The sequence below is a fragment of the Rothia sp. CCM 9418 genome (assembly GCF_048512825.1).
Classification (GTDB): Bacteria; Actinomycetota; Actinomycetes; order Actinomycetales; family Micrococcaceae; genus Rothia.
Genome location: NZ_JBLXXX010000005.1, coordinates 115,344 through 173,014, shown reverse-complemented (window position 1 = coordinate 173,014; position 57,671 = coordinate 115,344). Strand labels below are relative to the sequence as shown.

The following is a 57,671-nucleotide window of genomic DNA, read 5'->3' as shown; positions in this document are numbered from 1 at the left end:
TAGTGCATAGCATTTTTTACCGAGGAGGGCGTTTCCGCCGTAGCCAGAGCCAAAGGACCAGATCTCTCGAGTTTCGGGGAACTGGACGATGTACTTTTCTGGGTTGCATGGCCACGGCACGTCTGTTTGGCCGTCCTCTAAGGGTGCGCCGACGCTGTGAAGTGCTTTGACGAAGAACCCTTGTGTTGCAGAGAGTTTATCGAGGACGGCTGTACCGATAGTGGCCATAATGCGCATGGAGCATACGACGTAGGCAGAATCGGTGATTTCAATACCGTATTTTGGTTCGGTTGCATCGAGTGAACCCATGACAAAAGGAATAACGTACATGGTGCGTCCGCGCATGGAGCCGGCGTATAGTTTGCTCATGAGTTCGCGCATTTGTGCGGGGTCGCGCCAGTTGTTGGTGGCTCCTGCTCCTTGTTCGGTTTCTGAGCAGATGAAGGTTCGTTCTTCAACTCGGGCGACGTCGTCAGGGTCAGAAAAAGCGGCGTAGGAGTTAGGGAATTCGTGGTCAGAGAGTCGAATGAAAGTTCCGGCTTCGACAAGTTCTGACGCTAAGCGGTTGTATTCTTCTTCGCTTCCGTCAACCCAGTGGGTATTTTTAGGTTGTGTCATCTGTGCAATATCTCGAACCCAGTCGATGATATCGGTGTAGGTGGTTGGTGCGTTCTCTAGCTGTTCTGGTACGGCTGTGTTGAGAGCGTTTTCCTCGGTGTTTTGATGTTTGTTGCTCATTAGGAGCTTCCCCTTTTAGTGTGTTGATGGTTTCAGTACCTCGATGTGCTGAAACAACGCCCCTTGGTTGTGTTGGTTTTTGTGCGATAAACGCCAAAAGCTCCTAAATCTTTGTGCAGACGGTACTGTACCGCGCAAGGTTTAGGAGCCAAACAACCAAAGGTTGCTCACCTCATCGTGATAGACCAAGAGTATCGTCTGGGTTTTGTGGCGCTTGTGTAATTACACGTTTTTCTCCAATCATGTTGGATTTATCCGTACCAAAATAGTTTTCGCTCGTCAGAAGCTGTGTTTTTTAGAAAAAAGTGACCATTACCCCACGTCGATACCCGACTTGCCTATAATGAGATAAGCGTCACTCGTTTTTAATTTGTCTTTTTACCAGAAGACTCTGTAAAGTATTACCTGTTGCAACGGCAAGGGTTCAGAACCAAGCCGAGAAACATGCGCCTGTAGCTCAACGGATAGAGCATCTGACTACGGATCAGAAGGTTGGGGGTTCGAATCCCTTCGGGCGCACCACGGAAAATAAACCCGGTTCTTAGGAATCGGGTTTTATTTTTATCATCAGCTTCATAACAACATAGAAGAACGCTCTACACACCATATTTATGGAGTATTTTCTCACACCTACTACGCACAACACAGAATAAATAGGAATAATAGTTAATCTAAGAGCGTTCCATCAGCACAAGACCAAAACATACCAACGTCATCCAAGGAGTACACCGCATATGAGCATCAACATCAACGTCACCGACGAAAACGGAGAAACCCGCTCAGCAGAGTGGGAAGAAGACCAAACACTACTTGACGCACTTCTTGCCAATCAATTCCCCGTGCTAGCAACCTGTGGCGGAAACGCCTCATGCGCAACCTGCCACGCCTTCATCGACCCAGAACACTTTGAAGCATCTGGTGAACGCACCGAAGCAGAAGAAGACCTTCTTGACATGGTAGATGACGTCGCAAATGAATACTCTCGACTATGTTGCCAAGCCGAATATGCAGAAGGCATGGACGGCGCAACGATAACACTTAAACCTGGGATGTGATATGAAAATCTTCAGTTCCCCCACCACAAGATTTCTTCCTTACTTAGCAATCGGGCTATTCGCACTCAATGCGTGCTCACAAAGCCCGCAACATCATTCTTCTGCGCCTACCCCTTCAGCAGAGACTTCCGCCCCCGCCTCTACTTCTTCTGCTTCCGCTCCAACGGCTACACCAAAAGCAGCTGGTCCGAACCCCACAGCAGAATCTGCGACAGTAAACCCTTCTTCTGCTCCATCATCGAGTGAATCTGAAGCAAAATCTGAAGAAAACGTACAGAATACTCAATCATCAGCACCTGCACGAGAGCCAGAAAGCCCTCTCACCCCAACTCAACAGCCACCGGTTACAGAGTACAGTGAGCCTCCTGTTCCACGTGGAACGGTTATTACAGTTCCTCCAGAACCTCCTATAGCTGCTCAACCTACCCGCGGTGAATCTAACGCAACGTCCCAGAGTGCACGCCCTGAGCCTGCTGTTCCGGCGCCAGCTTCAACAGCGCCAGTTACAGCAAGTACCCCTACCTGCGATTATGGGCATATCCGTATCGACGCTCAAGCAAACCCCGGTGCTGGTGCTGCCGGTTCTCGTTATATTAGTTTGACGTTCAGCAACACCGGCACAACTCCGTGCTCTCTTAGCGGTTACCCAGGCGTGAACTATGTAGATGCAAATGGGCACCAGATTGGGGCAAGCGCGGTACCAGCTGGAGAATGGACAAGTTCAGGTAAGGTCTTACGTTCTCAGGAGTCTGCAACAGCAATTCTTAGAGAAACCCGAGCCGGTCTTTATAGCGAACAAATGTGCCAACCAACAACAGCTGCCGGTTATCGTGTGCACATCCCTGGAACTTCAAACTCGTTAGTGTTGAAATTTCCAGCAGAAGCATGCTCCAATGATTCTGTCGCGCAGCTTAGCATTGGGCAGATAGGCGCCAGCTCCTCATAAGATTCATCTAGCTGGCACCTATTCCTGCCAGCTAGATGAAAGTTAAAGAATCTCTGCAACTTCCTCAAAACTAAAACGTGGATTTCGTTTGTACGGGGTTGGCGTACTATACCCGATGTTGACGATCATAAAGGCACGTTGCTTTCCGTCTGGGAAGAACTCCTGGTTGATAGCAGAGAAGTTTGCGCCGGTCATTGGCCCAGCAGATAATCCGAGCGCACGAATAGCAGTGATAAGATATCCTGCAGAAAGTGTTGCTGATTGTTCAGCAGAATGAAGGCGTGATTCTTCTCGTGAGAACTTTTGCGCAGCATGCGCCATCGACGGGTTAAATTGCTCAAATTTGTCAACCCAACAGGTGTCAAAACTGAGGATAGCGCTCACAGGCGCTTGCTGAATCTGCGGCTGGTTTGACGGCGCTACATGAGGTAGCAGACGTTCTCGGGCAGTGGTGCTTCTCAAAAAGGTCAGGCGCAAAGGTTGAGAGTTAAAGGCTGTCGGCCCCATTTTTGTGAGGTCATATATTGTACGTAGCTGTTCTTCAGTAACCTCTTGATGAGTGAACCGGTATGCGGTGCGCGGTTGCACAAAGATTTTATGAAGAGTTTCTGTATCGAGGGGTTCTAGTGTCATGATGATCCTCTTGAACTAACGAATTAATTGCTACTAAGCATAAACTTTTCTTCTCCTCTCATAAAAGGGGTTGTTGGGGTTCTTTACGTTATCGTTGGTGTTATCTTTTTGTTTCTTTGTGTGTCTCATATGTCAAAGTGTGGTGTTCATGGCTGGTCGAAGTCGTAGACGTCTTCTTACTAAACCACTGCCTCAGCGTCTGGGCATTGACCCTATCTCGCTCAGACTCCCCCTCGAGTTTCCCGAAGATTTACGTGCGCGGGTAGATACCCCTACCCCCACCATTGCGCAGTATCTTATTGCTCGTTTTTATCCTGATACGCCAGAGGTTGTTAACCGGCTCTTTCACCGTAGAGAGGTTGTCGCTGGGGACGGAGTGCCCTTACCTGTCGATGCGCCTTTTGAAGGCGGTTTAACAATTTGGTATTACCGTGAACTGTCTCAAGAACCTCAATTACCTGATGATATTCCTGTTCTTTATGAGGATGAGTGGATTCTTGTCGTTGATAAACCACATTTTTTGCCCACCACTCCTCGTGGGATGTTTGTTGCGCAAACAGCGTTAACCAAATTGCGGGTTCAGCATCAGAATCCGTTACTTTCGCCGGTGCATCGTTTAGATAGAGCGACGGCGGGTGTTTTGGTTTTTTCAAAGGTTCCGCAGAGCCGTGGCCCTTTTCAGACGTTGTTTCAGAGCCACCGCATTGTCAAAGAGTATGAGGCAGTTGCCCCGCTGATTCCTCAGTTGGAGGGTTCGGGTTCCCCATGGCAGGTGGTACGTAGTCACATCGTTAAAAATCGTCAGCAGGTTCAAGTTATTCAGCATTCTGAACAGCAGTGTCTGAGTCTAGGACTTGAGCCTAATGCGCTCTCTGAGGTTGAGTTAGTTCGAAGTATTCACTATTCGACGGAGCAGCTTCATCAGCTGAGACTGGAGCATAATCCTCGTCTTGTAGCCCCTAACTCGCGTAATCTTTATGGGGTATATCGCCTGAAACCTCATAGTGGTAAAACTCACCAGTTACGTGCCCATATGCTCCTTTTAGGTGCCCCTATTCTTGGTGACACTCTCTACCCTACGGTGTGTCATGAGTTTCCTGATGAACAGAATTTACCGCTACAGTTACTTGCCAAGAGGATTTCTCTTAGACACCCGCTAACGGGAGAAGATCTTGTCGTCACGAGTTCACGAACTTTGGCTTTAGCCCAATAGTTAGGGTCAGTACTGAGGGAACGGTAAAGGTTTAGACTTTTCTTCGTACTCGGTTATTGGGTTTCTCTCACTGAAGGAGATATATGGAGCAGGCACCTAGTCGCAAGTCGCATCGTTATGAGATTTCAGAGGCCGAAAGTCGCCAGCTAAAAGCTGAGTATGCTCAAACTATGAGCATGCGGGCTGAAACTGCTGGTTCTTCGGTATTACACTTTTTTGCTCAGCGTGCATTATCCATTCCTGGTACTCTTTTGGGGGCTCCTCAGGTGCCTGATTGCCGTTCAGTTAAAGAACGTTTGACGCATTGGCATTTTTGGTGGCAGGCACATTTCTTGGATTGTGCTCTTGATGCGTCATTCCGCGCTCATCGACATATGGATTCTTCACAGGCGACGAGATGGTTTGAACGTTCTCAACAGATTTTACGCGGTATTCGGGCTAGAAATTTTGGTCTCTACACGAATACTTTCTACGACGATATGGCGTGGCTTGCTCTCGCTGTGGGGCGTATGAATGCGTTATCTGAGCTGTTGTATGGTCGCGGGTATATGCCAGCACAAGATGCAGGGGTGCAACTTTTTAAGGCGTTACGTCGAGGTGCTACGGACCATCTTGGTGGTGGAATGTTTTGGTCTACTGACCATGATTTTAAAAATACTCCGGCGACGGCTCCTGCAGCTCTAGCTTTTGCACGGGCACATCAGCACGATCAGGCGCGTGCTCTTGTTGATTGGCTTCAAGAGAATTTGTGGGATGAACAGCGTCGTGCATATCTTGATGGTATTAAGATTCTTTCCGAGCAGTCTCAACTAGAAGATTCTCTCTTTTCGTATAATCAGGGCCCTATTTTGTCGGCTCTTCTTGAAATTCACGGTGTGGGTATGCCTTTACCGGATAAAGTTCAAGACCATATTTCCGCTTTGCTTGAGGGAATAGTCGAACATTTTACAGAGGATTTTGATATTTCTGATACGGAACGTTTGAGGATTCTTCGCACAGGCAAAGATGGTGATGGTGGCCTGTTTACCGGTATTCTTGTCCGATATTTGGCTCAGGTTGCGCTCTCTGCCAACGTTAAAGAATCTTCTCGTTCTCTTGCTGGTGATTTAGTGGTTCATACAGCAGAAGTTTTGTGGGAAGGCAGAAGAGAATTTGATCCAACATTGCCGGTCAATGAGGCGGGAATTGATGTTCGTGAGATTCGTGGGGAGCCGGTCGTTCTTTTCTCTCCGGATATTCTTCAACATTCTTCGCAAACGTTAGTGCCTGGTGCTCCGGTGGAACTGTCGTCTCAGCTTCAGGGGTGGATGATTCTTGAGGCTGCTGCACGGGTGTTAGAACAATAAGTTTTACACTCATTTTGAGTAGTGGTGCTTTAAAAGTAATTTGTATTTTCTTACAAAAATCATCTCGGCGAACGTCATTGTGTGGATATTCTGTAAATCACGTTCTTTGAGCTTTGTTCTATCTTCAAGGAAGGTGGGGCGAGAGTGTGATGTGGGGTATTTTAACAAGATGAAATAGGAGAACTTCTTGTATGGCCCGTTGTTTTGTTTTGTATAAGACTGTAGTATAAAAAAATTAATGATTTGCGCTTCAAAAGGTGCAATTTTATGGGCAGAGATACTGCTCATAAGGTCTTTCTTGATGGGCTTCTAAAGCATATTGCGAGGACGCCTAAAGTAAAGGGGATAAACACATGGATAAGTTCGTTGCTTTTCTTGTCACTGTAGCAGTTTTATTATTCATGCCATTACCTATTGCGTTAGTGCTCAGTGGAGGGGAACTCTTTACCAGCGGATGGGCAGGAATTTCAAAAGAATTCTGGGTTACCTATTGTTTTGGTATGGTGACTTTTTTGGTTAGCCTAGCATGGCACATCTGGAAAGATTCACACTCTACTAAGGGTAAGAAGACCCAGAAATAGTAGTTGATTTTTTCATCGCATCGTTAGTGTCAGTGCGTGACTTTTGTTGAGAAGTCACGCACTGAGTGTTTCTTTCGAGATGTCTTCACATTTTTCCCGTAGGAGCGTCCAGAAGAATCTGAGGCAGCTAAGATTTAACTCTTGTCATTTTCTTTCGTTAGCCAAGTTTTCCGCTAAGACGGTTATTCATTCCGTGGCTCATCTCATTGAGACCAAAAACTGTTGCTGTTTTCCCAAGAGTCTCATACTTAAAAATAATGGAATCTAATGCTGAAACAGTAGAAGCATCCCACACATGAGAATTACTCAAATCAATCACAATATTCTTGGGATCATCACTATACGAGAACTGGTAGTACAAGTCGTTTGATGAGGCGAAGAACAACGGGCCATTGACACTGTACGTTACAGTATCTTCGCCCTGCACAGCACGCTCCACCGTGACCACATGGGCAACACGTCTCGCAAAAAGAACCATCGCAACAAGAATACCGACACCAACACCAAGAGCAAGATTATGCGTACCGACAGTAACAAGCACCGTCATCAGCATGACGGCGGTCTCTGCTCGTGGCATAGCTTTAAGGGTGCTCCAGCGTACGGAATGCCAGTTAAATGTACTAATAGCAACAAGAATCATGACAGCAACAAGCGCAGCCATAGGAATTCTCGCAACGATATCTCCAAGAACAACAGAGAGCACCAAAACAAAAATTCCTGCACAGAAAGTAGAAACACGTGAACGAGCGTTACCTGTTTTAACGTTAATCATGGTTTGCCCAATCATGGCGCATCCTCCCATACCGCCAAAGGCTGCAGTAACGATATTCGCCACGCCCTGTCCCCATGATTCACGGGTTTTATTGGAATGAGTGTCCGTAATATCATCGACCAGTTTTGCGGTCATGAGGGATTCGACCAAACCCACAAATGCCATAGCAAGCGCAAAAGGGAAAATGGTTTTAAGAGTTTCTACAGTGAGCGGTACGTCGATAACGCTCAATACCGGCAATGAATGTGGAAGATCGCCATATTCACCGACAGTAGGCACTTTAATACCCGCGTATATTGTCACCGCAGTGAGAAGAATAATAGCGATGAGAGGCGCTGGAATAGTTGTGGTGATTTTAGGGAGACCAAACACAATGATGAGTCCAACAACAACTAGCGGATAGACGGCGAAAGGCACGTCGATGAGCTGTGGTAGTTGAGAAGAAAAAATCAGGATAGCGAGCGCGTTGACGAAGCCGACCATGACTTGGCGCGGAATAAAACGCATGAGTTTAGCGACACCGAAAACTGCTAGAAGTATTTGAAGAACTCCGGCAAGGAGCACTGCTGCAATGAGGTGGGGCAATCCGTGGGTTGCCATAAGTGGTGCGATAACGAGGGCGGTAGATCCTGCTGCGCCGGATATCATGGCGCGACGTCCACCAGTTATGGCGATAGTTGTTGCCATGGTGAAGCAGGCGAAGAGCCCAACTTGCGGGTCTACTCCGGCGACGACGGAGAATGCGAGTGCTTCGGGGATGAGCGCTAACGCGGTGACAAGGCCGGCGAGTATTTCGATGAGTAAGAGTTTGGGGTGTTTGAGGACGGTGAGTGTTGCTCCACGTTGTGTGGGGCTTAGTGCGGGGTGGGGTGTGGTGTGCATGCTCTCTTTTGCCGGTTGGTGGTGACAGAATATTTGAACAAGCCTAGCAGGGTTATGTGCTGGTGTCTGATGTGGGGAGTGTGAGTTAGCACGGCTTAGCGTGTGCAGGTGCGGATGTCATGGAGTCTGTAGCTGGCGACCGAGTAGACTAGTGTCCGTGCTGAATACTGATTTTTCTAATCCAACATTTTCTTTTGAGCTGGGTGAGCGTCTTGCCGAGCGTGAGCAGATTTCTGCTGAACGTACTACTGCTAATGGTGGTGAGTTTCGCGGTAGAACTGGTGTGATTCATACTCCTCATGGTGATATTCAAACTCCTGCTTTTACTCCGGTGGGGACGAAGGCAACGGTTAAGGCTGTTTTGCCTGAGGCGATGAAGGAGCTTGGTTCGCAGGCTCTTTTGGCGAATGCGTATCACTTGTATTTGCAGCCGGGGCCTGATGTTCTTGATGCTGCTGGTGGTCTTGGTCGTTTTATGAATTGGTCGGGTCCAACGTTTACCGATTCTGGTGGTTTTCAGGTGATGAGCCTAGGTTCTGGGTTCAAAAAGGTGATTGATATGGGCACCGTTGAGCAGGCTCGCGGTGTTGATGGGCGCCCGTTGGGTGATGATGATGTTGCTCGTGGGCGTGAGCGTATGGCGCATGTTGATGATGATGGCGTTAATTTTAAGTCTCATATTAATGGCAGTATGCACCGGTTTACGCCTGAGGTGTCGATGCAGGTTCAGCATAAAATTGGTGCTGACATTATGTTTGCTTTTGATGAGTTGACGACGCTTTATAATTCTCGTCGTTATCAGGAGGAGGCGTTAGAGCGTACTCGTTTGTGGGCTTTGCGTTGTATTGCTGAGCATGAGCGTTTGACGGTTGAGCGTTCTGATAAGCCGTATCAGGCTTTATTTGGTGTTATTCAGGGCGCCCAGTATGAGGATTTACGTCGGCAGGCTTGTCGTGATTTAGGTGCGATGTCGTTTGATGGTTTTGGTATTGGTGGCGCTTTAGAAAAAGAGAATTTGGGGACGATTGTTCGCTGGTGTACTGAGGAGTTGCCGGAGAATAAGCCTCGTCATCTTTTGGGTATTTCTGAGCCGGACGATATTTTTACCGGTATTGAGAATGGTGTTGATACTTTTGACTGTGTTTCGCCGACTCGTGTTGCCCGTAATTCTGCGGTGTATACCCCTGATGGGCGTATGAATTTGACGAATGCTCGTTTTAAGACTGATTTTCGTCCGATTTTTGAGGGTTGCGATTGTTATACCTGCGGTCATTACACTCGTGCGTATCTTCATCATTTGTTTAAGGCTGAGGAGCGTTTGTCTGCGACGTTGGCGTCTATCCATAATGAGCGTTTTATTGTGAAGATGGTTGATGATGCTCGTGAGGCGATTAATCAGGGTGATTATTTTGCGTATCGTGATGAGTTTCTCGGTAATTATTATTCTGATCGTCGCCCTGAGTAGGGTTTATTCTTTTTTTGATTTTTGGAGGTTTTGTGTCGGGTTTTCCGTTAGATCATGTTTCTGAGAATGAGGTTGTGAGTGTTTCTCATGATTTTGTGGTCAGTTCTGATGAGTTGTTGGCTGCGTTTACTTCGCGTGATCTCTTTTTGCAGTGGTATCCGCCGCGTGGTTGGTCAGTTCAGCCGGATACGGTGACTTTTGAGCCTCAGCGTGGTGGGCGTGTTCAGTTGGCGATGAAGCATGAGTCTGAGCTGAATGTTTTTGCTCCGGTGTATCTTCGTTTTGAGTCGATTTCTCTTGAGGGTTTGGAGCTGGTGGAGTCTATTGCTGGGCCGATGGGTGAGCCGACGGATCATTTGATGGGTATTCGTATTGGTTTTGTTCCGGGTACGGTGATTACGTCTTCTGGTGTTGGTGAAGGTATTACGGTGAAGATTGAGGTAGGTCCGTTGCCGGAGCAGGTTCATGATGATGTGGCTGCTACCTGGAAGGGTTCTTTGACGAAGTTGGAGGAGGTTCTTTCTTCGTAGTTGTCGCCTATTTTTAGGTGGTGGTAAGCCCCTGCTGTGTCCTCGTGGTTCGTTGGTGTTCTTTTGGAGGTGGTACAGCAGGGGCTTTTTGGTGGGGTTTTAGCCTTGGCGGGCTTTGTATCGTGGGTTTTTCTTGTTGATGACGTAGGTTTTTCCGCGTCTGCGGACGACTTGTGCTCCGGGTAGGTTTTTGAGTGAGCGTAGTGATTTACGAACTTTCATGTTTTTCCTTTTCTGGGTGGGTGTTGGTTCCTCGTTAGCTGGTGCTGTTGAGGAGGTTTTCTGCTATTTCTTCTCCAGTGATAATGCACTGGTTGAGAAGTTCTTGGAGTTCGGTGGGGTTGAGGTCGTCTCCGGTGATGGCGATGGTGTTGTGTGGTTCTTGTTGTTCCCATTGCCCTTGTTGTTCGAGCCAGACGAAGGGGCCGATGCCTTCGATGGCGATACGTTCTGAACCGTAGCTGTTGATGCAGAGTGTTCCGCGAAGTCGGCAGTTGCCTTCTGCTAGGTGTGGTAGTGCGGAGGCGAATCTGTCGTGGTGGAGGATTCCGGAGGTTGTGAGGACGACGGTGGTGAAGTTTTTTCCGGTGCGTATGGCGGTGTTGATAGGTGTGTGTTGTGGGGTTTTGTTGGTGATGGGGGTGAGTTCTTGGGTGTTGATTCCTAGGTGTCCGGCTTGTGCTCGTTGAATGCTGTCTTCTCGTTGGTGGCATCCGCAGATGGGTTGTGTTGTTTCTGTGCAGGAGATGATTTTTAGGTGTGTTCCGAGGTGTGCGAGGAGTTCTTGGGCGCGGTGTTTTTCGGTGTCGGTGCTGTGGGTGAAGGGTATTTCTGAGGTGATGGCGGTGTCTGCCCAGGCGATTTCGGTGATGATAAATTCTCCGGGGGTTCGTTCGTCTTCGCAACCGCCGTTGAGGCCTCGTTGTTCGAGGGGTTTGTTGTCCCAGAGTTCGTCTTCGATGGTGCTGATGTCGAGGGCGAGGATGGCGCTGTGTATGTGGTGTTCTAGTTTTTCTGCGACGTTGATGACGGTGTTGAGGGATACTCCTGGTGGTAGGAGGATGAGAATGTCTTCTGTGTTATCTGATAGTTGTAGGCAGTCGGAGAGGAGGAGTGTAGTTGCGCAGGATGAGCAGTTACTTTTGAGGATGATGTCGGTGGTTTTGGTGGTCTCGTGGTGGTTTCGGGTGACTCGTATGGTGATTTTTTCGGGGTGCGCGTTTTCTTCGGGGTCGAGGATGTCGAAGCTGAGGATGGTAGGCGTGGTCTCTGCGTTGTTTTTAAGCGCTTTGAGGGCGGTATTGAGGGCGTTGTCTCGTGCCCAATGGCTTAGTGATGAGATAGCTGTGATGGACATACACCTAAGCATAAATGAGAATCGTTCTCATGTAAACTTCAGAAGAAGCATGTTGTTCGACACGAGATATTAAACGCCAAGACCCCCTTGAGACGGGGGCCTTGAGCAACACACAGACATTGAATGCATGAGAAGATCACGCGTTCTAATATCTACAGTCTAAACGATAACGATTCTCATATACAAGAGTTGTGCAGAAAAAGTTTTAATAAAACATCAAGCCTCTGAAGAAGACCCACTAGCACGCCGAGCCTCCTCAAACGCACTCTCATCCACGACATGAACCTTACGTACCACCGCAAAATACACCATCGTCAAAACCACAAAATACGCAACCCCAACCGTAGCAGGAGCAATCGTCCCCTGAGTAGCAAAAAGCGCAGACCATACGGCACAAAGTCCTACAATTCCCAGAGCACCCGTCGCACGACCGCCCCAAAGACGAAACGCAGACGAATTACCTTCAACACGTTTAAACGCAAGATACGCCAAAAGAATCAGCACCCACACCGTCAAAGCACTCACCATAACCAGCGTAATCATCGTGCCAAAAGCATCACCAGGTTTAAACACTGCCAAAAGAATAGCTAAAACAACACCCAGCGTAGAAAGCCACATCGCCCGAACAGGAATACCTTGACGATTCGTACGAGACATCATCCGAGGAGCCATAGAATCAGCAGCCAAAGAATGCATCAAACGAGTACCCGCATAAAGATTTGCATTCGCCGCAGAAAGCGAAGCCACCAACACCACAAGATTAGTAATCGTCGCAATCGCAGGAATACCCAGCTCAGAGAACACCAACACAAAAGGTGAACCCTCAACTTCCCCATTAAACGTTGCAGCCTGACGCCAAGGAATCACCGAAACAACCACAAACAACGAAAGAATATAAAACGTTGCAAGACGCCACATCATCGCTTTGGCAGAAGAACGCACCGAACGAGCCGGATTTTTCGCTTCAGCAGCAGAAATAGAAATCATCTCAATACCGCCAAAAGAAAACATCACAATCGCCAACGAAAGCCACACAGACTTAATACCGCCCGGCATAAAACCACCGTCATCACTCAAATGCGCAATACCCGTAGCAGCATGCCCCGGCAGACCGAAGAACACCAAGCACAAACCCACCAGAATAAAGGCACTCAGCGCAATCACTTTCACCGACGATAAAGCAAACTCCATCACGCCAAAATAATGCACAGAACGAATGTTCAACAAGATAATTAGGGCACCAAAGGCCACAATACCGACCCATAACGGAAGCTGTGGCCACCAGAACTTCAGATAAGAGGCCACCGCAACGAGCTCAATACCGGTAATGACCATGGTGCACGTCCAATAAGCCCAACGCGTCAAAAATCCGGCGAAAGGCCCAAGATACTTACCAGCGATAGACCCAAAACCGCCACGCACCGGAGAATGAACTGCCATCTCCCCCGTTGCTCCGCCAATAATGGCAGCAAGCAAAGAGCCACAAGCATACGAGAGAATAACTGCTGGACCAGCTAACGCAATAGCGCTACCAGAGCCAAGGAAAAGCCCCGTACCTAATGCTGAGCCCAACACAATCATCGTCATCTGACCATGGGTCAAAGAACGCTTAAGGTTTCGAGAATCTTCGAATGTAGATCTAGTCACCGAAGTTGCCACAATATATATCCTTTATGATGCGAGAGTTCCTCGTCCTCCGTAGAGTTTTCAAAACTACCAAAAGATAGACAGAACCCTCAAAAAGATGAAGAAGATAAACAAAAAGAGAAGAAAAACGTTACGGTTCGCACCATATGATGCGCGATAGTTCATATCAACCGTGCAATATGGTGCGAACCGTCTAGTGTGTTATCCACTAGTTTTGATAATGCTCAACATGTGAACGAGCCTCTTCAAAAGCAGTGTCATCAACGTGTTGACGAGAGCGAACACCTGCAAAATAGACCACAGTGATGAGGGCGAAGAAGCAAACACCAACCATCGCAGAAGTGGTCATATTACCAATGAAGAAAAGCGCTAAAAAGGTTGCAAAAACACCAATTAGACCTAGTGAAGCAGTTGCAGAACCGCCCCATACACGGAATGGAGAACTGTTACCCTCAACGCGTTTAAAGCTGATGTAGCTCAGAAGAATCATCGTCCACGTAACAAGGACGCAGAGAATGACCAAAGCCATCATCAACGAGAAAATACCGCCAACACCAGAAATAGCCATCACAATAGCAACAACAGAGCCAAGCATCGAAACGCCTAAAGCAAGTGCCGGAATACCCTGCGAGGTGGTTCGCGCAAAAATTGCGGGCGCCATACGATCGTGTCCCAAGGCGTGAAGCTGCCGTGTTGCGGCGTAAAGGGCGGCATTAGCTCCAGAAAGAGCAGCAATCAGAACAACAAAGTTCGTGATACCCGCAATATAGGGGATGTTCAGTTGAGAGAAGACGAGTACAAAAGGAGAGGTCTCAATCTCTCCGTGAAGGGATGAGGCTTCACGCCAAGGAATGATAGAAACGACAACGAAAAGTGCTAGTACATAGAACGTTGCAAGACGCCACATCATCGCTTTTGCGGATGCTCGAACTGAGCGCACGGGGTCTTTCGCCTCTGCAGCAGAGATAGAAATAAGTTCGATACCGCCAAAGGAGAACATCACGATAGCCAAAGCGAGCCAGATTGAGGATAATCCGTTAGGCATGAATCCACCATCGTTGGTGAGGTTTTGAACACCAACTGCGGGACTTGATGGAAGACCAACAAAGACCAGCAATAAGCCAAAGATGATGAAAACGATTACGGCAATAACTTTGATGGAAGAAAGGAAGAATTCAAGTGTTCCAAAAGATTTAACGCTCGTGAGGTTCAGCCCCACAATGATTGCCCCTGAGAGGGCAACCCATATCCAGAGGGGTACGGTGGGGTACCAGTAGGTCATGTATTGTCCGACGGCTACAAGTTCAGCGCCGGTGAGAGGTACAGTCGTCGCCCAATATGCCCATCGCGTAGTGTATCCGGCATAGGGTCCGAGGAATTTTCCAGCGAGCGTGCCAAAGCCACCACGAACGGGATAGCGTACGGCCATTTCGCCGGCACAAGCGCCGATGATTGCGGCAATGAGTGAGCCAATCATATAGGAGATAATGACGGCTGGGCCGGCAATGGCAATGGCTCCGCCAGAGCCGAGAAATAGTCCTGTGCCGACGGCTAGTCCGAGGGCAATCATGGTCATTTGACCGTGGCTCAGTGAGCGTTCGAGTCCGCCGTCTGGGGTGGGTTCTTGTTGAGAAGCCATGGGGTGTACCTTATGGGTGTGGATGGTAATGCATATACATGCATACTGGATGATACATATGCTACAGCTCTTGGCTCACTCTTTCGGAGTTTTGTTCAGATTATGGTCTTTTAGATGCGCCACATCTTATCTTCTCTATACAGCATCACGAATCTACGAAGAAGCCGTCTCAGATATACTCCGATAAGTTGGCTCATTCTTCTTAAACCACGAAATCACCGGAACAGTGACGGGCATCAGCACAAGTTCAACAAGACATTTATAGAAATAGCCGACAAGAACATAGTTGAGGTAATTATCAAAAGTACTAATTCCAAGAATCGGTGTAGCAACCGTGCAGAAAATAATAGTGTCCGCAAGTTCGCCTACTAAGGTAGATCCAACAAGCCGTCCGACAAGGAACTTACCGTCAAAACGTTTTTTCATGGCAACCATAACCCATGAGTTCAGTAGCTGGCCAATAAGGTATCCAGCAAGAGAGCCAGCAACAATCAACGGCACCGGACCCAGCACAGCTTCTAAGGCTTGTTGGTTCTCGTAGTAGTCTGCACTCGGAAGTTTAATGAGTATCCAGAAACTAAGGCTTGCAAAAGCTGCCGCTAGAAACGAGATAATAATGACTCTGCGAGTGCGCGCAAAACCATAAATTTCGGAGAGAACATCCCCAATAATGTAAGCCAAGGGAAAGAGGAAGAAACCGCCGTCAGTGAGGATACTGCCGAAAGCAACACCTTTCGTGGCAGCAATGTTAGAGAGGATAAGAATAATAGCCGAGGCACACAGTAATAGGTCGTAGTAGGTACGAGAAGGCTGGGCATAGTGTTGTTGTGAGGCGGTGGCGGGCATAAAGTCGCTCCTTGAACTTAAATAGGTAGGGAGTGTCATTGAGATATGCTGCCCGTCTGCCACCCAGGCATTTTCTCTAGAAGAAGTATAGTGCCTTCAGGGTAGAAGATAAACTTCTGCGGTGACGAATTTTATGGTCATACATAGTATTCGTCACCGCAGAAGTTACGATGTACCCTCATATTGCGCGTTGTCATAAACACTCCAAGAGTGTTACAGCGTAGATTGTGTAGGGATGGTGCTATTGGTTGATTTGGTAGAGCGCATCAAAGGGCGCGTTAGAACGGACGCGTTCTGCGATACCGGCACTCACAAACTTTTTCGCCTGTTGTGCTGCTTCAAGGGGCGTCTTTCCTTGCGCCAAGTAGCCGGTAATGGCAGCGGCAAGGGTACAACCTGCACCGGCGACAACTGCACCATCATCAATTTTGGGTGTTTCTAATACTTCGAGGGTGTTTCCGTCATAGTAGACGTCCACTGCATTATCACCTTCGAGTCGGATAGAACCTTTTGCCAGAACTATTGCGCCAGACTTTTCGTGGATGATGCGCGCTGCTTGCTCTAGCTCTTTAACGGTGGTGATGGAATCCATACCAGACAGGCTCATTGATTCAAAGTGGTTCGGGGTGACGAAAGTTGCCAGCGGTAGAATTTTTTCTTTAAGAGCGTTGTCAATATCTAATGCGGCACCGGGTTCTTGTCCCTTACAGATAAGTACGGGGTCTAGTACGAGGTTTTTAGGGGTGTGTTCTTCAAGGAAGCGTGCCACTGTTTCGATGGTAGGTACGGTGCCGAGCATTCCAATTTTCACGGCGTCAAGATTGTAGGTTGCGTGCACTACTTCTAATTGGTCGTGCACAGTCTGAGCGTTCACGGGAACGAAGCGATGTGCCCAGTCGTTCTTAGGGTCGAATGAGACAATGCAGGTAAGCGCGAGGGAACCATAAACGCCGAGGGCTTGGAATGTTTTGAGGTCTGCTTGTGCGCCTGCTCCGCCGGTTGCCTCGTTACCGGCGATGGTTAACGCGTAGGGTCGTTTTGTCATAGCGTCAATGTACCGCGTGGTAGCGATATTCGCTCGTTTTTTACACTAAACCCGTGTTTTTGTGATTCAAGCTACTCTGCATTCTGAGATTACGCTGACAGTTTTCCGGTTTTTGTCACTATCTGAGCAAAGTTAGTATACAGTAGCGTTATGCCTAGAATTTCTGCAGCCTCAAACGCGGCACAACGCGAGAACACCAAACGTGCCATTCTCGACTCTTTTGGTCGACTCCTCTACATGCGTGGACTACCCGGACTCACCATGACCGACGTCGCAAAAAACGCTGGTATTGGACGCACCGCAGTCTATAACTATTTTGCAGATATGGGCGAATTACTCGTGGCATACGCGATGGACGAAACAGACAAGTTCCTCTCCGATCTCAACGAGGGTCTTGAGGGCATTACTAACCCCATCGATAAACTTGCAGTATATATCCGCCTAGAAATTGAGCGCCTTTCCCTGCACCACATGCCACCGGGACCAGCAATGCGCTCAGTACTCTCCCCCGAATCTTTCGCAAAGCTCGGTAAACACGTATCCGCATTACAGATTGTTCTTGGAAAAATACTTCAAGAAGCTATCGACCAAGGCTACATCCTAGAGAACGATATCCGCGAGATGGCTCGCCTCATTCACGGGTCCCTTGCCTCTAGCGCAGACCGCACCGACGAGACACCTGACGCTAAGGCACGTCAGCGCCATATTGATTCAACTATTCGTTTTATTCAAATGGGCCTAGGCGCTCGCTTTGATGAGGTCGGAAATCCTGTACGACTGGATGGAAAGAACCCTTATTTAGTGGCTGTTTCTTAAAAATATATGAGGTGAGTAGAACATTCTTCTACTCACCTCATACAAATGGTGGTTTTCTAAAATACCAAAAGTATTTTAGAAAACCACCATTTTATATAACGATAATTAGCATTGTATCTTATCGCTTAAAACCTTGACCATTTCGACTTCCGTATTTAGAAGTCAAGCCTTCATTGTTTACTCCTGCAGTAATTTCATAGCGGTAAGCATACCAACGAGACTCATCGCCCTCATTTGCCATAAAGTCATACCATGGAAGTTTATAAGTTCCTCCACCAGCAGGAGTGCCCTCTTCTGCGATTTTATCTCCACCCAACCAGCGAGTTGTGTAAGGATAAACAGTCTGTGTTCCGCCGTTCTGATCTACAACTTGGGTAGATTTCGTATAATCACGTTGCAACAATGACCATTTAGGACTGGAGCCAGGAAGTGCACTAAAAGTAAATCCGTCGTAAGGCAACCAATAGGTCTGCTGAAGACCCTGGAAAGTATCACCAGGCTCAACATTTTGGAATACGACACCGAAATCAGCACGCTCAGACTTAGTAATATGCGGACGGTAGCCATCATAAACATCGTGCGAGACAGAAGAAGTACCAAACCATCGGAGGTTAGGGTTGCTACCAGGAGATGCTGCATAAGCGGGGACAGCAGCAGTAGCTACAACTACTGGAGCAGCCCACGCTGCGGACTTAACTAAATTACGGCGAGTGACAGTCATAATTACCTTTTTCTTATATTATTGTGTGGTTTCCAGAGTGAGGATTCATCAAGAATGAAGCTCAGATAAAATCATAGACAACTCCAAGCAACCGTTCAAGAATATAAACGACATAAGAATTCAATGCAACGGCAAAGAGTCCATACTTTTTTCAGTTATCTAGAGGAAACTCTCACTAATTCTGAGATTTGAGAAAAACGACACTTTTTATTTTCGGGAGTTTTGGTTTTCTCGAACTTATCACCAAAAGAAAATCCATAAAGTTTAATTTCAATATCTCGTTGCTATTTTCAAGTGTTTCTTTGAGTAAAGATTCACAACAAAATACATCCTATTTACTAGTTGAAATATACAAAAAATAGGGCGTCAAAACATCAAAAAATCTCTTGAACAGGAAAGCTTAAAAGCCGACACAGAAATGGACAAAAGTCGACTAAATAGCCCACAAGCCACCTTTCGTCTATCCGACACTTTTGCCAAAATATCAGACAAATGGTTGGAAATTCTCAGATAACTTTGACGTCAGCAATTTGAACAATTCTGGAAACTACCAAAAAATGTTACGCAAAGCACTCGCTTTCGTCCGCAAAATGAGACACAAAAAGACATGCTACCCAAGAATTAGAGCTTTACTTAGAACTATCGGCCACCTGAGATTAAGCCTCTATGAGCAACTCAATAGATTAGAGAGCAAACACTCCTCGGCAACTAAATATTAAAGCAATGGACTCATTACCATTTATGGTAATGAGTCCATTGCTTTATGGCGGAGGATGGGGGATTTGAACCCCCGAGGGCGTTAACCCAACACGCGTTCCAGGCGTGCGCCATAGGCCGCTAGGCGAATCCTCCAAACGCTACGTAGCTTTCTCAAGCTTCACGTAAGCGAACAGATAAAAGCCTACCGCACTTTTTAAACGTTCGCAATTCCTAGCCCCTAACTTTTTCGTTAGCTACACCACTGACTGTTTTTCGCTTCACCACCTTGTCAGCTTTCTTTCAATGACTTTATGAGGTAAGCTTTATATCAGCCTCTTACGTGGCGTTATCTTGGAGAACTCCCCCAGGGTCGGAAGACAGCAAGGGTATCTGGGCTCTGACGGGTGCGTAAGGGGTCTTTTTTTATGGCCAAGCTTTACAAAGCATCTTCTGCTCTGCGTGGATAAATTACCCTTAACACTGACCTATTCATTAGACTAGGGTGCAAGATTCTTTTTTATTGCACGAATGTATAGGGTTGAGCTGTGAGCACTGCACTTTATCGCCGTTACCGCCCAGAATCCTTTAACGAGGTTATCGGTCAGGAACACGTCACCGAACCACTCATTGCAGCACTAACCAATAACCGTGTCAATCATGCTTACCTATTCTCAGGTCCACGCGGTTGTGGCAAAACAACGTCTGCTCGTATCCTCGCGCGCTGCCTCAACTGTGCAGAAGGCCCAACACCCACGCCTTGTGGAGTCTGCGATTCGTGTAAAGAGCTTTCTCGCCACGGCGGAGGATCCCTAGACGTCATTGAAATGGACGCCGCCTCACATGGTGGCGTCGACCATGCTCGAGATTTACGCGAACGAGCAACTTTCGCACCGGTTCGTGACCGCTATAAAATCTTCATCATTGACGAAGCCCACATGGTCACTCGCGAAGGGTTTAACGCTCTTCTTAAAATCGTTGAAGAACCACCAGAGCACATTAAATTTATTTTTGCGACGACCGAACCGAATAAAGTTCTCGGAACAATTCGTTCTCGCACCCATCACTACCCTTTTAGGCTTGTTCCCCCAAGCACTCTTTCTTCCTACCTATTGCAACTGTGCCAAGAAGAAAACGTGCAGGTTGAAGACGGCGTTATCCCACTGGTGGTTCGTGCCGGTGGTGGGTCTGTTCGCGATAGTCTATCTATCCTTGATCAGTTGATGGCTGGTTCTCAGCAACAGCATATTTCCTATGATGTCGCTACATCTTTATTAGGCTTTACCCATAGCGGACTTTTAGACGACGTTATTTTCGCTTTTGCTCAGGCAAATGCTTCCGAAGTATTCCGTTCAGTAGACCGCGTTATTCAAACGGGACAAGACCCTCGTCGTTTTGTTGAAGATTTGCTAGAGCGTTTACGTGATTTGATTATCATTCAGGCGGTTCACGGGTCTGTTGAAAGCATACTTCAGAATATGAGCGCAGATCAGGTTGAACGTCTACGCCAGCAGGCCTCGGCTTTTGGTGCCGCAGAGCTTTCACGGGCAGCCGATGTTACTAGCCATGCGCTCAACGAGATGAGTGGTGCGACATCACCTCAGCTTCATTTGGAGTTGTTATGTGCTCGTATTCTTTTGCCGGCTTCTGAGAAGTCTATTGGCGCTGTCGGCGCACGTTTAGATCGCCTTGAGCGTCGTGTGCGTTCTCTTGTTGAAGAGAACGAGGACGATGCTAGTCGTTCTACAGCTCGCGCAGAGCATTCGTTATCTGCGAGTGAGCAGGGCGCTCAATCGATGAGTCGTCCGCCCTTATCTGCTCCGCCGTTGGCTTCCGCTCAGCCCGCTCAGCCCGCTCAGCCCGCTCAGCCCGCTCAGCCCGCTCAGCCCGCTCAGCCCGCTCAGCCCGCTCAGCCCGCTCAGCCCGCTCAGCCCGCTCAGCCCGCTCAGCCCGCTGCCGAGGATACCTCATCTTCCCACACAGCAAACACCCCCTACGTGCCACTCACAGGAGCAGCACTTCTCAACGCCATCACCACACGATGGAAAGAAGTTCTCGAAGCCATACCCGAAAGCCAAGCGCAAGAAAGATTTAGCCACTGTAACCCCTGCGATTTCACCAACAACGCACTCTATATCGAAGCTGATATCCAAACATTACGAGGCGTTAAAGAGTTTCTCCCCCTCCTCAAAAATGCCCTCTTTAAAGTCTTCGGTGCCCGTTGCGAAATTCATGCAAAAGTCCTCAAAACTGCACCACAAAACGCGCCATCACCCCAGCCCTCCCACACCGTTACAACGGAACAGCCACAAGAACCTACCACTGAACAACCAGCACAAGCACAGCAACAGTGGAACGAACACCTACAACCTCATACAGGAAAAGCCCCAGAATTTAGCCCCGAAAATTGGAATGCGCCCGTTACCGACTGGGAAGTAGCTCCTGTACCGTCGCACCCCGACGAAGAACAAACAACAGAATCTTCAACGCCAGAACACCCGAAAACAACAGTTCTTAGCCCCGTACCAGACCCAGATGAAGAACCAGAACTAGCAGAGATAACGCACAACGACAGTGCCGAGAACGAGCACGAACTAACTGATGAGGCAGACGAATACGATGCAGAAGAACACCCACACTTACGTGTGATTGATGGACAAGCACCATCTCTGCACAATTCCTCACGAGAAAATCATCCCACCTCACAGCACTGGAAACGCCCAGATATCTCGGTTGCACCAGAACAACCAGAAGAAGCTGAGGACGAAACTCAAAACGTAGAAAACGACGGCGAAAAACACGAAGACACAGCACCAAGCTTCCGCGAAAAATACGCTAAAGAAGTAGCCGAAGGAAACCGCTCCGTACACGAAAAAGCTGAAGAGAATTCGGATAAGAATCTCGTAGAAGAAGATTTTGTCCCCTCGGATGAAGATGAACCGTTAGAGAAAATCATGCTCATTGGGCAACGAGCCGTTGAAAAAATTCTTGGTGGAGTTGTCATCGACAACATCAAACACTAAACACGTACTTTTCTATTCGTGTTCTACCCATATATAAGGAGCTATCTCTATGTACGATGCTGCGGTGCAGAACCTCATCGATGAGCTTGGCAGATTGCCAGGTGTGGGGCCAAAGTCTGCCCAGCGTATCGCCTTTCATATTCTGAATGCTGATTCTTCAGAAATGCAAAAACTCACTAACGCAATCAACACCGTCAAAAATACCGTTAGTTTCTGCCAAATATGCGGAAATATCTCCGAAACAGACCAATGCGCTATCTGTCGCGATGAACGTCGTACCCCAACGACGCTATGCGTTGTTGAAGAGTCAAAAGACGTGATTTCTATTGAACGTACTCGTTCTTTTCATGGACGTTACCATGTCTTAGGTGGGGCCATTAACCCTTTAGCGGGGCTTACGCCTGAGCAGCTTCGTATTCGTGAGCTCATTGCACGTCTTGCTGACGAACGTATCGAAGAAATTATTTTGGCGATGGATCCCAACCTTGAGGGTGAAGCTACAGCAACGTATCTTTCTCGGTTACTTGTTCCTTTAGGTGTGCGAGTCTCTCGCTTAGCTTCTGGATTGCCTGTTGGCGGAGACCTTGAATACGCAGATGAGATTACTCTTGGACGTGCGTTAGAAGGTCGCCGTATTATCGCTGAAGGTAACCGCCACCAGACAGAAAACCATGCGGAAGCATTTACTCAAGCTGTTGCTGAAGACCAAGAACGACAAGTTCAGAACGCACCGACCCCGCAACCTCGTCCAAGATGGAATGGTTCAATGTTCGAAGATTTATCTGAAGAACATGAAGATGCACCGCAGCAGAGCACTCTCAATGAACCACTTTTAGAAGAACTCGATGCCGAAACGATAACGGAACCTGAGGGTAGCTCTCGCTCAGAAGAACAAGATGATTCTTCATCTCAGCAGCAGAGCTATCAAGAACGCTTAGAGGAGTTAAAGAAGACTCCGTTACGTACCCCGACCCCTCAGATTCCGCCTATCCCGGGGCGAACCTATGTAAACCCTTGGCAGTGAGTTGCACTGCGTATTGCCTGAGGAGTCTATATCGTATCGAAGAAATCTACCTGTTTTTCTTGCCCATTTAAATACTCTGGTAGCCAGTAAAATTCCCACGCTGGAGCTTCATCGTGTAGAACAGTTCCCCACCGTTCTGGACTAAAGGATGTTAGCCAATATTCGCCGTGAGCGTTGCGTTCTAAATACCCATAATCAATAAGTTCTCTGCGCAGGTACGCAAAATCTGGCCACAACTGATAAAGAATGCGGTTTACTTCTTGCTCGGTGTAGGTGCGTCCAGCCTGAAAATAGTTAACCAAATAAAGCAAAATATGTGCTCGTGTTCGACGTTTTGATGGCATAACGGTCATCGCGCCGTCTTTAAAGAATCGAGAAACAATAGTTTGGTGTTCTTGATAGGCTTCTCTGCGTGCGTTCTGCTGGCGTTCTTCATACTCTTTGAGTAATTCCATGCGAGCGGTGGTGTAGTTTACCCCTGTTTGTTGCATGCGAGCGCGGACTTGAGATTTGAAGTTGCGTTGAGCTGTCATGGATAACCCTTACGTGTGTATCCCTAGCCTACTTATTAGTGTTATCTGATGATGTGAACTCGATGTGTACCACGTTGTGCACCGTCTTTTACTGAGGAAGTAGAGGTGCTGAGGTGTTGTGGTGTATCCCAGGAGGAGTCTTTCCCCTTTACGGTGCATTGTTTAAGCTAGGGTTCAACGATGCCGTTAGGCGTTAGGGTTCGCCTAAAGTGAGGATACATCATGGGGTACGAAAAACACAATTAATATAGTGTTTCAGGTTACACAACATGGGTTAATATGAAGTAATCTGTGTAGCAATGTCTACGTTTGAGACGCGTTTACCACTTGAACACTGAACTACTCTAGTATGGATGCAGAATCGTCAGCCCTCTGACGGTTATTTCAGAAGAAAATCTAGTGGAGTAAGTTTATGAGCCTGATTGTTCAAAAATTTGGTGGTTCATCGGTCGCAGATGCAGACGGTATCAAACGCGTAGCCAAACGTATTGTGGATACCCGAAAAGCAGGGAATGATGTGGTAGTGGTCGTCTCCGCGATGGGAGATACCACCGACGAACTATTAGATCTTGCCACAGAGATTACTTCCGATTCTTCTCCTTCACGAGAACTGGATATGCTTCTGACCGCTGGGGAACGTATCTCTATGGCAGCGTTATCTATGGCTATTAATAGTCTGGGCGTCAAGGCAAAATCTTTTACCGGTTCTCAAGCTGGGATGATTACGGATGGGGTACACGGCGCTGCTCGTCTTGTAGAGGTGACTCCGCAACGTATTCATGCCGCATTAGCAGAGGGCGATATTGCTATCGTTGCCGGTTTTCAGGGAATGAACCGTCAGACCGGTGATATTACAACATTAGGGCGTGGCGGGTCAGACACTACCGCAGTCGCATTAGCTGCTGCTTTAAATGCTGATGTCTGTGAGATTTATTCTGATGTGGATGGTGTTTTCTCAGCTGATCCGCGTGTTGTTCCGACCGCACATAAGCTGGAGACCATTACTAGCGAAGAGATGCTTGAGATGGCAGCGAACGGTTCAAAAATTTTGCATCTGCGCTGTGTAGAGTATGCGCGCCGTTTTAACTTGAAATTACATGTTCGTTCATCCTTTTCTGAGTTGGAGGGGACACTTGTTATTCCCGAGAATTCTAAAGAACTAACCCCTAATCGTCTAAAGGAGATTCCCTTGGAACAGCCTCTTATCTCTGGTGTTGCACATGACCGCAGCCAAGCAAAAGTTACTCTTATTGGGGTTGTTGACACTCCGGGTTCTGCTGCGAAAGTCTTTGGTTTGCTCAACGAAGTTAACGTGAATCTGGACATGATTGTTCAGAACGTTTCTACAGACCGCCCTGACGTTACCGACATTACTTTTACTCTTCCTCAAGATCAGGGAGCAAAAGCTGTGAAACGTCTAGAGCAGGCACAAGAAGAGGTCGGTTTTACGGAGCTACGCTACACCGAAGAGATTGGTAAGCTCTCTCTCGTGGGTGCTGGCATGAAAGCACATTCGGGTGTTTCTTTCACCTTTTTTGAAGCTTTAAGTCAGGCCGGAATCAACGTTCAGATGATTTCAACCTCAGAGATTCGTATTTCTGTTATCACCGATTTAGATAAGCTCGACGAAGCGGTACGCGCCGTGCATACGGCTTTTAATCTTGACGCTGAAGGCGAAGCGACTGTTTACGGTGGTACAGGTCGCTAAAGACTCACGCAGATTCTGTGATGCCTCAACGGTAAAATACTTCCTATGAGTTTTTCCGTTGAGGCATTTTCATGGGTCGTTTATGAGCCTGAGCAGTGGCAGAAGTACGCGCGTGAACATCACGAACGTGCCGCTGTTTTTGCGGACCCATATTTAGCAAGACGCCATCGCGGAGAAAAACATCCGGTTGAGGATTTCCTTTTCACTTACTACACCCTCAAGCCTGCACAGTTTAAGCGCTGGCATCCCGGTGCTGGTGTTATTTTGCTTGATGCACCTGAGTATGCTCAACAGAAATTTTATATGCGTCTAAGCGCTGAAGATATTGCTCGATTACCGCTTAGCGCAGCACATAAAGAACGTATTTTTTCTAGCGATTGTGCTGTTACGGTTGATGTTGCACAGTTTTTGCAACGACGTTCTGAAGCCGTGAGTTATACCTATGAAATCCTTTCGAATACTGCCCAGAAAAATGGTTTTTTCGGGTGTTTTGGGATGCACGAATGGGCGATGGCGTATCGTTCCGTAGAGAATAATATTCGCCATGATTATTTACCTTTACGGTTAGGTGCTGAAGGCACTAATGAGGTGGTAGATTCTCATCGTATCCGTTGCTCACATTTTGATGCGTTCCGGTTCTTCATGCCACAGGCTGTCCCAAAGAATGAGCTACAACCAACCCGTCAGCAACAGCGTGTTCTTGAACAGCCAGCATGTTTACACGCGAACATGGATGTTTATAAGTGGGCGTATAAGCTTCTTCCTTTGGTTGATTCTCAACTTCTTCTGGATTGTTTTGAGCTGGCGTGGGAAGTACGTGAGCTTGATATGCGGGCAGCACCTTATGATCTCCACGATTGGGGTTATACCCCTGTTGAGGTGGAGACTCCTTCCGGTAAAGCAGAATATGTGCGTTATCAACGTGGTTTTGCAGCCCGTGCTCAGCAATTACGTACCCGTCTTTTAGAGTGTGTCTCTTCGGTGTATTCTCCTGAACTGTCGCCGTCGCCTGCTCACGCCCAGAGTGTTTAGCTTCCTAAAGCTCCTCATCTTTTAGGACTCAGGTAGGAAGATTTTAAAGAGCGTCGAGGTGGGTTTAGAGCAGTGTTGGCACACTGTTCTAAACCCACCTCGTATTAGACTCAGGGGTGAAGCGATACGCCCAAGCTATGCCAAGGCTAGCGGTTATTAATCTTGGTGTTTATCGTTCATATAACGGTAGATAAACGCTGCCATAGCATCGCGCTGTGTTGGCTGGTAGGGGCGGTAAGTACCGTCATCCCAGCCTCTAGTGATGCCTTGTTCAGCGAACCACGCAATCTCACGGGCAAAAATTACCGAAGAATCAACGTCTTTGAACATCGATGGCACTGGCGCCGTATATTCAGGAGAGCCAGCAAAACGGTAGAAGAACACTGCAATAGCGTCATGCTGTGCCGGCGCATGGGGACGGAATGTTCCGTCTTCCCATCCGGTAGTGATGCCTTGTTCTGCTAACCATGAGATTTCTTTATAGAAAACATGGTCGGTCGGTACGTCTTTGAACGGTGAGACCGCCGGCGCCGTATATTCTGGTGAACCTGCCATACGGTAGAAGAATGCAGCTACCGCAGCACGGTCAAGTTGCGTTAACGGCCGATAGGTTTTATCAGGCCAACCATGAGAGATACCGCTTTCTCCCATCCAGTTGATTTCGGTGTAGAACAAGTCTCCAGGGCGCACATCGTGAAAGTATGGTGTGCTCACTTCTGGTTCGTTGCTCGGTTCTGGGGTGGCAGGTTCTTCAGTTGTTGTTTTATGAACCGTGACTTTCTCTCCCCTAAATTCAACCTGAGCGGTTTTTTGTGTTTCTGTGGAGGTGACTTCAAAAGTGGCTTCTGGTTGGAAGTAGCCTCGTTCTAGGTCTTCCTCGGTGATGCGGTGAGATGCAGTATGGCACTGGTAGGTTGCGTCAGCTTTCAGGTTGAGCCACCGGCAGTTTGGTGCATTGGGTGGGAGGAATCCGTTCTCAAAGTTTCCGGCAATGGGGACGGAGTGAACAGTGCCTTCTGAGGCGTTATGCACAGTGAAGCGGTAGTTGATAATATTGCCGACTTCATAGCTGTCTTTGGTGTCACCAGCAATATCTCCAGAGATGTTTAGAGCTGGTTCTAGATTGATTGCACGAACGTAGACGGGTTCGCCACGGTATGTGCTTTCGCCTGTTTTAGAGCGGTCTGCTGTTGAAACAGCGTTAAAAGTTATTTCAGGGATAAAGTATCCGCGGTCAATATCTTCTTGGGTGACCGTGTGCCCCGCTGTTTTACAAACATAGGTTGCGTCGGCACCGAGGTTACGCCACCGGCAGTTTGGTGCATTGGGTGGGAGGAATCCTCTATCGAGGTTTCCTCCGGTGGGTACAGCGTCAACGGTTTCTCCGCTAGTGTTCGTAACACGAAAGGTATAAGGTACGACGTCTCCTACGTGATATGGGTTTGTTGAGACGTCACGTTCAGTCGTTTGCCCTTCGCTCAAGGTCACGTGGAAAGGTGCTTCACTGGTGCGGTTTACTTGTGCAGAGAAGGTATAACGTGATTGTTTTCCTTGCGCCTCAGTAAAGACAACATCGAGTGAACCGCTGCGTGCTTGAGCGGTTGCAGTGAGCGGAATATTGACGACGGTACTAGCCCCAGCGTCAAGGGTAGGAACGTTTACGTCTGTTGCTGTGAATCCGCGGTTGTCATGGACGGTAACACTACCGCTTACGGGGTGTTCTTCTTGGTTGGTGATTGTCACAGGAATAGTGGTGACGCTATTTTCGTCGACGGTGATGTCTTCTGTATTCAACGGTGCGCAGACGACGTTGAGCCAGTCTTCATCGAAAACACCAAAACGCATGTCGTTTTGATAGCTTGCTTCGTAGAGCACGCCAAATCCACCGCTTGATAGTGCAGTTCCAGTGGAGTATGCTCCGAAGCCGTCTTTAAATTGTCGGATACCTGGCCATGTTTGCCCGTCATCGCAGGAGACTCGTGCGGTGAGGTTTTCGCGGGAGTTTCCGTTGTTGTTATTGGAGTTGGTGAAGATGAGTTTTTGTGCCTCTTTGCTGCCTTGTGGCGCTTCAGGAAACATCCTAAAGATTGAGGCGTTATTTTTGGGGTCGGGTAATTGTTTGTCGAGGGTGACCTCGGAGTAGCTGTGCCCGCCATCTTCAGAGATGGCTACTTTTCGGTATCCGGAGAAGACGAAATCACGGGAGTTGAGCATGACTCTCCCGTCAGAGAGTTCGACGACTTTGTTTTCGTCCATTTCGATACCGACGTATTCGCCACGTTTCCATGTCTTTCCGTGGTCGTCAGAATAGACGGAGTACGCTTGGGTTTTTTCTCCGCCAGCTGCTTGTTTGACGGTTCCTGTGAATTGTTGGATGAGTCTGCCTTTGTAGGCTCCGTAGCGTAGTTGGATACCTTCACCGCTAGCGGCAAAGATAGCTCGGGCGTCTCCTGGTTGGGGATTATTTTTATCTGCACCTTGTTTGACGATGGGTGTAATGTCTCGAGGTTCACTCCAGGTGAGTCCTCCGTCAGTAGATTCAGTGACAACTGCACCCATGACGTCTGGATCGCTTGTATCGTTTCCGTAGACGCTACCCCAGAATCCTTGGTTATGTGATTTAACGAAGAACGCAAAAACTTTTCCTGCTTCATGGTCGACAACAAAGGACGGATCTGAGTAACCGTATTTTTGGGTTCCATCATTGCCAAGATGTCCTCTGGCAATATAGCTGGTATCGCTCCATGTTTTTCCACCATCTATTGAACGGCGCATCACAATAGAGTTGGGGTTTGGTGCGTCTGCTGCGTTGTAGGGACGCCCGTCCCATGCAGCAAGAATGATATTGTTTCCGAGGTCAGCTAGTGCTGGAATGCGGTAGGTTGCTGAGTCTCCGATGAGTTTTTCACCGAGGTTTTGTTCTTGGTAGGTGCCCGGTCCAGAGGTTGCTGATAGGACAGGCTGTGGTGTCGCGTAAGCAGGAATGATTCCGGTGCTTGCGGTTGCTGCAATGAGTGAGAGTGCGAAGATGCTCTTAGTGTGTTTTTTCATCGTTGAAAAGCTCCATCTACATAGATGTTTAAAATATGTGCTACAGCGCACATCTAAGATAAACACCACCCTAACACCAAAAGCTCAATATCTGGAGCTCACGTGCAAAAAGTTTATTTAGGCATCTTCTCGAGTGGCTCTTTGCCACGCTGTTAGACGCCCTCGAATACCTGCAAAGTGAGCAGCCATAAGCTCTGTTCCAGCAATAGCATCACCTTTTTTCACGGCGTTAAGAATGTCTCGGTGAGCGGCAACTAAAGACTCACCTTGCTTTTGACTAGCAGGAACAATAGCGTCTAGCTCCACGGAGATCACGTTATAGACAATCCAGAACACTTCCAAAAGTTCTGAAAGTAAATCGTTCTTCAACGGCTCATAAAGCGATGCGTGAAATTCTCTGTCCCAGTATGACCAATCTTTACCTTCTTTAACGGCCTGTTCCATTTGAGTTACGGCATACTCAATTTTTGCTATTTGTTCATCACTCATTAGCGGTATTGCAAGAGCGATTAGCCCTGTCTCTAGGGCTTGACGGACATCCGTAAGTTCTCGTGCTTCTTTACCGCCACGATGCAAGGAGGTTAATCCGCGGAATGTTAGCCCTCGAGTCATGGCTTCTAGAACACGCCCTCCAACGAACGTCCCAAACCCGTGACGGACTTCAATAATCCCTAATCCTTCTAAGACTTTGAGCGCCTCTCGGAGGGAGTTGCGCCCTACGTCAAGTTCTTCGATGAGTTGTTGTTCGGTAGGAAGAGGGTCTCCCGGCACGAGTTTTTCACGCAAGATAATTTCGATAATCTCATTTTGAAGTTGATATTGACGGTTTTTTGCGCGCGATGCATGGGGGACACTATTAACTTCATAAATTTTTTTAACCGCTCTCACGTGCGGTTTTGTTTTTTTTACCACGGCTCCTCTTCTCAAATCCAGAATCTCTTTTGAGACGAAACTAGTATTTTTTATAGAAAGTAACACCTCTATTGATGTTGCACATCTGGGAGATGGCTACTATTCTATAGTACAGGTAGGACATCCTACGTTAGGATGTTCCTCTCACATAAACAACCGTCCACAAAGGAGTGCGACTATGCCTCACCTTAAAGACATCACCGAGCACAGCTCGACTCGCCGTAGCTTCTTCAAGCTAGCAGGTTCCGTTTCAGCCGCTACCGCTTTCGCTGCATCTATCTCAGCATGTGGCTCAGGCTCTAAAGGCTCTTCTGCCACTAAAGCAGATGGAGCAAAAGCTGGCGAAATCAACAAAGATGGCACCATTACCGCTGGTATCGCATACGATATCTCCACCACCTTCGCCCCATCACAGGCATCCGGTGCTGGCCCCCTCGCAGCGAACCTACACATCTTTGAAGGTCTTTATGGTCTAGACCCTGCAAGCCGTAAGCGTTACAACGCTCTAGCAACTGCAGACCCTGAAAAGATTGATGACACCACCTACCGTGTCACCTTGCGTGAAGGTGCAAAATTCCACAACGGCGACCCTGTCAAGGCATCCGACGTTGTTTACACCTACGGTAAATTCACCGACAAGAGCTCTCTCTTTGCACAGTTCCTCTACTTCATTGACTCCGTCAACGCTGTTGATGATTCCACCGTAGAATTCAAGTTCAACCAGCCATTCTCGCTCTTCGCTGACCGCATCTCCTTGATGCAAATCATGCCTGAAAGCGCAGAGAAAGACTTTGAAGCTTTCGGTGCACACCCCATCGGTTCCGGTCCTTACAAGTTTGTTTCCGCAACCAAGGGCGACCACATCGAATTTGCACGCTTCGACGAGTACAACGGTCCTCGCCCAGCACTCGCAAAGGCTATGAACTGGTCCATCCTCTCAGACGCAGCAGCACGTGTTACCGCTATCCAGTCCAAGCGTGTTCAGGCTGTAGAGTCCGTACCTTACGACAATATCTCAGTCTTGGAGAACACTTCCGGCCTTAGCGTCGAATCCGTGCAGTCATTCGGCTTGCTCTTCATGATGTTCAACTGCGAGAAAGAGCCTTTCAATAAGGTTGAAGTACGTCAGGCATTGTTCTACGCACTCGACATGGACAAGGTCATCAAGACTGCATTGCTCGGCAACGCAGAGCCTGCAACCTCCTTCTTGCAGAAGAGCCACCCAGACTACGTTGAAGCTTCCACCGTCTACACCCACGACGCGGACAAGGCAAAGAAGCTCCTCAAAGACGCTGGTGTTGAAGACCTCACCCTCACCGTGCGTTCGACCGACCACGACTGGGTTGTTTCCTGTGTTCAGCTCATCCAAGAATCGCTCAAGGAAGCTGGCATCAAGGTCACTATCGAACCTACACCATCGTCCTCGTTGTACTCCGACTACGTAGACACCGGAAACTTCGATGTCCTCATCGCACCCGGCGACCCCTCCGTCTTCGGTAACGACGTAGACTTGCTCCTCTCCTGGTGGTACCGTGGCGACACTTGGCCCACCAACCGTTTCCGCTGGTCCGGAACTGAACAGTACAAGCAGCTTCAGGAATACATGAACGCTGCAACTACCTCATCAGATCCAAAAACAGAGTGGAAGAAAGCAATCGATTTGCTCTCTGACAACGTTCCGTTGTACCCACTATTCCACCGCAAACTACCTACTGCGTGGGATTCGGAAACACTCGTTGATTTCAAGCCGCTTCCAACAACCGGCATCTCAATGCTTGGTGTAGGAACGACTAAGTAATCTCCGCTATTCCACACAGCGGTTTGTGAAGGTTTTTCCCTTTTTCCTTCACATCATAATCGGCGGTGGCTTCCGGACATTGGTACGGATTGCTTCATTTCCGTACCACGGGAGCCACCGTCGAACCTTTTTCACACGCATTCTCTATGCGGGAGTTTCTCTTGGCTAATTTTCTTCGACTACTTGGAAGAAGACTACTTGCACTACCCATCATGCTCTTGGGTGTGACAATCCTCGTCTTCGTTATCTTGCAATTCACCCCCGGTGACCCAGCAACTATCGCCCTCGGTGAAGGCGCTTCACAAGAAGCAAAAGAAGCATATCGTGTTGAACACGGCTTAGATAAGCCTCTCATCGTGCAATACTTCGCCTTCCTCTGGCGTCTGCTCCACTTTGACCTCGGCATGACCACCGCACCGGCTCAGCCCGTCATCGACCAAATCACAGCAGCATTTCCTGTCACCATTCAGCTCACATTCTTCGGCGTTCTCATCGCAGCAGTCGTCTCCCTCGTGCTCGGCGTCATCGCCGCACTCTACCGCGACCGCTGGCCAGACCAGATCATCCGCGTACTCTCCATGGCATCTATCGCAACGCCTTCCTTCTGGCTCGGTATCTTGCTCATCCAATACTTCGCACTTGACCTAGGAATTTTCCCATCCGGAGGCACCCCACCAGAAGGCGGAGGATTTGGAACATGGCTATCCTATATGACACTGCCAGCAGTAGCTCTCGCAGTACCCGTATGCGCATCCTTAATCCGTACCGTACGCACCTCCATGGTTGAAGAACTCGATAAAGACTACGTTCGTACCGCTATCGGCAACGGTGTTCCTTACCGCGAAGTCGTCACAAAGAACGTTCTCAAAAACGCCCTCATCACTCCCGTAACCGTTCTTGGTTTGCGTATTGGCTACCTCCTCGGTGGTGCTGTCGTGATCGAAATGATTTTCTCCCTCAACGGCATGGGCAACCTCATCTTTACCGGTATCACAGGTAACGACGTCAACCTCGTACAAGGCGTAGTACTCACCATCGCGGTGACCTTCGTCCTCGTCAACATTGTGGTTGACCTCCTTTACCTACTCATCAACCCACGAATTAGGACGGTGTAACTGTGCGCAGAGGACTCGCCGAACGACTCTCCACCCCTGGCGTTCGCTTCAAAGCATTGCCACTTGGTTCTAAAATCGCCCTGGGGTTCTTAGTATTTATCATCTTCATCTCCTTCGCGGCTCCCTGGCTTGCCCCACATAATCCGCTAGCCTCAACGGGAATGCCAATTGACCCACCAAGTTCTGAATACTGGTTTGGCACAGACCGTCAAGGCCGCGACATCTTCTCACGCCTGATGTACGGTGGACAATCTTCTTTGATGGTTGGTCTTGGTTCCGTTGCCGTGGCGCTTATTGCCGGTGGCATCCTCGGAGCTATCGCAGCAACCAGTGGCAAATGGGCTTCTGAAACCATTATGCGCATCATGGACATCTTCATGGCATTCCCCGGTATCGCACTTGCCGCAGTGCTCTTGGCATCACTAGGGAACTCCATCCCCACCATCATCATTGCTATCGCAGTGGTATACACTCCACAGCTAGCTCGTGTGGTCCGCGCACAGGTACTCGCTGCTTGGGACGAAGACTACGTCCGCGCAGAACGCGTGATGGGTGCAGCTCGCCCCTACATTCTGACAAAACATATCGTCCGCAACACCATCGCACCAGTTCTCGTATTCGCAACGGTCATGGTTGCAGACGCTATCATCCTCGAAGCATCCTTGTCCTTCCTCTCCGCAGGTGTGCGACCACCTAACCCTTCATGGGGTAACGTCATCTCTGACGGTCGTGCGCTCATCCTCTCTGGTGGTTGGTGGGCTACAACCTTTGCAGGTATCGTCATCCTCTTAACCGTTCTTGCGTTGAACGTCCTTTCCGAAGGCATGACAGACGCAATGGTCAACCCCAAGCTACGCCGCAAAGTCGTTATCGAAGATACCGACCCAGTAGCTGGCGCTAACGGCATCACTGCTGAAGAGGAACTTGCAGAAGCAAAACTTGCAGAAATCCGCAAGCACCGCGACCTTCAAGCACAACGCGAACTAGATAACGTTCTTGTCAAACTTCGTGAGGCAGAAAACCGTCGTACCGACCGTTTCGTCGTAGATAAGAACGCTCCTGCAATCCTTGAAGTCAAAGACCTCAGCATCTACTTCCCAGAACGTTTCGGCGACACCCCAGTCGTTGATAAAGTGTCCTTCACCGTGTACGAAGGACAGACCATGGGACTCGTTGGTGAATCTGGTTCTGGTAAGTCCATTACCTCTTTGGCAATTATCGGTCTGCTCGATAAGAAAGCAAAGATTACGGGTTCTGCTGTCTTTGAAGGACAAGAACTTGTTGGAGCACCTGAATCTGTCTTTGAAAAACTACGCGGTTCTATCATCTCCATGGTGTATCAAGACGCTCTTAGCTCCTTGAACCCCTCCATGTTGGTTAAAGACCAGATGGAACAACTCACTAGCCGTGGTGGACGTAAGTCCCCTGAGGAGCTTCTACGCTTAGTGAAGCTTGATCCTATCCGCACCCTTAACTCGTACCCACACGAGCTTTCTGGTGGTCAGCGTCAGCGTGTACTTATCGCCATGGCACTATCTCGTTCACCCAAACTCGTTATTGCAGATGAGCCAACGACTGCTCTGGACGTTACTGTTCAAGCTGAGGTCATTGATTTGCTCAATGAGCTCCGTGAACAGTTAGGATTCGCGATGATTTTCGTGAGCCACGACCTCGCACTTGTTGCACAGGTAGCGCACCGTATCTCTGTCCTCTATGCAGGTCAAATTGTGGAAGCTGGTGCAACCGTACAGCTTCTGAAGAACCCTATGCACGAGTACACTCGTGGACTTCTAGGATCGGTCCTCTCTATCGAATCCGGTTCTGAACGTCTCTACCAGATTCCTGGTACAGTCCCCTCCCCCGGCGACTTCGCTGTTGGTGACCGTTTTGCACCTCGTTCATTACGTGAAGATGCAGATCCTCATCAGAAGCTTGTCTTCGTTCCAGTCCCTGGAGAAGACGACCACTTCTGGGCTTCTCACCTACCAGAAGACGCACAAGCACAACAAGGAGCACAGTCATGAGCAACGAAAACAGCAACAACGCTGACGCTCACCCAGAACTGCTCAACACTGTTGGGCGTAAGGCAGTAGCCCGTCTAGGTGAGACCATCATCGAGCTCAAAGATGTCAAAGTTCACCACCGTTCCCGTACTGGTGGTATCTTCAAACCAAATATCGTCAAAGCTGTCGATGGTGTTTCTCTGAAAGTTCGCCGCGGCGAAACAATCGGTCTCGTCGGCGAGTCTGGATGCGGTAAGTCCACTTTGGCGTCAGTTATCGTGGGTCTTCAAAAACCAACAGACGGAGATGTTCTCTTCAAGGGGAAGAGTGCTCTCAAACGAAACGCTGCACTACGACATGATTTCGGTTCGGATATCTCGATTGTCTTCCAAGATCCAGCTACCGCGTTGAACCCTCGTATGACAATCCAAGATATTCTCCGAGATCCGCTGGATGTGCACGGCATCGGTGATAAAAGTGGACGAGACCGTCGAGTACGTGAACTTCTACATTTAGTCGGTCTACCGGTGTCAGCTTCTGAAGCTTTGCCCTCTCAAATTTCTGGTGGTCAGCGCCAGCGTGTAGCTATCGCTCGTGCGTTAGCTCTTGAACCCAAAGTGATTGTGGCAGATGAACCTACCAGTGCGTTGGACGTTTCTGTTCGCGCGCAGGTACTTAACCTTTTGAGCGACCTCAAGCGTGAACTTTATCTGGGAATGGTTTTCATCTCCCACGATATTCAGACCGTTCGATACGTCTCTGACCGTATCTGCGTTATGAATAAGGGACGCATCGTTGAAGAAGGTAGCGCGGAACAAGTCTTTGACCGTCCTTCGCAGGACTACACACGCACTCTTTTGGGTGCGGCACCGACCTTGCTTCACGTCTAAAAAGAACACGTTATTTAGTCAATAATTTTTCTAAGGATTATTTATCATGACCTTTTCAGGAGTCATTCCTCCTTTGCTCACCGCTCGCACTGCAGAAGGTGACATCGACACCGATTCCATCTCACGTCTTGTTGAGCACCTTATCTCCGGTGGTGTCAGCGGTATCTTCGCTCTCGGTTCTTCTTCTGAAGTTCCTTATATGACGAACGCTGAGCGTGAACTTGTCTTACGTACTTGCGTTGAAGCTATCGATGGACGAGTCCCCCTCATCATTGGTACCAATGAGCAGACCACTGCTCGCGTTATCGACGAAGCTCAGCGTCTTTTGGCTATCGGTGGCGACGCTATCGTTGTCACAAGCCAGTATTACGCTATTGATAATCTTCATGAAGAAGAGCGTCATTTCCGTGCGATTGCAGCAGCAGTAGACGTTCCTGTTTTCGCCTACGATGTTCCTGTACGTACTAAGCAGAAGCTACCTGTTGGTCTGCTTGCAAAGCTTGCTCGCGAAGGCGTGATTACTGGTGTGAAGGATTCTTCTAACGATGACATTTCCTTCCGCCTACTAGCTCTAGAAACCGCAGATCTTGAAGATTTCAGCCTCTTCACTGGACACGAAGTGGTCTGTGACGGTGCTATGCTCTCTGGTGCTGCAGGTATGGTACCTGGTTTGGGCAACGTTGATCCTGCTGGATATGTTCGCCTCTACGAAGCAGCTCGAGCAGGTGACTGGGCACAAGCTAAGGCGGAACAAGACCGTCTGGCTCAACTTTTCACCATCGTCAATGTCACGACCCCTAGCGTTTCTGGTGGTGCAGCTGGTCTTGGAGCGTTCAAAACTGCTCTAGAGTTAATGGGCGTTATCTCTTCACGTCGTATGAGCACCCCGATGGAGTCTCTCAACGATACTGAAGCTGAACGTATCCGTGGCATTCTCGGTGAAGCTGGTTTGCTTTAGGCTCTAGCTTGTAGATACAGAATATAACCCAACACACATTGCAAGGTAAAGGAATCATCGTGGAAAACAGCACCGTCGTCGCAATTTCGGTTGATTTAGGTGGCACAAAAACCGCCCTCGGAATTGTCGATCAGCACGGTGCTGTTTTGCATCGTGCGGAGATTCCTACCCTTGCTCAGCTTGGCGGTGTGCCTCTTGCTAAGCACACCGCTGAGGCTGTGTTGGAGCAGATTTCATGCGCTCATTCTCATGGTTGGGATGTTGCCGGTGTCGGCATCGGCTCAGCTGGTGTTATTGATGAGAACGGTACTGTTGTTACCGCTGCCAATGTCATTAAAGACTGGACGGGCGTTCAGTTTGCGTCCATCGTTGAGTCAATGACCTCTTTACCGACTCGCGCCGTCAATGATGTTCATGCCCATGCCTTAGGTGAAGCATGGCTTGGTGCTGCAGCTCAAGCACCCTCATCGCTCATGATGGCGTTCGGTACTGGTGTAGGTGGAAGCTATATTGAAGACGGCAAGCTCATGCGCGGTGCTCATTCTCTTGCTGGTCATACCGGACATTTTTCTTCTCCTCTAGCCGTTGGGTTAGATTGCCCGTGTGGTGGTCGTGGGCATGTTGAAGCTGTCGCAGCTGGTCCTGCGGTTCTCCGTAAATATCTTGCGCTAGGTGGCGCACCAGCGCCAGATACGAAAGAAGTTTCTGTACGCGCTCAAAATGGCGATAAACTAGCTCAAGAAGCCATTGTTTTTGCTGGTCAGGCTGCTGGAATTGCCTTGGGTGACCTTGCTACTATTTTTGATCCTCATCTAATTGTTGTCTCTGGCGGTGTTGTTAATTTGGGCGACCGCTGGTGGACAGCTCTTCTTGATTCTTATGCTCAAGCTGCTTTAGGTCAGGCAAAGAGTACTCCTATCGTTTTGGCAGAGCTTGGTTCTGATGCGCCCCTGATTGGCGCAGCTTCACTTATTCATCGTTCTTCATTAGCGTAGTTATCGCCATTTTTCACTAAGGAGTTTTTATGTTTACTGCTTCTGAACTGGTTAAGTCTCTTAAAGGTCAGCTCATTGTTTCTTGTCAGGCATATCCTGGTGAGCCCATGCGTCAGCCTCAAACGACAGCTCAAGTTGCCGCTTCTGCTGTTCTTGGAGGAGCGGCAGCTGTACGTGTTCAGGGTATCGCTGATATTCAGTTCACTCGTAATTCTGTTGAAGTTCCGGTAATTGGTCTGTGGAAAGACGGACATGAAGGTATTTTTATTACACCGACGCTTAACCATGCGTTGAGTGTGGCTCACGCTGGGGCTCATATTGTTGCTCTCGATGGAACAACTCGTGAGCGTCCTGATGGGTTATCTTTAGCAGAGACTATTCGTGGTGTTCATGAGCGTTCTCATGCCTTAGTTATGGCTGATTGCGATAGCTTTGAAGCAGCTCAGGCAGCTGTTGAGGCTGGTGCTGATTTTATTGGTACTACTCTTGCTGGTTATACCGATGCGCGTGCAAAAACTGATGGCCCTGATCTTGAGCTATTGCGTTCGATTGCAGAAGCAGGTTTTGACGTCCCGCTAATTGCTGAGGGCCGTATTCATACTCCGGCGCAGGCGCGTGAAGCGCTTGATGCAGGTGCTCATGCGGTGGTGGTAGGTACAGCGATTACTCACCCAATTTCTATCACGGGGTGGTTTAAAAACGCTTTGAGCCATTAGTCTCTCGTTGGTTCTTGGAATGAACCGTTGTGGAGATTGTTAAAGGGGGTGTGCCCAGAACTTTTGTTCTGGGCACACCCCCTTTTTTTGGAGCGTTAGTTGTTTTGACGTTTATGCGTTAGGAGTGTTTACGTCTGCTTCTTCTTCACGACCGGGGGTTCGTAGATTCCATTTACGGATAACGAAACGGAAGGTGAAGTAGTAGATAACGGCGTAGCACAAACCGATAGGGATAATCCAGATGGAGTTTTGCGAAATACCGAAGTTGAGGAGGTAGTCGATGGCTCCTGCAGAGAATCCGAATCCGGCGTGGATACCTAATGCGTTGGTCAGCATCATGGCCGTTCCGGTAAAGACTGCGTGGATAACGTAGAGTGGCCAAGCAACGAACATGAAGGAGAATTCAAGAGGTTCGGTAATACCGGTGAGTAGTGCGGTGATACCGGTGGAGAGCATAACGCCTCCGATGAGTTTCTTCTGTGATGGTTTTGCTTCTTGCCAGATGGCTAGTGCTGCTGCTGGTAGTGCGAACATCATGATGGGGAAGAATCCTGTCATGAAGACGCCAGCGGTGGGGTCACCAGCGAAGAATCGGTTAAGGTCGCCTTGTACACCGTTGTAGTCGCCGATGAGGAACCAGACGATGGAGTTAAGGATGTGGTGGAGACCAACGGGAATGAGCATACGGTTCAGGAAGCCGTAAATACCAGAGCCGATAATCGCGTTTGCGTAAACGGCTTCACCGATGCTCTTGAGAACTGCGTCGAAAGCAGGGTATAGGAGGCTCATAAGCACGCCAAGGACGATGGCAGCGAAAGAGGTGAGGATTGGGACAAGTCGACGTCCACCAAAGAATCCGAGCCAGTCGGGGAGTTTGGTGCGGTGGAATTTTTGCCAGAGTAGCGCTGCGGTGATACCAATAACGATACCGCCAAGAACACCGTAGTTAATTTTTTCTTGTTCGGCGCCTTCAGCTGCTGCCCCAAGCATGATAGGAGACATTGCGGTGAAGACGTTGTTAAGGACGACGTATCCGACAGCTGCTGCTAGCGCGGTAGATCCGTCACCTTTTTTCGCAAACCCGAAGCTAATGCCAATAGCAAAGAGGAGAGGCAAATTTTCGAAGAGTGCTCCACCTGCAGCGCCGATGACGCTTGCTACATCTTGCATACCAGGAAGTGCGCCGAGAAGGTCTTTTTGTCCGAGGCGTAGAAGAAGGGCAGCTGCTGGAAGCGCTGCGATGGGAAGCATAAGAGAACGCCCAAAACGCTGTAAGACTTTCATGGATTTTCCGTCTTTCAGACTTTTTCGTTCCGTTGTCGCCGGGGTCGACATGGGTCCTCCTTGATAGGGGGTAGGGAGTTATTGATGTGTGTATGACCTCTGGTACTGTTTATAACCAGTGATATAAGATACTATAGTTCATGATGAAGAACCTGCCAAGAGAATATCGAGGATAAAGTTCTTAGATCACCCATAACCACTCCAACCTCAGTTAGGAAAACATCATGTTTGATGCAGAGAAAATTCTAGAAGCACTCGGCGGAGCAGATAACGTCGAAGAAATTGAAGGTTGCATCACCCGCCTTCGCGTAGAAGTTGACGACGCCGAAGCCGTAAACCAAGACGCCCTCAAAGCAATGGGAGTTCACGGAGTCGTCGTTCTTGGATCAGCAGTTCAGGTTGTTGTAGGACCAGTAGCCGACACCTTGGCAGAAGACATTCAAGACCTTCTCTAAACCCCATATACATAAACCTCCAGAAGAAGGAGACTTACCATGACACAGCTCCTCGACGTCTATGCGCCATGCGCTGGCGAACTCAAAAGCCTCTCAGACGTACCAGATGAGGTATTTTCCCAAAAAATTGTTGGCGAAGGCATCGCCATCGAACCGACAATTGAAGACGACGAAACCTTCGAGGTTACGGCCCCGTTTGACGGCACGATTCTCAAACTCATGCCTCACGCATTTGTCATCGCAGCTTCAACAGGGGAAGCATTACTCGTTCACGTCGGTATTGACACCGTAGAGTTTGCAGGTGAAGGCTTTGAACACTTTGTTCAAGAAAAAGACAGCGTTACACGCGGGCAAAAACTTATGAAGGTTGATGCCAGCGCCCTCAAAGAAGCAAAATCTTTGATGTGCCCAGTTGTCGCGCTTAAACCTACACAATGCACGCTGGTTCCAGTGGAAAACTCTACGCTCTCTACAGAAACCGTCGTTTTACAGTTGTCTTCCTAGAACTATTCTTCGAGAATACTCTTATGTTGAAACATGAACGCGTCCGTGCGCAGTTAGAAGAGCTTATACACTCCAACTATCGTTCTGGAGATTGCCTCCCAGGAGAGCGTTTTCTCGAGCAAAAATTTGGGGTCTCTCGAATTACCGTTCGACGTGCTATCTCTGAACTTGTCCAAGCTGGGCTATTAGTAAGAGTTCATGGTAAAGGCACTTTTGTCTCGCACGGACGCGTTCAATCACATCTACACCTCGCATCTTTCCACGAGGACATACGCAACGCAGGGATGACACCTGGCACCAAAGTCATTGACGCCTATTGGGAAGAACCACCAGAGAATCTTCAAAAATTCTTCCCGCAAACACAACGCTTGCTCCACCTTAAACGTCTTCGCTTAGGAAATGGGCTTCCTGTCTCTGTTGATCAAAGTTGGATTCCAGAAGATATTGCCCAACCATTTGTTCACAGCGACCTTACGTCTTCTCTCTATGAGCTCTTCTCGAGTTCTGGAACCCCAGTAGTTGGAGCGCAACAAACGGTCGAAGCAGGCAAACCGTCAGAAGATTTAGCTCACCTCTTAGAAATATCACCCCGCGAACCGGTACTCATCTTTCACCGGTATTCATATACGCTCATTGATGGCATAAAGTTTCCGATAGAACACACTGTATCTACATACCGTGCAGACCGATACCGTCTATCCATGCATGTAGAGAGCTCTTCCTCGACATGCTCTGCGCACTAAAGTTATCACCGATATATATTTCAGAACTTATCCAAACGACAGGGAAATCACAGCTACGACAGCCCCAAGAGTCCTCAAGCGCCAGTATGATGTAGAAAGACTGAATATTAAGAAGTGCAACGCGTCTTTTCGTAGTCACATTTCTACTGTTAACTTCATGTACCACTTCTACCGATTGAGAACTATGTCCAAAAAACTTATTACCTGCGCAGCTCTCACAGGACTTCTTGCACTAAGCGCTTGCGGCGCTCAAAATAGCACGGCTTCCCCTGCGTCCTCTAGCTCAACTCCTAGCAGCACGCCCAGCGCGACCCCATCAGCTACGGCAACCCCAACACCATCAGCAACACCTTCGGCGACCCCCACACCTAGTGAAAAGCCAACACCAACCCCTACCGTAGTTGAAGAAAAACCAGCCGAGCCTGAGACAACAGAACCTGCTCAAGAAGAAACACCTGAAGGGCCAACCCCTGAAGAACTAGCTTACGAACAGGCTAAAAAAGATGCAGAAGCTGCCGGTTTCCAAGCGATTAACGCCATCATCGAAGACATGTATTCACAAGGTCTTGCCGGCTCTGCAGCAGCTAAGAAAAATCTTTCCGACAAAGTCTCCACAGCGTTATCTAATGACATCAAGTCTCGCGCTAACGCCAAAACACCTTACCGTGAGCTACTAGAGCACACTCCGGAAGAGAAACTTATCCCCATCCTTGAGGATGTTAAGAACACTGCCCCCTACGCATCTCGTGTAGACACCACCGGAATGAACACCGCTGACCAGCTTGCACTATTTATGCTTCTTGCCGACGTAAGCAACGGCGTCAACGACAGCAACTACCGCTACTACGACTTCCAAGCTGCAGATAACACCGAAGTAGACTTCAACGGCGATAACAAAGTCACGCTCAGCAACATCACCAGCAAAGCAAACGATGTTAACGCCCGTTTTGTCGATATGTCTAACCCTGAAGAAAACTATAATTTCTCGCTGATTAGAACAGATCAGGGCTGGCAGCTCGAAGGACCAGTCATGCTGGACTATTTCACCGAGCAAATTCACCGCTAAAATATATTTTTATATTACGAAAGCACTCATACCCCAGATTTTTCTGTTTCACTAGGAAAAATACTGTTTGGGTATGGGTGCTTTAGCATTTCTAACACGGTAAGGGTCAATTGTCCTATCAATAGGCTAAAATGATACTCGGCTCACATATTTATTTACGTACACTCAAGGAGTGCTCACCCCAATGGCCCGTATTGTCGTCGATGTTATGCTCAAACCAGAAATCCTTGACCCTCAAGGTAAAGCCATCGCCAACGAACTACCCCGTATCGGACTCACCCAATTCACAGATGTCCGACAAGGGAAACGCTTTGAACTATCCGTCTCCGGCGAAGTTACTGAAGAACTCCTCCAACAGGCTCAACAAGCTGCTCAGGAGCTACTTTCAAACCCCGTCATCGAAGATGTTGTCAACGTTTCGGTAGTGGAGGACTAAACAAACATGGTTGAGTCTCTTAGCGCACACGAAACACCCCTCATCGGAGATTTCACAACACCTGCACCAGAAGAACAACTCAAAGACGTTCGCGTAGGCGTTATCACATTCCCTGGAACACTTGACGACAGAGACGCTATGCGAGCAGTAACACTCGCCGGTGGAACACCCGTACCGCTGTGGCACGATGAAGCCAACCTACATCAGGTTGACGCAGTCATCGTTCCCGGCGGTTTTTCATATGGAGACTACCTGCGCGCTGGCGCCATCGCAGCGAAAGCCGCCGTCATGGAAAAAGTTATCGACGCCGCACAATCCACACAGGCACTACCCGTACTAGGTATCTGCAACGGCTTCCAGATTCTCACCGAATCACACCTACTACCAGGGTCCATGATTAAAAATGATCATCGAAAGTTTATCTGCCGAGACCAAACACTACGAATCGAAAATAACACCACCCCATGGACACGGCATTATGAGGCCGGTCAAGAAATAGTGGTCCCACTCAAAAACCAAGATGGTCAATACGTTGCAGACCCTAAAACTCTTGAAGAATTAGAAAACCAAGGACGTATCGTCTTCCGCTATGTTGACGTAAACCCCAACGGTTCACGTAACAACATCGCTGGTATCTGCAACGAACGAGGTAACGTCGTTGGACTCATGCCACACCCCGAACATGCTGTAGAACCAGGTTTTGGGCCCTCCTCCTCCGGTGATGGAAGCCGCACCCTACGTGGTGGCGCTGACGGGCTAGGGGTCTTCTCCTCCGTTTTGAGCACACTCGTTACACACCCTTAGTTCAGTTTCTTACCCATCGCAGAGAAGCCTTCTTCGATGGTTTACCACAAGGATCTACCTACTCATGAGCGATAAGCAATTCAACCTAGACACCGTAGAAAATGCTGCGGCAACCCCCAATACACAACTGCCGTGGGCTGAACTTGGTCTCAAAGAAAACGAGTTCAACGACATCGTCGCACTCCTTGGACGACGCCCCACCGCAGCAGAATTAGCCATGTATTCTGTTATGTGGTCTGAACACTGTTCCTACAAATCCTCAAAGATTCACCTTAAACAATTCGGACAAAAAGTCACCGAAGAAATGACCCAAGACCTTATGGTTGGTATGGGAGAAAACGCCGGTGTGACAAACATCGGCAATGGTTGGGCAGTCACCTTCAAAATTGAGTCGCATAACCATCCCTCCTACGTCGAACCATATCAAGGCGCAGCAACCGGTATTGGCGGTATCGTCCGTGACATTATTTCAATGGGCGCCCGACCTGTAGCTGTCATGGATCCACTACGTTTCGGCGCTATTGACCACCCCGACACTCAACGAGTTCTACCAGGTGTTGTCTCAGGTATCGGCGGATACGGCAACTCTTTGGGGCTACCTAATATCGGTGGCGAAGTAGAATTCGACTCCTGTTACCAAGCAAACCCCCTAGTCAACGCTCTTGCTGTTGGCATTATGCGCCATGAAGATATCCGCCTCGCTAACGCTTCTGGTGTAGGTAATCAAGTGATTCTCTTCGGCGCACGCACCGGTGGAGACGGTATTGGTGGGGCATCGGTACTCGCCTCAGAATCTTTTGACGACACTAAACCATCAAAACGACCAGCAGTTCAGGTAGGAGACCCTTTCGCCGAGAAAGTACTCATCGAATGTTGCCTAGAACTTTTCAAAGGCTCTGTCGTTGAAGGCATTCAAGACCTTGGCGCAGCCGGTATTTCTTGTGCAACAAGCGAACTCGCATCCAATGGTGAAGGCGGCATGCACGTAGACCTCACAAAAGTTCTATTACGTGATCCGACCCTCACCCCAGGAGAGATTCTCATGTCAGAATCTCAAGAACGCATGATGGCCGTCGTCACCCCAGAAAATCTAGAACGTTTTGAGCAGATTATGCACAAATGGGACGTTGAGTACTCAATTCTAGGTGAGGTAACCGATACTGGTCGCCTCATCATTGAATGGGACGGCGAAATCATTGTCGATGTAGACCCTAAAACTGTTGCCCATGATGGGCCTACCTATGAACGCCCCTATGCCCGCCCTAATTGGCAAGACGAAGTACAGTCCCAACACTTTACAGGCTCTGCGGAGGACGCTCAACGCCCCACCCAAGAGAACCTTGCCGAAGCCATTATTGACTTCATGGCAAGCCCTAATATGTGTTCAAAGAGTTGGATTACAAACCAATACGACCGGTATGTTCAGGGTAATACAGCGTTATCGCAACCTGATGATTCTGGTGTCATTCGTGTTGATGAGCAGACCGGTGCAGGTGTTGCCCTAGCAACAGATTCTTCTCCACGATTTAGCTATCTTGACCCTTATACAGGCGCACAAATCGCTCTAGCAGAAGCATATCGTAACGTATGCACTGTAGGCGCTCGCCCTGTCGCCGTTTCAGATTGCCTCAACTTCGGATCCCCAGAAGACCCCGATATTATGTGGCAGTTCGTAGAATCAGTCCGCGGACTGGCCGATGGTTGTCAAGAACTAGGCGTCCCCGTGACCGGAGGAAATGTCTCCCTCTACAACCAGACTTCTGGGCAAGCTATCAAACCAACCCCCGTTATTGCCATGATGGGCGTCATGGACGATGTAACCCGTCGTGTGCCTTCTGGGTGGCAACAAGAACATGATGGGCAAGCAATCTACCTTCTTGGCACCACCCGTGATGAATTAGATGGTTCTGAGTGGGCACGGTATTGCGGACACCTTGGTGGCATGCCTCCTCAAGTTAATCTAGCTCAAGAAAAACTTTTAGGTGACATGCTGGTGAACATGTCTCGTGACGGCATGATTGACGCTGCCCACGATGTCTCTGCCGGTGGTATTGCTGCTGCTGTAGCTGAAGCCTGCCTACGTTTTAATGTTGGCGCTCGTATTGGTCTTAGTGAAGTTGCTGAACGAGACGGTGTCGATTTGTTTACGATGCTGTTCTCGGAATCTACCGGACGTGTTATCGTGTCTGTTCCGCGCTCCGAAGAAGTACGTTTCAAAGATATGTGCACGGCACGAAATTATCCTTTTGCACGTATCGGCGTCGTTGATACGGCTTCTGAAAATCTTGATTTTCAGCAGGTTGTTGTTCCGCTCAATAAGCTACGTGAACGTTGGGAAAATACCATGCCACAGTATTTTGGCGAGGTAGCTCAAGGCTAGATACTAGCTACCTAAAAAAATATAGGATGAGGGGTGCTCACGTCTTCTGATGTGAGCACCCCTCATCCCATGTCGGGCTCTGTGCTAAAACATTAGAACATCAGGTGTTCTAATCCTTTCCCATAAAAACGTAGCGGAGATTGTGCCAATAACTCGCGGTCTTCAACATTCCACGCATGAGAGCTGGCATCGCCACTGCGCATTTGTAAGAAGTTAAACCTATCCGAAGAGTAAATCACTCCCCCATCTTGATGCACAGACGATAAGAAGCCCGTATCTTCACCCCGATTTCCAGCAGGAAATGGGTGTTCAAGAAATACTTCGCGAGCGCCTGTAATGGTTGGCCCCATCACGAAGTTCGTGTATTTATGCTCGCGTTCTGGGTTGCGTAGCAACGTCGCCTTATGCGCCTGAAGATGCATATAGTGTGCCTGTTTACCAACGATGTCTGCACCAGAATAAGCAAGAGCAAAAAGCATATCTTGAAGATAGTGTTCACCGTAGAGGTCGTCATCATCGACTTTTGTGATAATTTTTCCATCTGCGCTGCGCACTAGTTGGTTTAAACATTCTCCCAGAGAGAGCGTTGAGTCTGCTCGTAGTATTTGCAGTTCTATTCCGTAGTCACGTGCTTTAGCTTGAAGCTGTGGTGTTGGTACGTCAAACCCGTGAGTGAGTAGGTTAAGTTGTACTGGAACTGGCGAAAAGCTAGCAACAGTTTTAAATACGTGGTCGATATGTCCGGGTCTGTTCGTTGAAACAATAACGGTTGTCTCAGGTAGTTGGTGTGGGAGTTGTTGAGGTGTTTTCCCAGCAGCTTGCAATACTTGCATAGCACGGTGAGTGTAGGTGTGTGCAGACCAGATTTTTCGTTGTGCAAGGTGCACCGTACGGTCATTGAGCTCTGGAGAGTTTACCAGTGCTTTGAGCATATATTCTGCTTGTTTTTGGGTAATCGCGATAGGTACTTCTTCATCGGTAAAGAAGCGCGGTATAGCCTCTGAATGAGTCGTTAGTACAGGAGTTCCAGAAGCTGTAATTTCAAAAACTCGTCGGGCACACATGCTCGGTGAGTCAGTAACAGAGTTAACGTTTAGAAAGACTTTATACGCCTTATACGCGGTTAACATTTTTGCGTACGAGAGTGATCCAACTATTTTTTGGCTAAAAGGTTCAGGAAACTGGTAGTTTGGGTCGTCGTTGAGGAATCGTGAAAAAATTTCTAGCCCGTGATCCATTGTAGGGCTAACCGCATATGCGGCGCCAAGGAGCATGTCCATTTGTTCACGACGTTCTGGATATTTATGAGCAAAATACATTCCAGCGAAGGCAATATCCCGTTCGTGGAACCCGTGTGGCGGTCGGGCAGGGTTATGGATAGCTTTTTGAGCAGCAAAAGCTAAGGCAGAAATATTCTGGTGACCTAGCCTTTCTTGATACTCAGGAATTTTCCGTTCATCTGAGGTGAATACATAATCAAATAATCGTGCGGTAGGAAGAAAATCTTCAAAGTGTGGGGGGTCTTCTTTATTCCAAAAGATGGTAGGGATACCATGCGTTTTACAGTAGTTAACGATATCTTTAAGCGCTCTTGAGGGAGCATTTTTTCCGGTCAGTTGGTATTGCCAGGCGCCGTTATTACCTGCCCATGCCGATTCGACAAAAAGTAAATCTATTCCCGTGTTAAGTTGTTCTTCCCATGTGCTGGGGTCTAGCGCAACGGTGTTAAATTCATAGCCCCATGCTGCAGCTGAAAAATCATCGAGGATGACGGCTACACGATATTCGTTGAATGTGGGAGTGCGTTCTATAGGACTGGAAAACTCTGGAAAGTCGAGTCTTAGGTGTTGATTCTTCCCTGAAAAGAGTGTTTTCAGCGGGGAGGAGCGAGTAATATGGGGTCGAGCATCAGCACCTTTAACAACGTGTTGTCTGGTGGTGAAAGCTCGAAGCTGTTTGCGCCCGCCAGTGCGTAAATGCCAGGCAGCTCGTCTAACGTAATTAATCGCTTCAATAAGGTGGGAAGAGGACGACATTGGTTTTCTCTTAGTGACGGTTCTACACTTTATAACAATCTGCTACTAATGTAGCTTGTACTAGTTTTTCATAGAAGTTAGGGAACAAGACGCTGAACAGTACACCGATTCGCACTTTTATCTATGGTTCTTGTGTTTCGCGGGACACCTTTGAACTGGTGCCTCATCAAGATTATAGGATTCTCAATTATGTTGCTCGTCAATCTGTTATTGCGATGAGTCGAGACGCCAGTAAGCTCTTCCCTTCTGATGTGTCATTTTCTTCAAACTTTCAACGACGAATGGTTGAAGGTGACTGGCAAGGTAACGCTTGGCAAGAAATCACCAATAATAAGGAGTGTATTGATCTTCTTGTTTGGGATATCTTTGATGAACGCCATGGTGCATACCGTTTTGATAATGGTGCAACGGTAACACGTTCTAGTGACTTGCTAGGGTCAGAGCTTACAGAACATGTTTCGAAAGCTTTCCTCTTTGTCTTTGGTACGGATCGGCACTTTAATTTCTGGAAGTATTGTGTCGGTTACTTCGTCAAAAGCCTTAAGAATGCCCGCCTTTTCGACAAGACCGTTGTCATTAAAGTTCCTTGGGCTGAATATTTTGATTCTGGAGAGTCAACGCCGTCAAGTATGGGAACTTCAGCTAAAGAAGCAAACAACCTATACGCCCGTTACTATGATTTCTTAGAGTCGTTAGGGTTCCATATGGTTGATTTGAGTGATTATCCTGTGCGTGCAGAGCCCCTCCACCAATGGGGTAAGGCACCGTTTCATTACACCTTGGATGTTTATCAGGAAATCATCCGTCAGCTTCAAGAACTAGGGTTTTTGCCTCATCATGAGAAGAGGAGCCAAGCGTGAACGCCCCTAAAACACGGCGCAGTTTTTCGTCTTGGTTATGGGGCTCTTTCCAAGATACTGACGAGCATGAGTATCAATCAGAACGTGGTTTTCCGGTACCGTATGTACCGTTGGGGCGTCTGGTTCATCGTTCCAACGAGGAAAACATTAAACGTGATTCTGATTCTTTAACTCAGATGATTTTTGGACAGAATCTTCGTCATGCTCCCGAGTGGTGGAAAGGCGCTACTGCTGTCGGTATTGTCAGTAGAGAATTGCAAGAAACCTTTTCTGAAGAATTAGTGAGTTTGTCTCCAGGGTGGTCTTATGGGGTGCTGAACGCTCTTTCGCCTAGTTTTTTTGTGATTGAAACTCGTGCCTTTGAAACAGGCCTATGGGCTTGCGCATTATCGCCTGGGAGCGAGCATCTTTTTGATGAAATATCTACGCTGACGAACCTCGCTCAGCGCAAACTTATTACCGTTATCCTCATTGATAATGCAGAGCTTGATGTTCGTCCACCGCGCTCTTTTACGTTAGCTAGTTCTTTGTCACGGTTACGTAGAGCAACTCCTGGATCTTTAGATTCTTTGGTCAATAACGATCCTTATGCGATACCTTTATCTGGGTTTTTATCTCGCCTTGACCAGTATCTTACGCGGGAGGTGTAGTGTGCTATGGATATTCTAATTGTCTTAGGAAACACTTCTGCACAGAAGACAATGACGCAAATGTCGCGTCATCTTGCCGCAGCTTTAGAACGGCATCATATTTCTTATAAGATTCAGCACTATGAAGGAAGCACTCAAGGTATTGGGCAGTGGATTCGACAGCATAGTATCCAGGAGCAAGCTCAGGCTGTTATTTGTGTTGGGTATACGTTGTGTTTTTACGCAGCACAAGATGCTTCTCTTGATGTGCCTCTGATGTGTGCGCTGCCTGATATACCTGGCACAGCAAATGCTCTTTTCGATGATGCTACTGATAAGTTAGAGACTATCGCCTCTGTTTCGGATCTTCTCTTCGTTGCAGACGAGACGTCACGCTCTCTTTTGGAATATGTTGTTCCAGGCGTTTCTGGGCGGGTACGTTTATGTTCAGATGTGCGTACTATTCGTTCGCTGCTTAAGGAAACTCGCACTTCTCAGAGCAACCACCGCATTTTAGTCAGTAGTCATGATTTTCGTTTTATTTCTGATGCGGTCTATATGCTTCAGCGTATTCCAGGTGTGGAAGTACGTCGGCAACAGTGGCAGTTGAGTTCGGCAACTCCTCCAGCTGATGATAGGAGCGCAGAATCTTTAGAATGGGCAGATACGATTCTGTGCGAGTGGGCAGGACGTAACGCAGTCTGGTACTCGCATCATAAACGTCAAGGACAACGACTTTTTGTTCGGCTCCATGGTTTTGAAAGTCGTTCTGCATGGATAGAACAGTTAAATCTGTCTGCAGTAGATAAGGTATTTACGGTATCTGAGTTTTATCGTGAATCTCTTATCAATGAGTTAGGATGGTTACCTTCTCAGGTTGCTGTTATTAATAACAGTATTAGCTACCATTCTTTTGACCGTGTTAAAGACCCTCATGCTGAGTTTCATCTTGGAATGTTAGGGTACACCCCATTGTTGAAACGCCCTCATCTTGCCGTCCGTATTTTACGTCAGCTTCTTGAACGGGATTCTCGTTTTATTCTGCATTTTCGGGGGGAGTCTCCGTGGAATAAGTCATGGATTTGGCAAAATAGCCCGCAAGAAGCCGATGGTTATCGCCAGTTATATCGTCTGATTGGGGATGATCCATTACTTAGAGAGCACATTGTTTTTGAGCCTTCTGGTGCTAACGTTGAATCGTGGTTTACAAAAATTGGTTGGATTTTGTCCCTAAGTGAACGTGAGACGTTCCATCTTGCCGCGGCTGAGGGTATGGCTTCGGGTGCGGTACCTCTCTTTTTACAGCGTACTGGTGTAACCGAAATTTTTGGTACCCGTTGGGTCTTTGAGAGCCCTGAAGATATTGCATCTTTCATCTATCACACAGTTCAAGCTGGAACATGGCAAGAGCAAAGTGATAAAGCCTCATCATATGCTGCACGGTTCGACTATGTTCAGTCCAATCATCTATGGCGTAAGGTTCTTCTTGGTGAGTAGTCCGTTCTTTGATGTCATTATTCCAGCTTCTCACGCCCATGAGACTCTCACCCGTGCAGTACATTCAGCATTAGCCAGCGACCTTGTTAAACGGGTATTAGTTGTGGTAGATGCCGGTGAACAAACAACACAGGTTGCTTGTCGTCTTGAAGTAGAGCAAGAGCGTGTCCAAGTGTTGTATACGGGAGAAGACTATAGCCCAGCCTGTCGTGGAGTAAGTGTTGCTCGCAATATTGGGCTAGAGCACGCTCGTTCTGAATGGGTGACTTTTCTTGACGCCGATGATGCATACGATAGTAACTATTTTGAAGCAATCAAAGATTTTCTCGATTGTAGTAGTCATCTGCCATCTATCATTCATACTCGCCCGTTAAGGGTGCTTAACGGGCGAGTAGAGGATACACATCCCTTACGGTATCGTTTTGCTTCTGGCGATTGTTTGATTTCGTTAGAATACAACCCACAGATGATTGGTCTTTCTGCGGTCTGTGCTGTTTTCCCTCTACAAGGTCTTAGGGATTATGGTATGCAGTTCAACCCTGAACTTAGGTTTTCTGAAGACGCCGATTTTATTGTTCGGTATCTTTTGCAAGTACAAGGGCAAGTAGGTTTTAGCGCTGGTGCTCGATACCTGTATTCGGTAGGGGCTTCAGATTCTCTCAGCACTCGCGCATGGAGTACGCCCGAGAAGTATCATCTTCCTTTTATTCACGCCTATTATCAGTGGATTAAGCAGTGCTCAGGTCAGTTACCTATTTGGCTTCAGAACGTCCTCATCTACGAGCTAAGTTGGTATATTCAGGCTGACAGAGAGGTTTTTCATCCTTCGCTAGAACTTACTCCGACAGTACGTCAGAACTGTGCTAAACATATTCGACAGGTCGCTCGTTATCTTTCTGCTCAAGTCATAGAAGATTATGCTCTAACACCGCTGAGCCTAGACCGAAGAATGATGTTGTTAGCATGTTCTGAGTCCGTTCAAACTGGCAACATACTTAATGGTTATGTCATTCGTTATCAGCAACGCCCATGGCAGAAGAGTCGCAAATATACGTATTTTTTTGTGGGCAGTCTGAAACAGGAAGAATTTTTAACCTCCGATGGTTTCCGAGTCTTTTCCGAACACAGTACATGGGTTAGTCACACGCTATATGATACGGAGTTTGTACGAGAACGTATCCTCTGGTTTTCTGATTTGGTGTCTCAAGCGCTAGTTCACCATGAAGTCTATGAGGTATCTCCCTATAGGGGATTACCGCAATTGCCTCGATTAGCTCAAAAACAAGAGGTAGCACCAGCTGTTATAGATGCTAAAACGGATTCTCAGAAGGTGTCGCTTCGTAGAACTCTTTATAAGTTGCGTCAGAAGTTTTGGCATCTGAGAAAATCTATTACTCATCAGGGTTCTGTTCTTGAAGATACCGCCCAGATACCGTTGTGGCTTTATATGGATAGGGCGCATCGCGCTGGAGATAATGCAGAAGTTTTCTATCAATATGCTCAGCATCATGCACCGCAGGTTCAGCATATTTTTGTGTTGAGTTCTTCTTCCCCTGATTGGGCGCGTTTGGAAGAGCTAGGGTATCGCCTTGTTGCGGTAGAAAGTGAAGAGTATGTTCGGTATGTGCGACAAGCACAATTCTTATTTCTAAGTGATATTAGCGATGGGCAAGTCATATCTGCCATTCAAAAGTTAGGTCAGCAGCAGTGTTTGGTGTTCTTGCAGCATGGTGTTATTCGACATCAAATTTGGCGTTGGCTTAATCCTCGTCGTATTGATTTGATGGTGACCAGCACGATTGAAGAAAATGAGCTTCTGTTGGCAGAAGGTTCTCATTACACCATTAGTGCCCCTGAGGTCATTGCTTCTGGGTTGCCTCGTTTTGATAGGTTAAATCATCTTATTCAGCAGCAAACTCACCGAAATATTGTGCTGATTTCCCCTACATGGGATAGCAGTTTATGTGCTCATGGTAGTGGGAAAGATCTTCAAGATTGGGTTAATCACTGGACAACAGATTGGTTGCCACAAGAATTTTATGACGAGCGCGGCGTAGAGCTTCATCCTGTATTTTTTGTGCATCCAAATATGGAATATGCCATCAATAAGTATCATATCGATTTTCCGATAGAGACTTGTTATGGTCATCAGTTCCATGAGTTTCTTGCTCGTTCTTGTGTTGTCATAACAGATCGCTCCTCCATTGCTGAAGACAGTTGGTTTGCCGGTGTTCCTGTTATTCGAGTATTAGAACCTACCGAAGCAGCGCTACCCCATCGTCGGTTGAAGAACGTTCCTCAAGAGCAGGGCCCTGTTGTTGATGGGTTGAGAGAAGTTCCAAGGTTATTGCTTTCAATACATCAGTTATATCGGGGCCCGCATGATGATTTGAAGAGACAATCATGCAAAGTTTTATTGAGAACTATTCTTAATAAATATTCTCAATTTTCAATTTCTTCATAAAATCAATTCTTCAGAACTGTAGGGGTGGTGGGATATTCCTTTTTTATCACTTAGACTGGTGTCTACGCATAAACATTTCCCCATATACGTTTCTACGAGGTATCCATGCCGGCAGGCGCCAATCTTCTTACCGTTATTGTCGAATCTCCCAATGGTTTAGATAAAGAATCCGAACTATATCGACGGCTCGTTTCAGCACATCTATTTTGGGAAGACAGATATTCGATAGAAATTGTTGAGGACCTCCTCAACACTGCAACCATTAAGGCTCTCTGCTCAAGAATCAACAGCAAATACGTAGTATTCATGAAAGATACACACCGTATTTCTCTTGAATATATGCCAACATTATTAGAGACCCTCGATGAGAAAACCGAATACCTCGTCGAACCAAAAATTTACATGGGAGAAGTACCTGCGCTCACCTCACGCACCAAAATAGATAACAACTATTTCTATAATCGAGATACCGATATCTTTGGGATTGCGTACAACACAAAACGCCTTGCTGAACTATTAGAAATAGTCTCTGACCTGGACCGTTCCAGCCTATACATCACTTATCGCCTATACTGGTCCATTAATTCAGCCTCACGTATTGACACTGGATATTCAGTCTCTTCTGTTACAAAAGTAGCTATCGGCATTGTTCCAGAACAAACCATCGACAGAATGGTTCCACTAATTTCTACTACCTGCCAAGAACTACGTCTTTATATTCTGCGGCTACTCATTCTTTCTCTTCGTGGGCTTCGCGGATCCAAGAAGAGCACCTTATCTATCGGACATATCCGCGAACTCATACGATTCTTTGGGCTCGAAGAACTCTCAAGTTTCGCAGAGGCTCTCAACCCCTTTGAGCTAGGAATGTTCAACTGGTTCGCAGATCCGAATAGCTCTCGCTACCTCTTCAAACAGCTCGCTGAACGAGACGCTTATTTAGAGTTCCCTTCAGAGGAAGAACGAGATGAATCGTACTATCATTTGTACTCCATTGAGTTCCCAGAACAAACCGTAGAAATTGGGCGTTCTTACCTTCCCAAAGAGTTGCGTGTTGGACGTGAACGCCCCGGATCTTATGACTTCTACTCACGCCCTATTCGTCCTAACTCAACCATCATTTTCTATGACCGCCCCATGCAAGCGGACGATAACGCCGAACACCTTTATGATTACTTCACTAAAAACTACCCAGAATATAGCAACGTATATTTTGCACTCAATAAAAAATCTCCAGACTGGGAACGTCTCGAAGAAAAAGGTTTCAAACTCATCCCGTTCTTTAGCGATGAATTTTATGAAAAATTCCTCATCTCAGATCTTGTAGTAGCTTCACAGATTTATAACATCAGCTATCGCGGAAAGACTCTACAAAACTCACGATTTGTGTATCTGCAGCACGGTATTCAGCTCAACGATATGACCGATTGGATTCTTTCCAAGCATTTCGACATTTTTGTTGCTACCGGAAAAATCGAAGCAGATTACCTCAGTAAACTTGCAGCAGTAGAAACACTCAATTCTGGTATCCCTCGTTTAGAAACATTGGCTCAGAATATGAAAGATCCCGAGCATCTTTTATTCATGCCAACATGGCGTTTTAATTTGCAAACTGCCACCACCGAAAGTTTCCTTGAATCAGATTACTTCAAGTCAATTAACGGTATTATGACAAACCCGAAGTTACTTGAATACCTCGAAAAGCACGATAAGAAACTCCTCGTTCAGTTACATCCAAACACTGAACGACGTGTAGATTGCTTTGAGTTCTCGGAACGTGTTGTACTCTCTGATTTGAGTTACAGCGAAGCTATCGCATCGGCAGAGATGGTCTTCACTGATTATAGTTCGGTCGTACTCGACGCTGCTTTCGTCGGCATTCCTATCGCATACTATCAGTGGGATCTTGACGATTTCTTTGAAGAGCAACCTTATGAATCACGTCTCGATTATGAAAAAGATGGTCTAGGACCAGTATTCAAACATTCCGAAGATATTTTGAACTATATCCTCAATGAAACATATCTTCAGCCTTCAGAAGAGTACGAACGTCGCCGTGCGGTGTTCTTTGAAGGAGTCTCAGTAGATCGTATTAGCTCAACAATTATTGAAAGGATGCTGGAACTTTAAGATGGCTCCTCAACAAGACCTTCAACAGCCTCAAGAGCCTGAGTCTGAAATCCAGAACTCTCAAGATTCTAAACCTCAGGAGTTCCCAAAAACTGAATCTTCACCTCAGAAAGTTCAAGAACTCGCAACGACCTCTCAGCATCTTCTTTCAAAGGCTGACAAGAAGAAAACACCAAAAGTTAAAAATTGCGCACAGAATGCTGTTGCAAAAGTATCCTCAACATTCAACAAAAAGCGCGCCCGTAATGCCATCAAAAAAATAGCATTTTCCCCCAAAAGCCGCGATGTTGCACGCATCGTCAATAAGTATGCTCGACGTAATCAAAAAATTGCTGATTTGCTCCTTGAAAAAGGAGCCCACGACCGTTTAGAACGCCTTGGTTCTGAACGTCTAGAGCCCGGAAAATACTTTGCAAAGCTAACTATCAAAAATTGGGAAGAGTATCGAGACCAAAAATTCAGACTCTACCAAAACGGTAAAGTTGTCTACGGAAATCAGATTGAGCCACCAGCTCGTGGCTTCCCCTTAGAGTACCGAAATATTATCGTCACGTCCCGTGACATTACTAATTTCTCGCTCAGTATTGATGCTCCATTCACCCTTGCTATTAGTGAAGGTGCATTCACCACAGAACAGCAAGTCAAATACGATATACAATACGGAGTAGAGCAGCATGACAATGTTTTCTACTCGTTGCGTGGAAATACAACGAACCCTTCAAAAATTCTGATTACATTCCCTGGGTTTGGTCCTTCTACAACCCGTGTCTCTTATGCGGTGAGCTACCTTAAAGCGCTCACCGATCAAGACCTCAGCGACACTCTTATGATTTGTTTCCAAGACCGTTATATGGTTTCAGGAACATACATGATGTGCGATAGCAGTAGAAAAGCGCTATATCCTAAGGTCAAAAAAGTCCTTGATAATTTCAAAGAGAAATATAATATCGAGGAAGATAAAATGCTATTCTTTGGGGCTTCCAAAGGTGGCTCTATCGCTATCCACTACGCTCAAGAATTCTCGCAGGCAACGCTCTTACTTGCTGTTCCTCAGATGAACTTGCCTTACTATATGAACAAGCCATTCTTCCGGTATAACCTATATGGTACATTCCGTGAAAATCTTGATCAGGCACCAGACATCAGCAACCTACAACAGCCTGAAGAACTGCTTCGCTCCTATCTTGAAGAGAAGCGCACAATTCACTATTTTTATACCACCTCAGACGAGTTGAGCAATCATTCTCTCATCGAACTTGTACGAGGAGTACCTAACCTCACCAAATACCGTATCAACGGTAAACACGGAGAAGTTGCTCGTATCGCGCTACCTGCAATTTTGAATATTATCCGAGACTTCTTAGGCACCGGTACAGAACGTTCTATCGCATGTGAAGATGTCCGAACCTTCCACGATGAGCAGTTCCTTTACTCCCAGCTACGTATTGAGTCTGGTCTTCCTGAAAGTGCCAGTTCAGACACCGAAACTAACTGGTTTATTGAAGCTGATGATGAAGGAACAAAACTTCGTGTCCTACTTACAAGCCACTCCTACGACTTTGTAAAGTACACAAAGCCAGCTCAACGTCTCTACGCGGCTTATGATCCTATCGAAAAGTTCGATAAGGTAGTAGGTCTCAATGCTGAAGGGACCAGATATTCAGGGAAACTTCCTGAGCAGATGACCCGTTCAGAAG

47 protein-coding genes, 2 tRNA genes and 1 other RNA gene (2 of these 50 cut by a window edge) are annotated in these 57,671 nt (G+C 47.7%); 34 read left to right on the top strand and 16 right to left on the bottom strand.

Going from position 1 to position 57,671, the window contains the following annotated elements; all coding sequences use genetic code 11:
• Window positions 1-738: the beginning of a phosphoenolpyruvate carboxykinase (GTP) gene (locus ACN083_RS08270; protein WP_419102366.1), read on the bottom strand. It extends 1,125 nt beyond the left edge of the window; 738 of the gene's 1,863 nt are visible here — the first part of the coding sequence; it begins with the start codon at window positions 736-738; its stop codon lies off the left edge, out of view.
• A gap of 446 nt (window positions 739-1,184) precedes the next feature.
• Between ACN083_RS08270 and ACN083_RS08265 the strand changes: the two genes are divergently transcribed.
• The 3 genes from ACN083_RS08265 (at window position 1,185) to ACN083_RS08255 (ending at window position 2,739) form a co-directional block, all read left to right on the top strand.
• Window positions 1,185-1,260, top strand: a tRNA-Arg gene (locus ACN083_RS08265).
• 212 nt (window positions 1,261-1,472) lie between these two features.
• Window positions 1,473-1,793, top strand: a complete 321-nt coding sequence (locus ACN083_RS08260; RefSeq protein WP_419102365.1) for a 2Fe-2S iron-sulfur cluster-binding protein — start codon at window positions 1,473-1,475, stop codon at window positions 1,791-1,793.
• A 1-nt stretch (window position 1,794) separates the two neighbouring features.
• Entirely contained in the window at window positions 1,795-2,739 is a 945-nt protein-coding gene (locus ACN083_RS08255) for a DUF4232 domain-containing protein (protein ID WP_419102364.1), read from the top strand.
• Window positions 2,740-2,781: 42 nt separating this feature from the next.
• Here the strand turns inward: ACN083_RS08255 and ACN083_RS08250 are convergent, their stop codons facing one another.
• Window positions 2,782-3,372, bottom strand: a complete 591-nt coding sequence (locus tag ACN083_RS08250) for a malonic semialdehyde reductase (protein ID WP_419102363.1) — start codon at window positions 3,370-3,372, stop codon at window positions 2,782-2,784.
• 148 nt (window positions 3,373-3,520) lie between these two features.
• Between ACN083_RS08250 and ACN083_RS08245 the strand changes: the two genes are divergently transcribed.
• From ACN083_RS08245 to ACN083_RS08235, 3 genes are all read left to right on the top strand, one after another.
• Window positions 3,521-4,585, top strand: coding sequence for a pseudouridine synthase (locus ACN083_RS08245; protein ID WP_419102362.1), 1,065 nt, complete (start codon window positions 3,521-3,523; stop codon window positions 4,583-4,585).
• A gap of 83 nt (window positions 4,586-4,668) precedes the next feature.
• Window positions 4,669-5,931, top strand: a complete 1,263-nt coding sequence (locus ACN083_RS08240) for a glycoside hydrolase family 76 protein (RefSeq protein WP_419102361.1) — start codon at window positions 4,669-4,671, stop codon at window positions 5,929-5,931.
• 353 nt (window positions 5,932-6,284) lie between these two features.
• On the top strand, window positions 6,285-6,512 hold the full coding sequence (locus tag ACN083_RS08235) for a hypothetical protein (RefSeq protein ID WP_419102360.1): 228 nt from the start codon (window positions 6,285-6,287) through the stop codon (window positions 6,510-6,512).
• 157 nt (window positions 6,513-6,669) lie between these two features.
• On the opposite strand, the gene ACN083_RS08230 is transcribed toward ACN083_RS08235, so the two are convergent.
• Window positions 6,670-8,166: a SulP family inorganic anion transporter gene (locus ACN083_RS08230; protein WP_419102359.1), complete on the bottom strand. Its 1,497-nt coding sequence runs from the start codon at window positions 8,164-8,166 to the stop codon at window positions 6,670-6,672.
• A 160-nt stretch (window positions 8,167-8,326) separates the two neighbouring features.
• Here ACN083_RS08230 and tgt point away from each other — a divergent pair, with 160 nt between their 5' ends.
• Complete coding sequence (gene tgt / locus ACN083_RS08225; RefSeq protein ID WP_419102400.1) at window positions 8,327-9,631, top strand: tRNA guanosine(34) transglycosylase Tgt; 1,305 nt, start codon at window positions 8,327-8,329, stop codon at window positions 9,629-9,631.
• Between the two features lie 32 nt (window positions 9,632-9,663).
• Entirely contained in the window at window positions 9,664-10,161 is a 498-nt protein-coding gene (locus ACN083_RS08220; protein WP_419102358.1) for a hypothetical protein, read from the top strand.
• A 99-nt stretch (window positions 10,162-10,260) separates the two neighbouring features.
• Here ACN083_RS08220 and ykgO read toward each other — a convergent pair whose 3' ends face one another.
• From ykgO to ACN083_RS08190, 6 genes are all read right to left on the bottom strand, one after another.
• On the bottom strand, window positions 10,261-10,383 hold the full coding sequence (gene ykgO, locus ACN083_RS08215) for a type B 50S ribosomal protein L36 (protein WP_419102357.1): 123 nt from the start codon (window positions 10,381-10,383) through the stop codon (window positions 10,261-10,263).
• A gap of 34 nt (window positions 10,384-10,417) precedes the next feature.
• Window positions 10,418-11,518 (bottom strand): GTP-binding protein, encoded by a 1,101-nt coding sequence (locus tag ACN083_RS08210; RefSeq protein WP_419102356.1) that lies wholly within the window; start codon window positions 11,516-11,518, stop codon window positions 10,418-10,420.
• Between the two features lie 216 nt (window positions 11,519-11,734).
• On the bottom strand, window positions 11,735-13,105 hold the full coding sequence (locus tag ACN083_RS08205) for an amino acid permease (protein WP_419102399.1): 1,371 nt from the start codon (window positions 13,103-13,105) through the stop codon (window positions 11,735-11,737).
• Window positions 13,106-13,373: 268 nt separating this feature from the next.
• Window positions 13,374-14,804, bottom strand: coding sequence for an amino acid permease (locus tag ACN083_RS08200; protein ID WP_419102355.1), 1,431 nt, complete (start codon window positions 14,802-14,804; stop codon window positions 13,374-13,376).
• A 153-nt stretch (window positions 14,805-14,957) separates the two neighbouring features.
• On the bottom strand, window positions 14,958-15,650 hold the full coding sequence (locus ACN083_RS08195; RefSeq protein WP_419102354.1) for a queuosine precursor transporter: 693 nt from the start codon (window positions 15,648-15,650) through the stop codon (window positions 14,958-14,960).
• A 241-nt stretch (window positions 15,651-15,891) separates the two neighbouring features.
• On the bottom strand, window positions 15,892-16,695 hold the full coding sequence (locus tag ACN083_RS08190) for a hydroxymethylpyrimidine/phosphomethylpyrimidine kinase (protein ID WP_419102353.1): 804 nt from the start codon (window positions 16,693-16,695) through the stop codon (window positions 15,892-15,894).
• A 150-nt stretch (window positions 16,696-16,845) separates the two neighbouring features.
• On the opposite strand from ACN083_RS08190, the gene ACN083_RS08185 reads away from it, so the two are divergent.
• Window positions 16,846-17,511 carry a TetR/AcrR family transcriptional regulator gene (locus ACN083_RS08185; protein ID WP_419102352.1) on the top strand — a complete coding sequence of 222 codons (666 nt, stop codon included), beginning with the start codon at window positions 16,846-16,848 and terminating at the stop codon, window positions 17,509-17,511.
• 118 nt (window positions 17,512-17,629) lie between these two features.
• On the opposite strand, the gene ACN083_RS08180 is transcribed toward ACN083_RS08185, so the two are convergent.
• Complete coding sequence (locus tag ACN083_RS08180) at window positions 17,630-18,232, bottom strand: hypothetical protein (RefSeq protein ID WP_419102351.1); 603 nt, start codon at window positions 18,230-18,232, stop codon at window positions 17,630-17,632.
• 764 nt (window positions 18,233-18,996) lie between these two features.
• A tRNA-Ser gene (locus tag ACN083_RS08175) sits at window positions 18,997-19,084 on the bottom strand.
• Window positions 19,085-19,258: 174 nt separating this feature from the next.
• On the opposite strand from ACN083_RS08175, the gene ffs reads away from it, so the two are divergent.
• From ffs to recR, 3 genes are all read left to right on the top strand, one after another.
• An RNA gene (gene ffs, locus ACN083_RS08170) (signal recognition particle sRNA small type) lies at window positions 19,259-19,355 on the top strand.
• A 121-nt stretch (window positions 19,356-19,476) separates the two neighbouring features.
• A complete protein-coding gene (locus ACN083_RS08165) occupies window positions 19,477-21,951 on the top strand; it encodes a DNA polymerase III subunit gamma and tau (RefSeq protein WP_419102350.1) in 2,475 nt (824 codons plus the stop codon).
• A gap of 49 nt (window positions 21,952-22,000) precedes the next feature.
• Window positions 22,001-22,975 (top strand): recombination mediator RecR, encoded by a 975-nt coding sequence (gene recR, locus ACN083_RS08160; protein WP_419102349.1) that lies wholly within the window; start codon window positions 22,001-22,003, stop codon window positions 22,973-22,975.
• Window positions 22,976-23,001: 26 nt separating this feature from the next.
• On the opposite strand, the gene ACN083_RS08155 is transcribed toward recR, so the two are convergent.
• Entirely contained in the window at window positions 23,002-23,508 is a 507-nt protein-coding gene (locus ACN083_RS08155) for a DUF2087 domain-containing protein (RefSeq protein WP_419102348.1), read from the bottom strand.
• A 412-nt stretch (window positions 23,509-23,920) separates the two neighbouring features.
• Here ACN083_RS08155 and ACN083_RS08150 point away from each other — a divergent pair, with 412 nt between their 5' ends.
• A complete protein-coding gene (locus ACN083_RS08150; RefSeq protein ID WP_419102347.1) occupies window positions 23,921-25,216 on the top strand; it encodes an aspartate kinase in 1,296 nt (431 codons plus the stop codon).
• Window positions 25,217-25,261: 45 nt separating this feature from the next.
• Complete coding sequence (locus tag ACN083_RS08145; RefSeq protein WP_419102346.1) at window positions 25,262-26,248, top strand: 3-methyladenine DNA glycosylase; 987 nt, start codon at window positions 25,262-25,264, stop codon at window positions 26,246-26,248.
• A gap of 156 nt (window positions 26,249-26,404) precedes the next feature.
• On the opposite strand, the gene ACN083_RS08140 is transcribed toward ACN083_RS08145, so the two are convergent.
• Complete coding sequence (locus ACN083_RS08140; RefSeq protein ID WP_419102345.1) at window positions 26,405-29,299, bottom strand: exo-alpha-sialidase; 2,895 nt, start codon at window positions 29,297-29,299, stop codon at window positions 26,405-26,407.
• Between the two features lie 117 nt (window positions 29,300-29,416).
• Window positions 29,417-30,211, bottom strand: coding sequence for a FadR/GntR family transcriptional regulator (locus tag ACN083_RS08135; protein ID WP_419102344.1), 795 nt, complete (start codon window positions 30,209-30,211; stop codon window positions 29,417-29,419).
• Between the two features lie 178 nt (window positions 30,212-30,389).
• On the opposite strand from ACN083_RS08135, the gene ACN083_RS08130 reads away from it, so the two are divergent.
• The 7 genes from ACN083_RS08130 to ACN083_RS08100 all read left to right on the top strand — a co-directional run bounded on the left by ACN083_RS08130 (window position 30,390) and on the right by ACN083_RS08100 (window position 38,686).
• Window positions 30,390-32,009, top strand: a complete 1,620-nt coding sequence (locus tag ACN083_RS08130) for an ABC transporter substrate-binding protein (RefSeq protein ID WP_419102343.1) — start codon at window positions 30,390-30,392, stop codon at window positions 32,007-32,009.
• 161 nt (window positions 32,010-32,170) lie between these two features.
• The gene (locus ACN083_RS08125; RefSeq protein ID WP_419102342.1) at window positions 32,171-33,124 is read left to right on the top strand and encodes an ABC transporter permease; all 954 of its coding nucleotides are present in this window, start codon (window positions 32,171-32,173) and stop codon (window positions 33,122-33,124) included.
• A gap of 2 nt (window positions 33,125-33,126) precedes the next feature.
• Window positions 33,127-35,148: a dipeptide/oligopeptide/nickel ABC transporter permease/ATP-binding protein gene (locus tag ACN083_RS08120; RefSeq protein WP_419102341.1), complete on the top strand. Its 2,022-nt coding sequence runs from the start codon at window positions 33,127-33,129 to the stop codon at window positions 35,146-35,148.
• Entirely contained in the window at window positions 35,145-36,017 is an 873-nt protein-coding gene (locus tag ACN083_RS08115; RefSeq protein WP_419102340.1) for an ABC transporter ATP-binding protein, read from the top strand. Before ACN083_RS08120 ends, ACN083_RS08115 begins: the two co-directional genes overlap by 4 nt.
• 46 nt (window positions 36,018-36,063) lie before the next feature.
• The gene (locus tag ACN083_RS08110) at window positions 36,064-36,975 is read left to right on the top strand and encodes a dihydrodipicolinate synthase family protein (RefSeq protein ID WP_419102339.1); all 912 of its coding nucleotides are present in this window, start codon (window positions 36,064-36,066) and stop codon (window positions 36,973-36,975) included.
• Window positions 36,976-37,034: 59 nt separating this feature from the next.
• Window positions 37,035-37,970 carry an ROK family protein gene (locus ACN083_RS08105; RefSeq protein ID WP_419102338.1) on the top strand — a complete coding sequence of 312 codons (936 nt, stop codon included), beginning with the start codon at window positions 37,035-37,037 and terminating at the stop codon, window positions 37,968-37,970.
• Between the two features lie 29 nt (window positions 37,971-37,999).
• Window positions 38,000-38,686, top strand: coding sequence for an N-acetylmannosamine-6-phosphate 2-epimerase (locus tag ACN083_RS08100; protein ID WP_419102337.1), 687 nt, complete (start codon window positions 38,000-38,002; stop codon window positions 38,684-38,686).
• 111 nt (window positions 38,687-38,797) lie between these two features.
• Here ACN083_RS08100 and ACN083_RS08095 read toward each other — a convergent pair whose 3' ends face one another.
• Window positions 38,798-40,021, bottom strand: a complete 1,224-nt coding sequence (locus ACN083_RS08095) for a PTS transporter subunit EIIC (RefSeq protein ID WP_419102336.1) — start codon at window positions 40,019-40,021, stop codon at window positions 38,798-38,800.
• Window positions 40,022-40,194: 173 nt separating this feature from the next.
• On the opposite strand from ACN083_RS08095, the gene ACN083_RS08090 reads away from it, so the two are divergent.
• The 7 genes from ACN083_RS08090 (at window position 40,195) to purL (ending at window position 46,358) form a co-directional block, all read left to right on the top strand.
• Window positions 40,195-40,425, top strand: coding sequence for a glucose PTS transporter subunit EIIB (locus ACN083_RS08090; protein WP_419102335.1), 231 nt, complete (start codon window positions 40,195-40,197; stop codon window positions 40,423-40,425).
• 39 nt (window positions 40,426-40,464) lie between these two features.
• Window positions 40,465-40,929 carry a PTS sugar transporter subunit IIA gene (locus ACN083_RS08085; protein WP_419102334.1) on the top strand — a complete coding sequence of 155 codons (465 nt, stop codon included), beginning with the start codon at window positions 40,465-40,467 and terminating at the stop codon, window positions 40,927-40,929.
• A 23-nt stretch (window positions 40,930-40,952) separates the two neighbouring features.
• On the top strand, window positions 40,953-41,672 hold the full coding sequence (locus ACN083_RS08080) for a GntR family transcriptional regulator (protein WP_419102333.1): 720 nt from the start codon (window positions 40,953-40,955) through the stop codon (window positions 41,670-41,672).
• Window positions 41,673-41,856: 184 nt separating this feature from the next.
• Window positions 41,857-42,738 (top strand): hypothetical protein, encoded by an 882-nt coding sequence (locus tag ACN083_RS08075; RefSeq protein ID WP_419102332.1) that lies wholly within the window; start codon window positions 41,857-41,859, stop codon window positions 42,736-42,738.
• Window positions 42,739-42,922: 184 nt separating this feature from the next.
• Window positions 42,923-43,174 carry a phosphoribosylformylglycinamidine synthase subunit PurS gene (gene purS / locus ACN083_RS08070; RefSeq protein WP_419102331.1) on the top strand — a complete coding sequence of 84 codons (252 nt, stop codon included), beginning with the start codon at window positions 42,923-42,925 and terminating at the stop codon, window positions 43,172-43,174.
• A 6-nt stretch (window positions 43,175-43,180) separates the two neighbouring features.
• Window positions 43,181-43,978, top strand: a complete 798-nt coding sequence (gene purQ / locus ACN083_RS08065; protein ID WP_419102330.1) for a phosphoribosylformylglycinamidine synthase subunit PurQ — start codon at window positions 43,181-43,183, stop codon at window positions 43,976-43,978.
• 64 nt (window positions 43,979-44,042) lie between these two features.
• Complete coding sequence (gene purL / locus ACN083_RS08060; protein ID WP_419102329.1) at window positions 44,043-46,358, top strand: phosphoribosylformylglycinamidine synthase subunit PurL; 2,316 nt, start codon at window positions 44,043-44,045, stop codon at window positions 46,356-46,358.
• Window positions 46,359-46,450: 92 nt separating this feature from the next.
• Here the strand turns inward: purL and ACN083_RS08055 are convergent, their stop codons facing one another.
• Window positions 46,451-48,394, bottom strand: coding sequence for a glycosyltransferase family protein (locus tag ACN083_RS08055; protein WP_419102328.1), 1,944 nt, complete (start codon window positions 48,392-48,394; stop codon window positions 46,451-46,453).
• 92 nt (window positions 48,395-48,486) lie between these two features.
• Between ACN083_RS08055 and ACN083_RS08050 the strand changes: the two genes are divergently transcribed.
• The 6 genes from ACN083_RS08050 to ACN083_RS08025 all read left to right on the top strand — a co-directional run.
• The gene (locus tag ACN083_RS08050; protein ID WP_419102398.1) at window positions 48,487-49,254 is read left to right on the top strand and encodes a DUF6270 domain-containing protein; all 768 of its coding nucleotides are present in this window, start codon (window positions 48,487-48,489) and stop codon (window positions 49,252-49,254) included.
• Window positions 49,251-49,904: a hypothetical protein gene (locus tag ACN083_RS08045; RefSeq protein WP_419102327.1), complete on the top strand. Its 654-nt coding sequence runs from the start codon at window positions 49,251-49,253 to the stop codon at window positions 49,902-49,904. Before ACN083_RS08050 ends, ACN083_RS08045 begins: the two co-directional genes overlap by 4 nt.
• 6 nt (window positions 49,905-49,910) lie before the next feature.
• A complete protein-coding gene (locus tag ACN083_RS08040; protein WP_419102326.1) occupies window positions 49,911-51,380 on the top strand; it encodes a hypothetical protein in 1,470 nt (489 codons plus the stop codon).
• On the top strand, window positions 51,373-53,844 hold the full coding sequence (locus ACN083_RS08035; RefSeq protein ID WP_419102325.1) for a bifunctional glycosyltransferase/CDP-glycerol:glycerophosphate glycerophosphotransferase: 2,472 nt from the start codon (window positions 51,373-51,375) through the stop codon (window positions 53,842-53,844). The genes ACN083_RS08040 and ACN083_RS08035 overlap by 8 nt, the downstream gene beginning before the upstream one ends.
• A 105-nt stretch (window positions 53,845-53,949) precedes the next feature.
• Window positions 53,950-55,974, top strand: a complete 2,025-nt coding sequence (locus tag ACN083_RS08030; protein ID WP_419102324.1) for a CDP-glycerol glycerophosphotransferase family protein — start codon at window positions 53,950-53,952, stop codon at window positions 55,972-55,974.
• Between the two features lies 1 nt (window position 55,975).
• Window positions 55,976-57,671 carry the 5' portion of a hypothetical protein gene (locus ACN083_RS08025; RefSeq protein ID WP_419102323.1) on the top strand. Its footprint extends 896 nt past the window's final position, so the window shows 1,696 of its 2,592 coding nt (coding positions 1-1,696); its start codon is at window positions 55,976-55,978; the stop codon falls past the right edge of the window.

Bases quoted from the DNA above. Each gene is read 5' to 3' on its own strand.
- ACN083_RS08260 (WP_419102365.1), top strand. From the start codon at position 1,473: ATGAGCATCAACATCAACGTCACCGACGAAAACGGAGAAACCCGCTCA.
- ACN083_RS08255 (WP_419102364.1), top strand. From the start codon at position 1,795: ATGAAAATCTTCAGTTCCCCCACCACAAGATTTCTTCCTTACTTAGCA.
- ACN083_RS08250 (WP_419102363.1), bottom strand. From the start codon at position 3,372: ATGACACTAGAACCCCTCGATACAGAAACTCTTCATAAAATCTTTGTG.
- ACN083_RS08245 (WP_419102362.1), top strand. From the start codon at position 3,521: ATGGCTGGTCGAAGTCGTAGACGTCTTCTTACTAAACCACTGCCTCAG.
- ACN083_RS08240 (WP_419102361.1), top strand. From the start codon at position 4,669: ATGGAGCAGGCACCTAGTCGCAAGTCGCATCGTTATGAGATTTCAGAG.
- ACN083_RS08235 (WP_419102360.1), top strand. From the start codon at position 6,285: ATGGATAAGTTCGTTGCTTTTCTTGTCACTGTAGCAGTTTTATTATTC.
- ACN083_RS08230 (WP_419102359.1), bottom strand. From the start codon at position 8,166: ATGCACACCACACCCCACCCCGCACTAAGCCCCACACAACGTGGAGCA.
- ykgO (WP_419102357.1), bottom strand. From the start codon at position 10,383: ATGAAAGTTCGTAAATCACTACGCTCACTCAAAAACCTACCCGGAGCA.
- ACN083_RS08210 (WP_419102356.1), bottom strand. From the start codon at position 11,518: ATGTCCATCACAGCTATCTCATCACTAAGCCATTGGGCACGAGACAAC.
- ACN083_RS08205 (WP_419102399.1), bottom strand. From the start codon at position 13,105: ATGACGATGATTGTGTTGGGCTCAGCATTAGGTACGGGGCTTTTCCTT.
- ACN083_RS08200 (WP_419102355.1), bottom strand. From the start codon at position 14,804: ATGGCTTCTCAACAAGAACCCACCCCAGACGGCGGACTCGAACGCTCA.
- ACN083_RS08195 (WP_419102354.1), bottom strand. From the start codon at position 15,650: ATGCCCGCCACCGCCTCACAACAACACTATGCCCAGCCTTCTCGTACC.
- ACN083_RS08190 (WP_419102353.1), bottom strand. From the start codon at position 16,695: ATGACAAAACGACCCTACGCGTTAACCATCGCCGGTAACGAGGCAACC.
- ACN083_RS08185 (WP_419102352.1), top strand. From the start codon at position 16,846: ATGCCTAGAATTTCTGCAGCCTCAAACGCGGCACAACGCGAGAACACC.
- ACN083_RS08180 (WP_419102351.1), bottom strand. From the start codon at position 18,232: ATGACTGTCACTCGCCGTAATTTAGTTAAGTCCGCAGCGTGGGCTGCT.
- recR (WP_419102349.1), top strand. From the start codon at position 22,001: ATGTACGATGCTGCGGTGCAGAACCTCATCGATGAGCTTGGCAGATTG.
- ACN083_RS08155 (WP_419102348.1), bottom strand. From the start codon at position 23,508: ATGACAGCTCAACGCAACTTCAAATCTCAAGTCCGCGCTCGCATGCAA.
- ACN083_RS08150 (WP_419102347.1), top strand. From the start codon at position 23,921: ATGAGCCTGATTGTTCAAAAATTTGGTGGTTCATCGGTCGCAGATGCA.
- ACN083_RS08145 (WP_419102346.1), top strand. From the start codon at position 25,262: ATGAGTTTTTCCGTTGAGGCATTTTCATGGGTCGTTTATGAGCCTGAG.
- ACN083_RS08140 (WP_419102345.1), bottom strand. From the start codon at position 29,299: ATGAAAAAACACACTAAGAGCATCTTCGCACTCTCACTCATTGCAGCA.
- ACN083_RS08130 (WP_419102343.1), top strand. From the start codon at position 30,390: ATGCCTCACCTTAAAGACATCACCGAGCACAGCTCGACTCGCCGTAGC.
- ACN083_RS08115 (WP_419102340.1), top strand. From the start codon at position 35,145: ATGAGCAACGAAAACAGCAACAACGCTGACGCTCACCCAGAACTGCTC.
- ACN083_RS08110 (WP_419102339.1), top strand. From the start codon at position 36,064: ATGACCTTTTCAGGAGTCATTCCTCCTTTGCTCACCGCTCGCACTGCA.
- ACN083_RS08100 (WP_419102337.1), top strand. From the start codon at position 38,000: ATGTTTACTGCTTCTGAACTGGTTAAGTCTCTTAAAGGTCAGCTCATT.
- ACN083_RS08095 (WP_419102336.1), bottom strand. From the start codon at position 40,021: ATGTCGACCCCGGCGACAACGGAACGAAAAAGTCTGAAAGACGGAAAA.
- ACN083_RS08090 (WP_419102335.1), top strand. From the start codon at position 40,195: ATGTTTGATGCAGAGAAAATTCTAGAAGCACTCGGCGGAGCAGATAAC.
- ACN083_RS08085 (WP_419102334.1), top strand. From the start codon at position 40,465: ATGACACAGCTCCTCGACGTCTATGCGCCATGCGCTGGCGAACTCAAA.
- ACN083_RS08080 (WP_419102333.1), top strand. From the start codon at position 40,953: ATGTTGAAACATGAACGCGTCCGTGCGCAGTTAGAAGAGCTTATACAC.
- ACN083_RS08075 (WP_419102332.1), top strand. From the start codon at position 41,857: ATGTCCAAAAAACTTATTACCTGCGCAGCTCTCACAGGACTTCTTGCA.
- purS (WP_419102331.1), top strand. From the start codon at position 42,923: ATGGCCCGTATTGTCGTCGATGTTATGCTCAAACCAGAAATCCTTGAC.
- purQ (WP_419102330.1), top strand. From the start codon at position 43,181: ATGGTTGAGTCTCTTAGCGCACACGAAACACCCCTCATCGGAGATTTC.
- purL (WP_419102329.1), top strand. From the start codon at position 44,043: ATGAGCGATAAGCAATTCAACCTAGACACCGTAGAAAATGCTGCGGCA.
- ACN083_RS08055 (WP_419102328.1), bottom strand. From the start codon at position 48,394: ATGTCGTCCTCTTCCCACCTTATTGAAGCGATTAATTACGTTAGACGA.
- ACN083_RS08040 (WP_419102326.1), top strand. From the start codon at position 49,911: ATGGATATTCTAATTGTCTTAGGAAACACTTCTGCACAGAAGACAATG.
- ACN083_RS08030 (WP_419102324.1), top strand. From the start codon at position 53,950: ATGCCGGCAGGCGCCAATCTTCTTACCGTTATTGTCGAATCTCCCAAT.